The organism is Catenulispora sp. EB89 (assembly GCF_041261445.1).
Taxonomy (GTDB): Bacteria; Actinomycetota; Actinomycetes; order Streptomycetales; family Catenulisporaceae; genus Catenulispora.
The window spans coordinates 54,874-112,544 of sequence record NZ_JBGCCU010000017.1 but is presented as its reverse complement, the minus strand read 5'-3'; the positions used below and the strand labels follow the sequence as shown (position 1 = coordinate 112,544).

Sequence of the window (57,671 nt, the reverse complement as noted above, 5' to 3'; positions counted from 1 at the left end):
GCGCGCCTTCTGGCAGGTCGGCCCGGACGGCGAGGCGCCCGCCGCCTACTACTTCATGGGCAAGGACAACATCGTCTTCCACTCCGAGATCTGGCCGGCGATGCTGCTCGGCTACGACGGCAGGGGCGACAAGAACGGTGAGCCGGGCAGCCTCGGTGCGCTCGCCCTGCCGCACGAAGTCGTCAGCTCGGAGTTCCTCACCATGGAGGGCCGCAAGTTCTCCTCCAGCCGCGCCGTGGTCATCTACGTCCGCGACTTCCTGTCCCGCTACGACGCCGACGCGCTGCGCTACTACATCACCGCGGCCGGCCCGGAGACCCAGGACACGGACTTCACCTGGAGCGAGTTCCTGCGCCGCAACAACGACGAGCTGGTCGCCGGCTGGGGCAACCTGGTCAACCGGGCCGTGTCGATGGCGGCCAAGAACCTCGGCGAGATCCCGGCCGGCAAGGACCTCACGCCCGAGGACGAGGCGCTGCTGGCGACCTCGCGCGGGGCCTTCGCGGCGGTCGGCGACCTGCTGGACCGCTGCCGCTTCAAGGCCGCGCTGGCCGAGGCGATGCGGGTGGTGGCCGAGGCCAACAAGTACGTCTCCGACCACGAGCCGTGGAAGCTGGCCAAGACCGACCCCGAGCGCATGGCCACCGTCCTGCACGTCACCCTGCAGGTCGTCGACGACGCCAAGACCCTGCTGACGCCGTTCCTGCCGTTCTCCTCCGAAAAGGTCTTCCACCTGCTCGGCGGCGAGGGCACCTGGTCGGCGATGCCGGAGCTGCGCGAGGTCGAGGACCTGGACGGCGGACCGGGCTACCCGGTGCTCACCGGCGACTACGACCAGGCGCTGGCCCGCTGGGAGTCCACGCCGATCGAGGTCGGGCGCAAGCTGGAGCCGCCGACGCCGATCTTCAAGAAGCTGGACCCGTCGATCGTCGACGAGGAGCTGGCGCGGCTCGGCGGCGAGGCGGCTTAGGCTTAGCCTCGTGGCGGAGAACGAGGCGGGGCAGGGCGAGAAGAAGCGCAAGCGGAAGTCCCGGGAGCGGGACGAGACCCCGCCTCCGGCGCCGGAGCCCCTGCCGGCCCCGGTCGGCGACAGCCACACCCATCTGGACATGCAGGAGCCGGCGGCCGCGGACATCATCGCGGCCGCCGATGCCGTGAACGTCCGGACCCTGGTGCAGGTCGGCGTCGACGTCCCCTCGTCGCAGACCGCTGTCGAGCTGGCGGCGGAGTTCGAGCGCGTGCACGCCGCGGTCGCCCTGCACCCGAACGAGGCCCCGCGCCTCGTTCTGGGCGACCCCGACGGCTGGTCCGGCCAGGACCGCGCTCCCGGCGGCGCGGCGGCCCTGGAGGCCGCCCTGGTCGAGATCGACAAGCTGGCCGCCGACGAGCAGGTGCTCGGCATCGGTGAGACCGGCCTGGACTACTTCCGCACCGGGCCCGAGGGGGTCCAGGCGCAGCAGGACTCCTTCCGGGCCCACATCGCGATCGCCAAGCGCCATGGCAAAGCCCTGGTGATCCACGACCGCGACGCGCACGAGGACGTCCTGCGCATCCTTCTTGAAGAGGGTTCCCCCGAAACAGTGGTCTTCCACTGCTATTCGGGTGACGCCGAGATGGCACGCGTTTGCGCCGAGCGCGGCTACTACATGTCCTTCGCGGGGAACCTCACGTACAAGGCGAACCAGGCATTGCAGGAGGCATTCCAGGTGGCGCCGATCGACCGGATCCTGGTCGAGACCGACGCGCCCTTCCTGACGCCGCTCCCTTATAGAGGACGGCCGAACGCGCCCTACCTGGTTCCCTACACAGTCCGTGCGATGGCCGCATTGCGAGGCATGGACAGTGACACCGCTTTGGCTGAACTCTGTCAGGCCCTCGACAGCAACCTGCGGGATGCCTTCAAGGTCCCGGCATAGCGCCGGGGCATAGCCAGTCATATCAGTCGACCGACAGCCGACTTGGAGTGAAAGGGATGCCGCAGGACATCCACCGGACGTCTGCTGGCGGCGCGGCGGGGTTGCCGCTAGTGTCGCCTCGGCAGCCGGATCGACGCGATGTGAAGAACGGGTCTTCGAAGGAGCCCGGGCGTCGTAGCCGGACACGGCGAGGTCTGGATCAGCGTGAGCAGTAGACGTTCCGCTAGTCGGCACAGCGAGGGTTCCAAGGTCAAGGTCCGCGCCGTACAGGGCACGGTCCTGCTGGGGCTCGTCGGCGCTGCCGGCGCCTACGTCGGCTTCGAGAAGACCGTCCATTTGACCGTGGACGGCCAGGAACGCACCATCCACACGTTCGACGGCAAGGTCGCCGACGTCCTCAAGGCGCAGGGCATCGTCACCGACGCCCACGACCAGGTGGCCCCGGCCCCCGGCGACACGCTGGTGGACGGCGAGCAGATCTCGGTCCGCTACGGCCGCCAGCTCGACGTCACCGTGGACGGCAAGGACCAGCAGATCTGGTCCACCGCGACCACCGTGTCCGAGGCGCTGGGCGACATGGGTGTGCGCGGCGGCGCGAACCCGTACCTGTCGGTCAACCGCGACCAGGCGATCGGCCGCCAGGGCCTGGCCTTCCAGGTCCGGACCGAGCGGCACGTCAACATCCTCGTCGACGGGCGCTCGATCCCGGTGGACACCACCGCGCAGACCGTGGCGCAGGCGATGGCCCAGGCCAACGTGACGCTGTCCGGCCAGGACACCGCGAGCCCGGACCCGGCCTCCTTCCCCGCCGACGGCGAGAACATCACCGTCGAGCGCGTCACCGGGACCCAGGAGACCAAGCAGGTCCCGATCGACTTCTCCACGACCGAGCAGTCCGACCCGAGCTCCTACGTGGGGTCGCGGACCACGCTCACCGAGGGCGTGCCGGGCGTGCAGCAGGTGGTGTACGCCTACCTGACCGTCAACGGCGTGAAGCAGGCGCCGAAGATCGTCAGCAAGACGATCACCAAGGCGCCGGTGAACGCGGTGGTGAAGGTCGGCACCAAGGCGGTCCCGAACACCGTGGCCGGTGCGGACAACCTGAACTGGGCCGGCGTCGCGGAGTGCGAGTCCGGCGGGAACCCCAAGTCGGTCGGCGGCGGCGGACTGTACTTCGGCCTCTACCAGTTCTCGGTGTCGACCTGGGCCGCGATGGGCGGCTCCGGACTGCCGTCGAACGCCACCCCGGCGGAGCAGACCTACCGCGCCAAGCTGCTGTACGTGCGCTCCGGCGCGGGCCAGTGGCCGGTGTGCGGGCGGAACCTGTTCACGTGACGCGGGCCTGACAAAGGCAGAGCTTCGTGATGCGGCGCGGTACCCGGCCAGAGCCGGGGTGCCGCGCCGCACCGCTGTTCCCGCCTGGAGGACGGCTGGCGGGGCCGCGCGGCATACGATGGCTGGCGATGTCCGAAACTCCGCACTCCCCGCCACCCTCGGCCGCCCCCGACCGGCTGCCGGCCCGCCTGCTGGGCCCGGCCGAAGTCCGCCGGCTCGCCGACCGGCTCGGCGTCTCGCCGACCAAGAAGCTGGGGCAGAACTTCGTCATCGACCCGAACACCATCCGGCGGATCGTGCGGGCCGGCGACGTCACCGCCGACGACGTGGTGGTCGAGGTCGGCCCCGGGCTGGGCTCGCTGACCCTGGGCCTGCTGGACGTCGCCCGCCGGGTGGTCGCCGTCGAGATCGACTCCACCCTGGCCGCCGCGCTGCCGGACACCCTGGCCGAGTTCGCGCCGGGCATCGCCGCCGGGGACGTGGAGTTCGAGCTCGTGCACGCCGACGCGCTGCGGATCGCCGAGCTGCCGGGCCCGCCGCCGACCGCGCTGGTCGCGAACCTGCCCTACAACGTCGCGGTCCCGGTGCTGCTGCACATGCTGGAGCGCTTCCCGAGCATCGAACGCACCCTGATCATGGTCCAGTCCGAGGTCGCCGACCGGCTGGCCGCCGAGCCCGGCGGCCGGGTCTACGGCGTGCCGTCGGTCAAGGCCCGCTGGTACGCGGACGTGAAGCGGGCCGGCGCGATCGGCCGCAGCGTCTTCTGGCCGGCGCCGAACGTCGACTCCGGTCTGGTGCGCCTGGACCGGCGCGCGGTCCCGCCCACAACCGTTGCCGACCGCCGCGACGTCTTCACTGCTGTGGACGCTGCATTCGCACAACGCCGCAAGACCCTGCGTTCGGCCCTGAGCGGCTGGGCCGGCTCCCCGGCCGCCGCCGAGGGCGCGCTGACCGCCGCCGGCATCGACCCCGGCGCGCGCGGCGAGACGCTGACCGTCGAGGAGTTCGCACGTCTGGCGGAGCACCGGCCGCCGCGGGAGCCGGCATGACCGCCGCCGCCTTCGACCCCGACGACGACACCCCGCGCCCCGGCGCCACCGAGTCGGTCACCGTCCGGGTGCCGGCGAAGGTCAACCTCGTGCTCTCGGTCGGCCCGCTGCGCGCCGACGGCTACCACGACCTGGCGACGGTCTTCCACGCCGTCGGACTGTTCGACGAGGTCACCGCCAGCACCGCCGACACCCTCGCGCTCACCTGCGAGGGCGAGGGCCAGGTGGACGTGCCGCTGGACGACACCAACCTGGCCTGGCGCGCCGCCGAACTCCTGGCGCGCACCGCGGGCCGCAGCCCGGCCGTGCGCCTGCACCTCTCCAAGGGCATCCCGGTCGCCGGCGGCATGGCCGGCGGCTCGGCCGACGCCGCGGGCGCGCTGGTGGCCTGTGACGCGCTGTGGGGCACCGGCCTGTCCCGCGACGACCTCCACGCGCTCGCCGCGCAGCTCGGCAGCGACGTCCCCTTCGCGCTCCACGGCGGCACCGCCATGGGCACCGGCCGCGGCGAGCAGATCACCCCGGTGCTGGCCCGCGGCGAGTTCCACTGGGTGTTCGCCTTCGCGCACGAGGGTTTGTCGACCCCGGCGGTCTTCCGCGAGCTGGACCGGCTGCGCGAGGAGGCCGGGGAGCAGGCGGCCGCGCCGGGCGTGGACGAGGAACTGCTGCGCGCGCTGCGGGCCGGAGACTCAACGCTGCTCGGCGCGGCTTTGCGCAACGATCTGACCCGGCCGGCCACCTCCCTGCGTCCCGGCCTGCGCGCGACCCTGCAGGCCGGACAGGATGCCGGCGCGATCGGCACCCTGCTCTCCGGATCCGGCCCGACCTGCGCGTTCCTCGCCGCGGACGCGGTCGCCGCGGCGCGGGTCGCGGCGGCGCTGGAAGCGGCGCCGTCGGTGCGCGCGGTACGCCGGGCTCTGGGCCCGGCCGCGGGTGCCCACGTGCTGTGAGGACGGCGAACGTCCCGGCACTGCCACCCAACCCGATAGTCGACCGTTACGATTTCCCCTCAGAAGGGGGACCCATGGAAGCGCTCAAGCCCGAAGACCCGGCTCGCGTCGGGCCGTACACACCGCTGGCGCGGATCGGCGCGGGCGGCATGGGACGGGTGTACCTGGCCCGGTCGCGCGGCGGCCGGCCGGTGGCGGTGAAGGTGATCCGCGCCGAGTACACCGAGGACGAGCGCTTCCGCATCCGCTTCCGGCGCGAGGTGCAGGCGGCGCGGACCGTGGACGGGCTCTACACCGCCCCGCTGCTGGACGCCGGCCCGGATGACGCCGAGCCCTGGCTCGCCACCGCCTACATACCCGGCCCCTCGCTCCAGCGCGCCGTACACGACCACGGACCGCTGCCGGAGCGCTCGGCACGGATCCTGGGCGCCGGGATCGCCGAGGCGCTGGGCGCGATCCACGGCGCGGGACTGATCCACCGCGACCTGAAGCCCTCGAACGTCATCTGCGGCCCCGACGGGCCCCGCGTCATCGACTTCGGCATCAGCGCCTCCGAGGGCGGGACCTCGCTGACCACGACCGGCATCGTCGTCGGCTCGCCCCGGTACTCCAGCCCCGAGCAGTGCCGCGCCGATCCGCAGCTGTTGCCCGCCTCCGACGTCTTCGCGCTCGGCGGCGTCCTGGTCTACGCGACCACCGGCGTGCCGCCGTTCGGCGACGGGCCGGACCACGTCCAGCTGTACCTCGTGGTGCACGAGTCCCCGGACCTCACCGGGGTGCCGATGGCGCTGCGGCCGGTGGTCGCGGCGTGCCTGGAGAAGGACCCGGCCAACCGGCCGACCACCGACCAGCTGCTCGACATCCTGCTGCCGCCGGAGGAAGCCGGAGCCCTGGGCGCCGACGACTGGCTGCCCGAGGCCGTGCACCGCGACATGCGCCAGTACTCCGCCGCGCCGGTCGCCGGGGCCGAGGAGGCCACGCCGACGCACGCCGGGCTGGCCGGGCTGGCCGACGATCCGGTGCCCACGCCGGCGCCCCGCGACCCGGACGCCACGTCCGCCGGCGTCGGCGACGTCAGTCTCACCGGCGGTGCCAGCGCGATCGGGACGACCGCGGCGCCCTCGGCGCCCTCGGCGTCCGGCCCCGACCGGCCGCACGCGGGCCGCCGCAGAGTGCTGGCCGGGCTCGCCGGCGCCGTGGCGGTGGCGGCCTCCGGCGGCGGCGCCTGGTACGCCGCGACGCGGAACGCCGACAAGAAGTCGGCCACGCAGAACGCCGGGGCCACGTATCCCACCGGGACGCCGCCGAAGGACGCCGCGACCTCTTCCCCCTCGACCGGCCCGACGACGAGCACGTCGTCGACCCCGTCGCCGTCTCCCACCCCGACCCCGTCGCACACCCTCGGCAAATGGGGCGAGGACTGGAGCACGCCGGTCGACCTGGGAGGCGCCGCCGGGGGAGCAGTGGTCCGGGCCGGCAAGCTGATCAGCATCTACACGGCCACCAGCGTCAACCCGAACTCGCCGCAGGACCTGATCGCCATCGACACCACCACCGGCGCCAAGGCCTTCGCGCCGGTGTCGATCCCGGACGTCGGCAACGTCGGCGGGGCGAGCATCGCCGCCGACGACAACTACGTCTACACCTACGGCGACGGCACCGTTTACGCGTGGAATCTGAAGGACGGCTCGGCGGCCTGGAACGCCAAGACCGGGCTGCAGGCCACGACGTCCACCAACAACATGCCGCAGTGCGGCGTGCTGGGGCTGGTCGGCGGCGTCCTGATCGTCGGCGCCGCCAGCTTCGACCCCAGCTTCCCGCCCTGCCTGGCCGGATTCGACCTCACGAACCGGGCCACGCTCTGGAGCATGAAGGCGAGCGACCTGCAGGCGGTGGCGTCGCCGCCGACCGGCCTGGCCCTGGACCAGACCAGTGTCGCGCTGACGGTGCCGAAGACCGGGAACCTCATCTACGTCACGCTGTGCGACCAGAACTCGCTGCGGATCCTGCGGGCCCTGGAAGTGCAGAAGGGCAAGGAGGTCTGGCACATCCCGTTCCAGGCCTACAGCGACAACGGCGCCGGGACCGTAGCCCCGACCGTGAGCGGCAACGCCCAGCACGTCTACCTCACCGACATGCACAGCGGCTCGGTCCACGCCTACGACACGGCCGGGAAGTGGATGTGGACCTACCCGGCGGTCGGGAAGACGCCGCCGACCAGCGACAAGCGCTTCACCGGCCAGGTGCTCGAGTCCGGCGACACCGCCTTCGCCACCGACTCGAACAGCTTGTACGGCCTGCAGGTGAGCAGCAAGGAGAAGGCCGGCTCCGCGGTCTGGGCGAATCCGAGGACGTTCAACGGCATCGCCAACATCCCCGCGCTGGTCGGCGACAAGGTCTGGGTCGAGGTGCACACCCCGACCGACCAGACCGCGCTGGCGATGGCGGTGGTGGACACCGCCGACGGGTCGCTGGTGCACTCCTACCCGATGCCCTCGGGCCCGAACGCCAGCAGCGCCGACCTGCTGGTGCCCGATCCCGCCGGCGGCGCGGTCTACATCCTGACCGCCAGCGGCGCGGTACTCGGGTTTCGCCGGGACCAATGAGCACCTGGATGAGTAGCCGTACTCACGATCGGTGAAGTCGGCCGGGCGCATCATCGAAGCATGAGTACGCCACTGGCAAACCGGAACACGGCCGCGTACTACTTCCAGGCGGTCGCCTCGTTCATCGTGTCCGCCGGCGCGACCGTCGTCGGCATCGCCTACCTCCCGGTCAACGCCTGGGAGCGGGCTTTCCTGGGCCTGGGCCTGCTGTACACGATCACGTCGGCGATCACCCTGGCGAAAGTGGTGCGCGACAAGCAGGAGGAGGAACAGATCGTCGGCCGGGTGGACAAGGCGCGGCTGGACAAGCTGCTCAGCGAGCACGACCCGTACCGGGTGGACGTGCCGTAACTGCCCGTAACTGTCCGGAAAGGCAAGAATCCGGCAAAGGATTCATTGCCGGGACTTCTCCACTTCATGATCGCAGACTATTGATAACAGCGCGGCACTCCGACCGGGGTGCCGCGCAGTCTGTGTGCCTAGGAGGAGATCACGTGTCCGGCAAGCACCATCATCCCCTGAGCAGAATCACCAGCCGCAGCACCCTGCGCCGGGCGGCCGCCACCGCGGCCGGCGCCGCGCTCACGGTGGCCGGCCTGGCGGTCGCGGCCCAACCGGCCCACGCCGCCGGCGGCGTCCCCAAGTACGACCACGTCGTCCTCGTGATGGAGGAGAACCACTCGTACGGCGAGATCATCGGCGACACCGCCGACGCCCCGTACATCAACAACACCCTGGCCGCCGGCGGCGCGCTGTTCACCCAGTCCTTCGCGATCGAGCACCCCTCGGAGCCGAACTACCTGGACCTGTTCTCCGGCACGAACCAGGGCATCACCGGGGACCAGTGCCCGGTGGCGATCGACAAGCCGAACGAGGGTGCTCAGCTGCTGGCCGCCGGGGACACCTGGGACAGCTACTCCGAGGGGCTGCCCTCGACCGGTTCGACCGCCTGCACCTCGGGCAACTACGCGAGCAAGCACAACCCCTGGGTGAACTTCCAGGAGGCCCCGAGCACCTCGGCCAACCACATCCCGGCCAGCTCGAACCAGCCGTTCACGAACTTCCCGTCCTCGGCGAACTTCGCCTCGCTGCCGACGGTGTCCTGGGTGATCCCGAACCTCCAGGACGACATGCACGACGGCACCATCGCCCAGGGCGACACCTTCCTGCACAGCAACCTCGACGCGTACGCGCAGTGGGCGAAGACGCACAACAGCCTGCTGATCGTCACCTGGGACGAGGACGACTCCTCGCAGTCGAACCAGATCCCGACGATCTTCTACGGCGCGGGCGTGAAGACCGGCCAGTACAGCGAGACGATCAACCACTACAGCGTGCTGCGGACGATCGAGGACATGTACGGCCTGCCGTACGCGGGGAACGCCTCGTCGGCCACGCCGATCACGGACGTGTTCAGCACGAGCCCGACCGAGACTGTTTCGGTCACCAACCCGGGTTCCCAGTCGGGCACGGTCGGCACTGCGATTTCGACGTTGCAGGTCTCTGCGTCGGATTCGGCGGGTAAGGCGCTGACGTTCTCGGCGACGGGTCTTCCGGCCGGTCTGTCGATCAGTTCTTCCGGTGCCATCACCGGTACTCCGACGACGGCGGGCACCTCGAACGTGACGGTGACGGCATCGTCCGGCACGGCCTCGGGCAGCGCGCAGTTCACGTGGACCGTGAGCTCGCAGCCGACCGAGACTGTTTCGGTGACCAACCCGGGTTCTCAGTCGGGGACGGTCGGGACGGCGATTTCGACGTTGCAGGTCGCTGCGTCGGATTCGACGGGTAAGGCGCTGACGTTCTCGGCGACGGGTCTTCCGGCCGGTTTGTCGATCAGCTCGTCCGGTGCCATCACCGGTACTCCGACGACCGCCGGCACCTCGAACGTGACCGTGACCGCGTCCTCGGGCACCGCCTCGGGCAGTGCGCAGTTCACGTGGACCGTGGCCTCGTCCGGTGGCGGCGGCTGCACCGCGGCGCAGCTCCTGGGCAACCCCGGCTTCGAGACCGGCTCGGCGTCCCCGTGGACCGCGACCTCCGGCGTCATCAACAGCGACCTGGGCTCGGAGCCCTCGCACTCGGGCAACTACGACGCCTGGCTCGACGGCTACGGCAGCCGGCACACCGACACCCTGGCGCAGAAGGCGTCGATCCCCGCGACCTGCAAGACCGCGACCTACTCCTTCTGGCTCCACATCGACACGGCCAACACCTCCGGCGCGGCCCAGGACAAGCTGGCGCTCCAGGTGCTGAACTCCTCCGGCACGGTGCTGAGCACGCTGCACACGTTCTCGAACCTGGACGCCAACAACGGCTACTCGCAGTTCTCGTACAACCTGAGCCCCTACATCGGGCAGAGCATCTCGCTGAAGTTCACCGGGACCGAGACGGGGAACGGGCAGACGTCGTTCGTCAACGACGACAACGCGCTGAACGTGAACTAAGGCCCTGGCGGGATCGGCAAAACCAGTAAGAGACACGGCATCTCAAGGCGGCGGCGGGCTCCGGCTCGTCGCCGCCGGCCGGTATCGCTGCGGCACCTCACGATCCCGCCGAACCCTCCCCCCGCGCCGGCACCGGATCGGGCACCGCCACCTCGTCGTTCGCGAACCGCGAAGCCCACCGCCGGCCGTCGGCGAACTTCAGGATCGGGATGTGCCGGACCTCCAGCGCCAGCAGCACCAGGGCGGTGCCGCCGGTGGCCAGGATCAGGCGGCCGAAGCCGCAGGCGGCGCCGATCGCGGCGGCGGCGAAGATGGTGGCCGCGGTGGTCACGCCCTTGACCGTGTCGATCAGGTGCCAGCGGCTGGACATGGTCAGGTTCGGGCGGAAGACCACGCCGGCGCCGATGAAGCCGACGCCGGTGATGACGCCGGCCAGCGCGTTCGGGGCGTTGCCGTCCTTGGCCAGGACCGCGATGATCGCGCTGCCCACGCCGATCAGCGAGAAGGTGCGGTCGCCGGCCGGCGAGCCGCGCAGGTCGCGCTCGAAGCCGAGCAGGTAGGTCAGCACGAACGCCAGCGACAGGCGTCCCAGCTGGCTCAGGCTGTCCAGGTGCAGGTGCACGTCAGTGCCCTGCTGAACCGGCCGCGCCGTCGTGACTAACCCCGTGTCCGGCCACGTATCCGTGCCCCTCGGCCTTGCTCAGCATCGGCGCCAGCTCGGTCAGTGTCGCGTTCAACTGGTCGATCTCCTCGTCCGTGTTCGCCGCGGTCACCTGGATCCGGAAGCCGGCCTGGTCCCGCGGCACCAGCGGGTATGCCGCCAGTGTGACGTAGATGCCCCGTTCCCAGAGGATCGAGGCGATCTCGTCGATGTCGGAGGGCTCGCGGGCCGGCAGCTCGATGATGGGGAAGCCGCTGCGGTTCGGCGTGTAGAGCCCGAGCTTGCGGACGTGGTCGATGACCCGCGCCGTCTTGTGCCACAGCCCGCCGCGGATCACCTCGCCGCGCTCTCGGTTCACCTTCAGCCCGGCCAGGACCGTGGCCAGCGACGCGGTGGGCGAGGGGCCCGAGTACAGGTACGGCGCCGCCGCGAACTTCAGGTACTCCTTCATCTGCGTGGGCAGCGCCAGGAAGGCCATCAGCGAGGAGTACGCCTTCGAGAACCCGCCGACCAGCACCAGCCCCTCGTACGACTCCCCGAGGTGCCGCACGATGCTGTTCCCCAGCGCCCCGTACGGCGAGGTCTCTGCCGACGACCGCTCGCCGATCACGCCGAACCCGTGCGCGTCGTCCACGTACAGCAGCGCGCCCTCGGCCCGGCAGATGTCCGCGATCGCCGCCAGCCCCGGCTCGTTGCCGGTCATGCTGTTGATGCCGTCCATGCACACCAGGCGCGGCAGGTCCTTCGGCGCCTTGCGCAGCGCCACGGCCAGGCCGCCGAGGTCGGTGGCGCGCCAGCGGTGCAGCGTCGCGCCGTTGCCGCGGGCCACCGAGCTGCCGTCGTAGATGGTGCGGTGCGCCTGCGCCTCGCAGAACACCGTGCCCTTGCCGGCCAGGACCGGGATCACCGTCATGTGGATGTGCGTGATGGTCGGCAGCACCAGCGTGTCAGGGGCCTGTAACAGGTCGGTGAGCTGCTCCTCGATCTCCAGGTACGGCTTGGGGTTGCCCAGCAGCCGCGACCAGCTCGGGTGCGTGCCCCACTTCGCGATCAGCTCCGCCGGGGCGGCCATGATCTCCGGATCGACGTCGAAGCCGAGGTAGTTGCAGGAGGCGAAGTCGGACAGCCACTCGTCGCCGATGCGGATCCGCCGGGGTTCGGCGCGGTCCTGCTCCTCGATCACGGCGTCGTAGAACCGCGTGGTGTCCTTCAACCGGGCCAGCTCGGCCCACACTTCGTGCCGCGCCATCAGTTCTCTCCCATCTCTATGGCGGCCCGCACACCGGACGTCTCCGCCAGCGGCACCGCCGGCGAGTAGAAGAAGCCCTGTGCGTAGGCACACCCCATGTCGCGCAGCAGGTCCCGCTGCGCGATGGTCTCGACCCCCTCGGCCACCACCGCGAGGTCCATGGTCGCGGCCACATGGACGATCCCCCGGAGGAGCCGTTCATGATCCTTCTTGTCCGCGATCCGGTCGACGAACGACTTGTCGGCCTTGATCACGTCGAACTTCAGGTCCCGCAGATACCCGATCGAGGAATAGCCGGTCCCGAAGTCGTCGATGGCGATGCGCACCCCGAGCATGGCCAGCCGTTGCAGGTCGGCCAGGGCGTCGGCGGTGGCCTCGTGCAGGAAGACGTTCTCGGTGATCTCCACGGTCAGCCGGTCCGCCGGCAGGTCCGCCGCGCGCAGCGCCGAGCGCACCGTGTCGACGAACCCGCCGCCGCTGAACTGGTGCGGGGAGACGTTCACGGCCACGTACCCGAACCCGGCCGCGGCGGCGTCGGCGGTCGCGCGCCGCAGGATCCACGCGCCGATCGGGGTGATCTGCCCGGTCTCCTCGGCCACCGGCACGAAGTTCCCCGGCGCCAGCAGCCCCAGCTTGGGGTGCCGCCAGCGCACCAGCGCCTCGAACCCGGCCACCCGCGGCGGGCCCTGGAGCTCCACGATCGGCTGGTAGTGCAGTTCGAACTCGCCGACGGCCAGCGCCCGGTCCAGGCCGGTGCGCAGCGCCAGGCGCTGGAGCGCGGCGTCGTACAGGCTGGGCTCGAACAGCCGCCACGTGCCCTTGCCGTCCGCCTTGGCCGCGTACAGCGCCAGGTCCGCGTTGCGGAACAGCACCTCCTCGGTGCCGCCGGCGCCGCCCGGGCTGGTCGCCACCCCGATGCTGGCCCGGACCGGCACCGGCGCCCCGGACAGCCGGAACGGCTCGGCCAGCACCCCGATCAGCCGCTCGGCCAGGGCCACCGCCGCGCTCTCCGAGGCGCCGTCGGACAGCAGCACCGCGAACTCGTCGCCGCCCAGGCGCACCGGCAGGTCGCCGGGCCGGACCGCCCCGGCTATCCGCGAGGCCGCGGCCACCAGCAGCTCGTCACCCACCTTGTGGCCCTGGGTGTCGTTGACCTCTTTGAAGTTGTCCAGGTCGATGAGCAGCATCGCGGCCACGCCGCCGCAGTCCTGGGCCCGGGCTAGGGCGCGCTCGGCCCGGTCCTGGAAGCGCAGCCGGTTGCCCAGGCCCGTGAGCGAGTCCCGGTAGGCGCGGTACTTCAGCTCGCGCAGCATGGCCCGGGTGTGCGCGCGGTTGTCCAGCTCCCGGGTCTGCCGGCCGGCCAGGTAGAGCCGCAGCAGGACCAGCAGGAACATCACCGCCGAGGTCACGGCGATGACCGGGCCGTCGCGCAGCTCCACCTCCAGCGACTCGATCATCAGCACGCTCGGCGCGACCAGGGCCGCGATCGCCAGCGGGAGCACCCGCGCGCGGTCCGCGCCGCGCCGGCCGCGGGCCACCGGTTCGGTGAGCTCGGTCATCGACGGCGAGAGCGCGGCCGCGCCCCACGCCACGTAGAAGATCACCCAGCCCAGGTCGGCGGGGGTGCCGACATGCCAGACGCCGTACAGCCGGACCAGCGCGTAGGCCACGTCGGACCCGGTCAGCCCGACCACGCCGAGCAGCAGCAGCCGCACCGCCGGCCCGCGCAGCGCCCCGCCGGTGGCCAGCCGCGCGCTCACCGCCAGCAGCATCACGTCCCCGAGCGGATAGGCGATGGACACCGCGCTGCTGGTCCAGGACTGCGTCCGGTCGTCCACGGTCGGGGTGATGATGTAGACCCACAGCAGCAGCGCCGCGGCCGTGGTCAGGATGACGGCGTCGATCAGCGCCGCCCGGTCGCGCAGCGGGCTGCGCCGCCGGACCATGAGCATCACGCCGGCCGCGGCCAGCGGGTAGGTCAGCAGGTAGATGGCGTCGGCGATGGAGGGGAACGGCTCGACCCTGTTGAAGACGTCGGTCAGCAGGTTGTACGCGGTGTCCCCGCTGACCAGCGTCAGCATCGCCCCGGCCAGGAAGTACCAGGCGCGCCGGCTGCTGGGGCGGTGGCGGCGGACCCCGACCAGCACCGCGCCGACCCCGCCCAGGCCGATCACGGTCCAGGTCAGCAGGTGCAAACTGGGAACCGAGTAGTAGAAGACGGTCCACAGCGCCATGAATGCCGCGAACCGGAGCGCCATAAGTTCGAGGGGATCATGCACCCGAACGGGTCAGCAACTTGAGGGCTACGTGCGGATGACGCCCGAGCGGTGCTGTTCGGGCCCGAGGTCTGCCAGACCCTGCCACCCCTGTCGGTTTGCCTCGCTAGGGTCGTCCCCATTCGGGCGGGCAAATGGCTTGGGAGGGCTAGTGGGGAACGTCCTGGAACCGGTGGGCGCTGTCGCAGGGTTGTTCGACAAGCACTTTGATCCCCGGTCGCTGGTGATACCGCGCCGGGACGGCAGGTCGGCGGCTCCGGACCTGGTGTTCGAACCGGCCGCGGACGCCGTCGCAGACTTCGAACGGGTCTTCGCCAAGGCCGCGAAGACCGTCGACCTGGTGCTCGGCCACAACGGCGCTGAGGGCACCGACGGCGACCTGGCCGCGGCCATGCGGGAGCCGGAGTTCGGCGACCTGGCCGCGATGACATCGCAGCAGGCTGCGATCGCGGCGGCCGCAGTGCTCTACGACGCCCCGAAGAACTACGAGCCCTACGTCCTGGTCGACGCCTGGGTCGCCGCGCGCGGCGTCCCGTTCGCCACCGCCGCGACCATCGAGCTCGGCGGTTTCGGCATCTTCGTGCCGCGCAAGGGCCAGAAGATTCCGGCCCTGCGCCGCAAGGACCACGACGCGGCCCAGGCGCAGGAGCGTTTCGCGATGGCCGCGCGGATGCGCCGCCACCTCGTAACGGCCGGCGACGACGACTACGCCGCCGCCCGCACTGCCGCCGGCGACCTGCGGAGCCCGGCCGACGTCCGGAACACCTTCATCTCCTTCCTGTTCCCCGAGTGCTCCGAGTGGGTCGACGAGGACGTCTCCGGTCCGCTGGGCCGCCGCTGGGAGGTCCGCGACGGCCTCGCCGCCTGGCTGCTGATCGGAGCGGTGAGCACGAGCCGGCAGGCCGAGCGGCTCACGAAGTGGGCCCACGCCGACGCGCTGCGCCTGTGCTCGGCGGCGACCGCGACCATGGTCGCCACCGTCGGGCTGGACCTGGTCCCGGCGATCGCGAGCTGGGCCGAGGACTACTGGGACGGCGTCGAGTCCCGGCAGCGCGTGCAGCGGCTGCTCGCCGGCTTCGACAGCGAACAGGCCTTCCTGGCGCTGCTCGGCCAGCTGAACTACCGCGGCACCGCGGCCGTGCTCGCCGAGGCCGCGCAGCGCTTCCCGGAGCGCGGCATCCGGCTGCTCGCCGAGGCGGCGCCGGACCAGCCGGCGGCCCGCACCGCGGTGGAGCGGGTGCTGCGGCTGACGGTGGTCAGCCGGCCGGAGGCGGCCCGCGCGGTCGCGGCGCAGCTGGCCGACGAGCCGCGCGCACGCGTCGAGAAACTGGCCAACGCGGTCGCCGCACCGCTGCCCCCGGTGGCCGCCGCCGCCCTGCCGGAGCTGCTTGCCACGCCGCCGTGGGAGCAGGAGCGCGAGGTCGTCAGGCCCGTGCTCATCAAGGGCCTGACAGCACCGACCAGCGCGGACGTCGTCTGGTTGAACGATCAGGAGCACGCGGACTGGCGCGCCGATACGCTCGGCGTGCACCACCGCGAGGACGAGGACTGGGGCAAGCGGCTCGCCAAGGCCCTGGGCCGCCGCAACGCGTACCAGCTCATGGTGATCGTCATGAGGGGCCCCGAAAAGGAGGCCCGGCAGGCGCTCCGGAACCTCTCGGACGGCTACTCCTACGACGCCCTCGCCTGGTGCAGCACCGCCACCGCGCGCTTCGGCATCGACGCCTTCCCCTCGGTGCTGAGCGCGGTGCGCAGCAGCCCGCTGGAGAACGCCGAGCTCCTGCTGCCGTTCGCCTGCTCCGAGATAGCACCGCTGGTCGCGGACTGGAACCTGCGGCTGAAGACGCTGCGCGCCCCGGGGCAGGCCTGGATGCGCCGGCACCCCGCGCTCACCGCTCGAACCCTGATACCCGCGGCGCTCGGGAAGGCCGGCCGAGCCCGTCAGGCCGCCGAGACCGCGTTGCGCTTCCTGGTCGCCGAGGGGTTCCAGGACGAGGTTCGCGCCGAGGCCGCGACCTACGGCAGCGAAGCCGAGGCCGGTGTCGTCCGACTCCTGGCTCAGGATCCGCTGTTCGCCTCGTTGCCGAAGACCATGCCGGAGCCGCCGAGCTGGGCCGAGCCGGAGAGCCTGCCGCAGTTGCTGGTGGCCGGCCGCAAAGAGGCGCTGCCGCGGTCGGCGGTGCGCACCGTGGTCCGGATGTTCATGATCTCCACCGCCGAGGACCCGTACCTCGGGCTGGACGCCGTGAAAGAACTCTGCGACGCCCGCTCGCTCGCCGACTTCGTCTGGGGCCTGTTCGAGAACTGGCAGACCGCCGACTACCCGGCGAAGCAGTCCTTCGCGATGGACTCGCTGCGCTGGTTCGGCGGCGACGAAGCCGTCCGCCGCCTGTCCCCGCTGATCCGCGTCTGGCCCGGCGACGGCGGCCACGCCCGCGCGGTCGCCGGTCTGGACGTGCTGACCGCGATCGGCGGCGACACCGCGCTGCTCCACCTTTACGGGATCTCGCAGAAGGGCAAGTTCCGGGGGCTGAAGGAGAGCGCACAGGAACGCGTCGAGGCCATCGCCAAGGAACTGCGCCTGACCCGCGACCAGCTCGGTGACCGGCTGGTCCCGGACCTCGGCCTGGACGGCTCCGGCTCGATGGAGCTGGACTACGGCCCGCGCCGCTTCCGGGTCTTCTTCGACGAACAGCTCAAGCCCGGCGTCGCCGACGAGAGCGGCAAGCGCCTGAAGTCCCTGCCCAAACCCGGCGTGAAGGACGACGCCGAACTGGCGCCGGCCGCCTACCAGCGGTTCAGCGGCCTGAAGAAGGACGTGCGGACCCTGGCCTCGGACCAGATCGTCCGGCTGGAGCTGGCGATGGTGGCGCGCCGCCGCTGGACGAAGGCCGACTTCGAGGAGTACTTCGTCGGCCATCCGCTGCTGCGCCACCTGGTCCGGCGGCTGGTGTGGTCGGACTTCCGGCCGGACGGCACCGGCGTGCGCGGCACGTTCCGGGTCGCCGAGGACGCCTCCTACGCCGACGTCGACGACGACCCCGCCCCGCTCGCCGACGACGCCCTGATCGGCGTCGCGCACCCCGTGGACCTCGGCGGCGACCTGCCGCGCTGGGCGGAGCTGTTCGCCGACTACGAGATCCTGCAACCGTTCCGGCAGCTCGGCCGGCCGGTCCTCGCCCTCACCGCCGAAGAGGAGCAAAGCAGCCTGCTGACCCGCTTCGCCGGGATCCGGACCCCCGCCGGCAAGGTCCTGGGCCTGGAGCGGCGCGGCTGGCAGCGCAGCGCCCCGGCCGACGCCGGCTGGCAGGGCTACCTGCTGCGCGCGCTGCCCGACGGCCGCACCGCGGTGGTCGAGCTGGCGCCCGGGTTCGGCGCGGGCTGGGCCGGCGAGGCCGAGGACCAGGAGCTGACGAAGGTGTGGATCGGCGGGAAGAACCACGACCGCTACGGATACTGGCGCCAGGACGGCACCACGGATCCGCTGTCGACCCTGGACCCGGTGACCGCCTCGGAGATCCTGAACGACCTGAGCGAGGTGACCGCGCGATGACCGGCGGGCTGGAGCTGCCGAGCGACTACCAGCGGGTCGTGCCCCTCGCGCGCGGCCGGTGCCGCCCCGATCAGGCGCCGCCGATCGACCGCGAGGCCGTGCAGCGGCTCCACGAGCGGCGGCGCGGCGTGGTCGAGGCCTCCAAGACGACCATCGACGCCGCCATGCGGCACGCGGGCAGCGCCAAGCCCTTCGTCGACGCGATGCGGGGTGTCGACTTCGGCGACCTGACCGCCATGACGCCGCTGCAGGCCGCCGTCGCCGAAGCCACGCTGGTCCCGCTGGAGGACTTCGGCGACGAGCTCGCGATCGGCGTCTGGAACCACGTCCGCGGCGTGCCGTTCGCGCTGGAGGCGGTCATCGCGTACTGCCATCTGGACCCGTGGCCCCGCATCGCTTGGTCGAAGAAGACTCCGGTCCTGCTGGACGTCATGGTCATGGCGCGGCAGCTGGTGGACCTGGTCCGGTCGGCTCCGGACGACGTCCGCGCCGAGGCGATGAGCGTCGCCGAGCGGTGGCGGGTGAAGGAGAGCGACGGCTGCGGATTCTCTCGGACGCTGACCACCTTCCTGTTCCCCGAGCGCACGGACTGGCTTGAGGAAGATCTGATGGCGGCACGCCGTGGCGAGATCCCGGCCGCCTCGCTGCTGCCCTCGGTCGCCACCGCCGAGCAGGCGCGCACGGTCGGCGAGCTGTTGCGGGCCGGCGAGAAGTGGACCTGGGACGGCGACCCCGCCGTCGAGCTGGCCTTCCTGACGGTCGCCGGCGCCGAAGCTCTGCCCTTCCTGCTCGCCTGGTACGACGGCCAGCCGAAGCAGGGCCAGGCCCTGAACGAGAGCCGGCATCAGGCCCTGGAGCTGCTCTCCCGGATCCCGGGCGACGCGGCGATGCAGGCGCTCGCCGATCGGCACAACGGACGCCCCGAGACTCTGGCCTACCTGCACGCCGCCGCGGTGCGTTTCCCGGACACCGCACTGCGTGTGCTGTCCGCGATGCCACCGACCCGGGCCACGACGCACGTCATCGCCGTCCTCACCGACATGGCTCCGGCCGCCGTGTCCGAGACGCAGATCCCTGACATCCTCTCCCGGCCGCCGTGGTCGGACCCGAAAGCCAAGCGGCCGAAGCCGGTCCAGGTCGCGGGCCTGACGCCGCCGGCCGCCGTCGAGGCCGCCTGGCTGCCCGGGGAGCGCGAGCGCTGGCTCGGCCGCGGCGCCGGCTGGGAGCCGAGCCAGGGCTGGCCGGCGATCGCCGAACAGGTCGCGGCCTGGCGTACCGAGCCGGCGCAGCCCGACGACCCGATGACGCCGGTCGCGCTCTACTTCGCTGCCTACGCCCCGCCGGAGCTGGTGCGGCCCATGCTCGAGGACGGCTGGCAGCCGCCGTTGCGGCGGGCCGACGACCGCGCGCACTCCTTCGTCGCCCGCTACGAACTGCTGGCGCTGCCGGCGGTGCTGGCGATCCGCGGACTGCCCGCGGTCCGGGGCCGGCTGCTCCAGCCGTTCGTCAGCGCGGACATCGCCGCCACCATGGTCGCGGGCATGACGCGGCGCCGCAGCGTGGCCCGGGGTACGGCACTGGGCTGGCTGCGGCGCCATCCCGAAGCGGCCACCCGCGGCCTGGTGCCGGCCGCGCTCGGCAGGGCGGGCCAGCAGCGGCGCAACGCCGACGCCGCGCTGCGCTGGCTCGCCGCCGACGGCACCGACGTCGTGGGCGTCGCCTCCGGTGCGTACGGCGAAGCCGTCGGCGTCGCCCTCAAGGAACTGCTCAGCGACGGCGGCCTCGGTGCCTATCCGCGCAGCATGCCCGACACGCCGATGTGGGCCAGATCCTCGGTTTTGCCGCAGATCCGGCTCAAGGACGGGACGGGAGTGCTGCCGGCGCGCGCGGCCCAGAGCGTGGTGGAGATGCTTCAGATCTCCAAGCCCGAGGCCCCGTATCCCGGTCTGGAAGTCGTCAAAGAGCTCTGCGACGAGTCCTCGCTGGGCGAGTTCGCCTTCGCGCTGTTCCACAACTGGCACGAGTGCGGTTCCGACGCGGAGGAGCGCTGGGCCTTCGACGCCATGGGACAGCTCGGCGACGACGGCACCGTGGACCGGCTGGAACCGCTGATCGGGCCCTGGACCACGGCGCGCGACTACGGTCTCGTCGGCGACGCGCTGACCGTACTGGGCATGATCGGCGGCGACCGGGCCCTGGCGGCCCTGCACACCGTGGTCCAGAAGGGGCGGCGCAAGCCGGTCCGGCGCCGGGCCGAGCAACGGTTCCAGGACGTCGCGGCCTCGCTCGACCTCGACGCCGACGAACTCGCCGACCGCGTGGTCCCGACCCTCGGCCTGGGCCCGTCGGGTACGCTCCGGCTGGACTACGGCCCGCGCTTCTTCCACGTCGGCTTCGACGAGCTGCTGCGGCCCCGGGTCACCGACGAGGCCGGCAAGGTGCTGCCCCGGATGCCGCGGCCGGTCAAGAACGACGACCAGGAGCTGGCGAAGGCGGCGTACCAGCAGTTCACGGAAGTCAAGAAGGCCGCGCAGATCATTGCGGTGGACCAGATCAAGCGTCTGGAGAAGGCGATGTTCACCCGGCGGCGCTGGGAGCCGGAGGGCTTCGCCGCGCACATGGTCGCGCATCCGCTGCTGCGCCACATCACGCGGCGCGTGGTGTGGGGCGTCTACGCCGCCGACGGCGCGACGATCGGCTCCTTCCGGATCGCAGAAGACCTCAGCTACGCCGACGCCCACGACGCGCACTACGAGATCCCCGAAGGCGCCGTCATCGGCGTCGCACACCCGGTGGAGCTCGGCTCGGCCGTGACAGAGTGGAGCGAGCTGTTCGCCGACTACGAGATCCTGCAGTCGCTGGACCAGTTGGGCCGGCCGGCGCTGGAGCTGACCGCCGAGGAGCGGGCCGGCCGGACGCTGAAGCGCTTCCAGGGGATCGTCCTGGACGCGAGCGTGATCGTCGCCCTGGAGCCCCGCGGCTGGTCCAGCGGCCCGCTGGGCGATCCGCCGGTGTGGTCGCGGTTCCTGCGGCCGCTCGGCGACGACGACCGGTACATGATCGTGGACATCTCGCCGGGACTGAAGGGCGCCGTGGCGGAGGGCTCCGGCTACCAGACCATCGACCGGGTCTGGCTCAGCGTGGCCGGCGAGCACGCCTCGATCGACGAGCACTCGGTGCCGCTGTCCGAACTCGACGCGGTGCGGGCCTCGGAGATTCTGCGGGACCTGGCGGAAGTGACGGGCCGATGACCATCGTTACGGCGGACGGCGAGAGCATGACGCAGGACCCTGAGGACTTCTTCGAGCTGGCCGGCTTCTACCACGGCATCAAACCCCTGGACCGTACCTGGCAGCCGGCGGACGAGCCGCCGAAGTTCTACGAACAGGCCGCGAGGGTCCTGGGTCTGCGCCGCGAGAACCCGGCGGACTACGAGGCGAGGGTCGCCGCTGCCCTGTCCTCGCCGCTGCCCACGTTCGCGACCCATTTCGGGCATGTCCCGGACCCGGCGGCGGTATTGGCCGGTGTCGATGTCGCCGACCTGGACACGCAGACTCCGCTCCAGGCCGCCGTGGTCGAGTCCATCCTGCTCCCGGAGACCATCCACAGCGTGTCCGTGGTCGATGTGTGGGCCGAGGGGCGAGGCCTGGCCTTCGCGATGGCGGCCTTCGCCGAGTACTGCGCCGTCATGGGCCTGGTCACGGGGGACTTCTTCTCCCATGTGCGGGGCAACAACCACTTCCGTCCGCGGTGGGGCCTCGATCGGTTGCTGTTGTTCGCGCGGACGGCCCCGGCGGCGGAGCGTGCCGAACTCCTGGCCACGGCCGAGCGCATGCGCCGGGACGAGCCCACTGCGGCGACCCGGTCCCTGACCTCGTTCCTGTTCCCGGAGCGGCCCGAGTGGTTCTGGGCCGATCTCGGTGCGGCGGAGCGTGGCCCGCTGTCGTTCGTCGCGCTGCTGCCGTCGGCGTCGACCGAGGCCCAGGCGGCGGCGCTCGCCGAGCGATTCAGAGGGCTGACGGACTGGCAGTGGGACGGCGAATCCCACGTCGAGCTGACCTTTTTGACCGTCGCCGGACCCGCGGCGCTGCCGGTGCTCGCCGCGTGGTGCGATTCCGGCCACCGGTGTCCGTCCCCGCGCAAGGGGCGTCCGCAGCCGTGCCCGATCCATCGGCAAAGCCTCGGCCTGATCGCCCGGATCCCGAGCGACGCGGCGCTGTCCGTGCTCGTCGAGTGGATCGACCGCGACGGGGTGGGCGAGCGCCTGCAGGCCGCGGTCAAGCGGTTCCCGCGCCGGGCGTTGCGGGTGCTGGCCGAGGCCGCGCCGTCCGCGGAAGCCACGCGCCTGCTGACCATGGTCGTCCTCGCCGATCCCGCGCGGGCCAGGATCGAGGCCGCGCGGGTGAGCCCCGAGGCGTGTGACCGGATCGAGGCGCTGCTCACCGAGGATGCCCCCGACGCCGATGCGCTCGATCTGCCTGAGATCCTGGCGGCACCGCCGTGGCGGGACAAGAAGCGCAAGCGCGCGAAGCCGATCGTGATCGAGGGCCTGACCCCGCCGGCCGAGGTCACCGTCGACTGGCTGCCCGGCGAGCGCGAAGCCTGGCTCACCGGGCACGGCGCCGGCTGGACGCCGGAACAGGGCTGGGAGACAGTCCTGCCGAAGATCATGGCCGGCAACGCCAACGAACACCTGGCCACCTACTTCGCCGCGTACGCCCCCGAGGACCTGGTGCGTCCGCACCTCCCGGGCTGGCAGCCGCCGATGCGCCAGGTCACGAACCGGGCCCGGACGTTCACCGCGAAGTACGAGCTCCTGGCGCTTCCGACGGTGCTGTCCCTGACGCGGTTCCCGGCCGTGCGGGCGCGGCTGCTCCAGCCGTTCGTGAGCGCCGAGATCGCCGCGATCATGGCCGACGCACTGGTGCGGCTGCGCTCCGTGCGCGCGTACGCGGTCTCCTGGCTGCGTCGGCATCCCGAGGACGCGGTGCGCGGCCTGGTGCCGACGGCGCTGGGTAAGCCCGGCAAGCTTCGGCAGAGCACCGTCGCCGCGCTGCGGTGGCTCGAAGCCGACGGTGTCGACGTCGTGACCATTACGCAGCAGACGTACGGCGAGGAAGCCGCCGCCGCGGCCAAGGAGGCCATGGCGGACCGGGGCCTGGAGGACTACCCCCGCACCGTTCCGCCGACACCGATGTGGGCCCGCGCGGCGCTGCTGGCCGAGATCCGCTTGAAGGACGGCAAGACCGCGCTTCCCCGCGATGCCGTGCAAGCAGTCCTGGAAATGCTGATGTTCTCCAAGCCTGACGCGCTCTACCCGGGCCTGGAGATCGTCAAAGAGCTCTGCGACGCGACCTCGCTCGCCGAGTTCGCCTGGTCCCTGGCCCAGACCTGGGACCTCGCCGGCGGCGAGGAGAACGACCGCTGGGTCATCGGCGCGCTCGGCGTCTTCGGCGACCAGAGCACGGTCGCGCGGTTGGAGGAGCTGATCCGGGTCTGGCACCGCCGGGCGAAGCCGGAGAACATCCGCGACGGATTGGACGCGCTCGCCATGATCGGCGGCGATCGCGCGCTGACCGCGTTGCACGGCTTCGCCGGCCGTTCGTGGACCATGACGTTGAAACGCAAGGCCCGGACGACCTTCGAGGACGTCGCCGAATCCCTGGACCTGACCCCGGACCGGCTCGCCGACCGCCTGGTCCCGACCTCCGGCCTGACCCCCGAGGGCACCGTCCGGCTGGACTACGGCAGGCGCAGTTTCGACGTGTCCTTCGACGACCTGCTGCGGCCGGTCGTCGCCGACGAGGCCGGCACGGTGCTGCGCGCGTTGCCCAAGCCCGGCAAACGGGACGACACCGAACTGGCCGCCGCCTCCGCCAAGCGGTTCAGCACGCTCAAGAAGCAGGTCCAGGACGGGGCGCAGGAACAGGCGGCCCGGATGGAGAAGGCGATGCTCCAGCACCGCTGCTGGATCCCGGAGGAGTTCACCGAGTACGTGGTCTGCCACCTCGTGCTCGGCCGGATCGCGCGGCGCCTGGTGTGGGGCGTCTACGCCGAGGACGGCGCGCTGCTCGGCTCGTTCCGGATCGCCGAGGACCTGAGCTTCGCAGACGTCGACGACGCGCACTACGAGGTCCCCGAAGGCGCACAGATCGGCATCGCGCACCCGGTCGACCTCGGGCCCGCGCTGGCCCGCTGGTCCGAGGTGTTCTCCGACTACGAGCTGCTGCAACCGTTCGAGCAGCTGGGCCGGCCGCCGCTCGGCCTGAACGCCGAGGAACGAGCGGGCAAGCGCCTGGTGCGTCCGTACATCTCGCCCGACGCGGTCGCCGACACCGCCGCGCTCTACGAGATGCGCTTCGGCGCGACGAAGTTCGAAGCCCTGGCCGCCCGCGGCTGGCACCGCGGCCCGATCACCGACCGGAAGTGGTCGCGCCTGCTTCGCCCGGCCGGCGACGGGACCTGGCTGGTCATGGACCTGCTCCCGGGAATCGAGGCGGGAGCCGCGGCACTGTCGCCCTACCAGGCCGTCACCGCGGTCTGGCTGAGCAGGACCGGCGACGATCCCGACTTCGAACGCCACGCGCTCCCGCTGGCCGGGCTCGACGAGGGGTTCGCGGCGATCGTCCTGCGGGACTTGGAAGAGGTGCACTGACGGTGACCGCGACCGTTACTGCGGACGAGGAGTTCGTCCTGCCGGAACGCTTTCGCACGAAGGTGCTCCGGCGCCGGGGCGACGGGGGCGCGGCGACGACGATCGACGAGCCGTTGGGCGAGATGGTCGAATGGATGGACGATCTCCGCCAGAAGGTGGACGGGTACTACCGGCGCGCCATCGTCGATCCGGGGTCGGACCGGGATCTGGTCGAGGCTGCGACGCACCCCGGGTTCGACACTCTGACGACTGCCTCTCCGCTCCAGGCCGGCCTGCGCGCGGCACTCATTATTGACGTCGCGATGTTCACCATGGTGCCGCGCCGTTTCGCGGACAGCTGGGTCCTGAGCCGCGGCCTCGCCTTCGCGGTCCGTGGGATGGCCGAGTTGCACGGAGTACACGCCGTACGGCACAGCTATCTGCGCGGCAGGCGCCAGAATCCGCAGTTTCGTCGCGGTCCGGTGTCCGCTCAATGCGGCCCTCGCTTGAGTTCTGCGGCGCGTCTGCTCGCGTTGTTGGCCGATGCCACTGATGCTGAATACGCCGAAGCGATGGCCGCGGCCGCCGAGTACCGCGACGGCAGCCGCGACCAGCGAGTGTTGACCTCGTTCCTGTTCCGGGAGCGTACTGAGTGGGTCGATGCCGACCTCCGGGACTCCGAGGTACTCGACGGCCGCAGGATGGTGGACCCTGCCTGCTGCCTGCTGGCCGCCGCACTCACCACGAGCGTTCAGGCCCGGGAGTACGCGGAGCGTCAGCCGTGGCTGAACTGGCCCGGGCAGGAGGAGATAGTGCCGACACTGCTGGCGTCGGTCGGCCCAGCGGTGGCACCGGTGTTCGTGCCGTGGCTCGACAAGTCATGGCGTGTCGACAGTGACTTGCTTACCTTGCTCTCGGAGTTGGGTAGTGAGGAGTCCATTCGGGCCCTGACAGACCACCTGGGCACGAAGGGGGTACGGCACTACCTGCTTGCCGGCGGCAAGCTGTTCCCCCGCCGCACACTCCGCGTCCTGGCCGAGACCGACCCCGGCGCGCCGGGCGAGGCCGTCGCAGACCGGGATCGGACACTCTGGGCCAAGCACGTGACACATGCGCTGGCCCTCCACGCGAACGCCTATCCCGATCTCGCTCGCGAGGAGCTGCCGACTCTCAGCCCGGCCGCGCGAGCCCGGGCCGAGACGGCGCTCGATCCTCCGCGTGCTCTTCCCGATGCTGCGGCGGCGACGTTGCCGGCGGTCCTCGTCGCGCCGCCATGGGTCAACCGCGACGCGGCCGCCGCGCCGGTGGTCGTCAAAGGCCTGACAGCCCCGGCCGGAGCTTGTGCGGTGTGGGCCGACGGCGAGCGCGAGGAATGGCTGGCGACGCGGTTTCGCGACCAGCGCCACCCGACCGAGCCGGATGACGCCGTCATCGCGGCCTTCATCGCCGCTCGGGGCGATTACCGCAGCGATTGGCGCGAGATCGACGGCGTCTGGCGGCAGATCAACTACCGGCGCTTCTTCTGCCGGGCGGCCGACGAACTGGTCCGTCCGCTGCTGGCGGCCGGTCGGCAGCCCCCGGTCGGCGAACGCGACGGATGGGCCCGGGTCTACCTGGCCCGGTTCGAGGTTCTGGGGCTTCCCATGGCGCTGAAGGCCACCGCGTCGCATCGCCTGGGCCTGATCCAGCCGTTCCGCAGCCCCGAGATCGCCGCCACCGTCGCCGTGGCCCTCACGCAGCGCACGACCGGCCGCGCCGACGCTGTCCGCTGGCTCACGCGCCATGCGGACTACGCCGCCGAACAGCTGATCCCCGCAGCCGTCGGCAAGCCTGGCAAGGACCGCCAGGCAGCAGCCCGGACCGTGCGTTGGCTCGGTGACAAGGCGGGCGTCGACGTGATAGCGATCGCGGCCGAGAACTACGGCGATCAGGCAGCAGCGGCCATCAGAGTTCTGATGGACTCCGCCGGCGGCGAGGAGCTGCCGAAGACCCTGCCAGAGGTACCGAGGTGGGCGGAATCCTTTACTCTGCCTCAGATCGTGCTCGCCGACGGCACTGCCGGGCTGCCTGCAGAAGCGGTCCGTCACCTCGGACAGATGCTGACCCTGTCCAAGCCCGGTGATCCGTACGACGGCATCGAGACGGTCAAAGAGCTCTGCGACGCCGTCTCGTTGCGCGAGTACTCCTGGGCGCTGATGGAGAACTGGCGGCTGGCCGGCTACCCGAGCGAGTCCGCGTGGGTCCTCCTCGCGCTGTGCTGGTTCGGCGACGACGAGACCGTGCACCGCCTGGATCCGCTGATCCGCGCCTGGCCGGGGGAGAACGGCCACGCCCGCGCGGTCAAGGCTTTGGACGTCTTCGCCTCGATCGGCACCGATCTCGCACTGACCACGTTGGCCGGCATCGCCCAGCGCCTGAAGTTCAAGGCCCTGAAGGACCGGGCCGCGGAGAAGATCGCGGAGATCGCCGAGGGTCTGGGCCTGACCGCCGAACAGCTCGCCGATCGCGTGGTCCCGGACCTCGGCCTGGACGCGAACGGCGCGATGACGCTGGACTTCGGGCCGCGGCGGTTCGTCGTCGAATTCGACGCCGAGCTGAAGCCTTCCGTGCGTGACGAGTCCGGCAGGCGTCTCAAGACCCTGCCGAAGCCTGCCGCGACCGACGATCCCGACCTGGCCGCGGCGGCCGTCCGAGACTTCTCGGCGCTGAAGAAGCAGGCCCGCACCGTGGTCGCGGACCAGGTCGCGCGGCTGGAGCGGGCCATGGTCCTGCGGCGGCGCTGGGAGCCGGCGGAGTTCACCGCCTTCTTCGTGCGGCATCCGCTGGTGCGCCATATCGCGCGGCAGGTGGTGTGGGGGACGTTCGACGCGCGGGGCGTGCTGGTCGAGACCTTCCGCGTCGCCGAGGACCTGACCTTCGCAGACCTCGACGACGACGTCTTCACGCTGCCCGACGGCGCCGTGGTCGGCGTCGCGCATCCGCTGGACCTCGGCGAGCTGGTCGGACGCTGGTCCGACGTGCTGGCCGACTACCAGATCCTGCAGCCGTTCGCGCAGCTCGGCCGGCAGCCGCACGTCCTCACCGACGCCGAGCGCGCGGCGCTGGTCCTGAACCGGTTCGACGACATCGAAATGCCGGCCGGCAAGGTGGCCGGGCTGACCCGGCGCGGCTGGGTGCGCGGCGAGCCCTGGGACAACGGGATCGAGGTGTACATCGCCCGGCCGCTGCCCGATGGCCGCGTCCTGTTCGCGACCCTCGATCCCGGGATCGCCGTCGGAAACATCGCGGAGTCCGAGGAGCAGACCTTCGAGGGCGTGTGGATATCCCGCGACGGGACCGGCTACTGCCTCCCGGTTCCCGAACGGTCGGACCCGTTCGGCACACTCGACCCTGTGACCGCATCCGAAATACTTCGCGATCTGACTGAGGTGACCGCACAGTGACCGCCAAGAACAGTGCCGGGGACGCGGGCTCGGACTCGGGTTCGGGCGCCGGCGGCAAGCGCGTCCAGCGCCCGGCCGCCGAGGTCCGCTACGCCGACGAGCTGGCGCGGCTGCGCGCCGACGACTCCGGTGAGCGGCCTCCGGGCTGGGCGCTGAGCCTGCGCGCCGCGCGGCGTTTCATCCTCGGCGACGAGCGGGTCGGCATCAGCCGCAAGTTCGTCGGCGACCCCTCGCTGATCGACCGCGCGCTGGTCTCGCTGGCCACCAGCAGGGGCCTGATGCTGGTCGGCGAGCCCGGTACCGCCAAGTCGCTGCTGTCGGAGCTGCTGGCGGCGGCGGTCAGCGGCGACTCGACGCTCACCGTGCAGGGCGGCGCGGCCACCACCGAGGACCAGATCAAGTACTCGTGGAACTACGCGCTGCTGGTCGCCGAGGGCCCCTCGACCAAGTCGCTGGTCCCGGCGCCGCTGTACCGCGGCATGACCGAGGGCCGGGTGGTGCGGTTCGAGGAGATCACGCGCTGCCCGCTGGAGGTGCAGGACTGCCTGCTCTCGCCGCTGTCGGACCGGGTGATGGCGGTCCCGGAGCTGACCGGCGAGGACGCGCTGGTCTTCGCGCGCGAGGGGTTCAACGTCATCGCGACGGCGAACACCCGGGACCGCGGCGTGAACGAGATGAGCGCGGCCCTCAAGCGGCGCTTCAACTTCGAGACCGTGTTCGCGATCACCGACTTCGCCACCGAACTCGCCCTGGTCGAGCAGGAGGCGACGCATCTGCTGGAGGGCTCCGGCGTCACCGTGCCGCCGCGCCGCGACGTGCTGGAGGTGCTGGTCACCGCGTTCCGCGAACTGCGCGAGGGCAAGACCGACCGGGGCGACGCGATGGAGCGGCTGTCGTCGGTGATGAGCACCGCCGAGGCGGTCTCGGTGGCGCACGCCGTGGGCCTGCGCGGCTGGTTCCTGCGCGGTGACGCCGGGACGGCCACGGACATCGTGGAGTGCCTGGCCGGGACCGCGGCGAAGGACAACGCCGACGACCTGGCGAAGCTGCGCACGTATCTGGAGCAGCACGCGCAGCGGCGCAAGGGCGACCAGTGGCAGGAGCTGTACGACGCGCGGCACCGGCTGCCCGGCTGATGGCGTCCTCTGAGAAGGTGGCTCCGCCGACGGGCTCGACGCCGGCCGCGACGCCGGGCTCGACGCCGACCGCGGACGCCGTCGGGAACCTCACCATCGTCGGCGTCAGACACCACAGCCCGGCGTGCGCGGGCCTGGTCCGCGAGGCGATCGAGCGGCTGCGGCCGGCGCACGTGCTGATCGAGGGCCCGTCCGACATGAACGACCGGATCGGGGAGTTCCTGCTCGGGCACGAGCTGCCGGTCGCGGTGTTCACGTCGGTGCGGGACGGCTCGATGGCGCGCGGCTCGTGGTCGCCGTTCTGCGAGTACTCGCCGGAGTGGGTCGCGCTGACCGAGGGCACGCGGGCCGGGGCCGAGGTGCGGTTCATGGACCTGCCGGCCTGGCATCCGGCGTTCTCGGTGCTGACCAACCGGTACGCCGACGCCGAGCTGCGTTACACACAGGTTGTGGACGAACTGTGCCGGCAGTTCGGGATGGACAACATCGACACGCTGTGGGACCACATGGCGGAGATCGAGGCTTCCGAGGTGCCGTCGGCGGAGCTCGGCGAGCGGCTGAACACGTACTTCGACGTGGTCAGGTCGGCGTCCGACGCCGACCGGGAGCCGGGCGACCAGAGCGAGCCGACGTCCGACGAGATCCGTGAGCAGTACATGGCGCGCTGGATCTCGGCCGCGCTGCGTCAGAGTCCTGATCGGCCGGTGCTGGTGGTGTGCGGCGGATTCCACCGGCCGGCGTTGTTGCGGCTCGCGGGCGAGGCCGAGGCCGAGGCAGTTGTCGCGGCTGCCGGCTGGCCTGAGCTCGAACCGGTACCCGTCGATTCCGCCGTCAGCTACCTGGTGCCCTACTCGTTCAAGCGCCTCGACGCCTTCGACGGCTACCAGTCCGGCATGCCCTCCCCGGGCTACTACCAGCGGCTGTGGGAGCTGGGGCCGCGCGCGGCGGCCGCGGCGCTGACCGAGGAGGTCGTGCAGCGGCTGCGCGGCCGCAGCCAGCGGGTCTCGACCGCCGACCTCATCGCGGCGCGGGTCAACGGCGAGGGCCTGGCGGCCGTGCGCGGGCACCGTCATCCGGCCCGCGCCGATCTGCTCGACGGCCTGGTGTCGGCGCTGGTCGGCGAGGCGCTGGACCAGCCGCTGCCCTGGACCGGGCGCCGGCTGCTGGCGCCGGGGACGCATCCGGCGGTCGTGGAGATGGTCGCGGCGCTGTCCGGCGACCGGGTCGGCCGGCTGCACAAGGACACGCCGCTGCCGCCACTGGTGCACGACGCCGAGGCGGAGCTGGAGCGGCACGGGCTGGCGGATAAGAACTCTGTGACGCTCGACCTCACGGTCGTCGCCGAGCGTGACGCCTCGCGGCTGCTGCACCGACTCAGGGTCCTGGGTATCCCGGGCTATCGCCGGCTCTCCGGGCCGGATCCGGCGGCCGAGGACAGCACGTTCACCGAGGAGTGGCGGATCAGCGCCGAACAGGACCGGCTGGCCGCGCTGATCGAGGCCGGCGGCTACGGCCCGACGGTCGAGCTGGCGGCGACGGCGCGGCTGGGGGAGCGCGTGCAGGGCGGCGGGAACCTGGACGCCGCCGCGAAGGCGCTGTTCGACGCGGTGCTGTGCGGGATCGAGGACTGGTCGCGGGAGGTGCTGGCCTCGCTGTCGTTGTCCGTGGCCACCGGCAGCGATCCCGAGCCGCTGGGCGAGGTGCTGGCCGCCGTGCTGGGCCTGTGGCGGCACGATCAGCTGCTCGACGCTCAGCAGTCGGAGACGCTGGGGATCGTCATCGGCGCGGCCGTGGACCGGCTGCTGTGGCTGGTGGAATCGGCGCCGGGCACTCCGGGCGCGCCTGCCGCGCCGCGGCGGATCGCCGCGGTTCGGGCGGTACGGGACGCGGTGCGGCACGCGGCGGCCCGGCTCGGTCTGGACCCGGCGCGTGCGCTGGAGGTGATGGCGCGAATCGCGGACAACGCGGAGGCCGGGCCGGACCTGCGGGGCGCGGCGTTCGGGTTCGGCTGGTCGCTGGGCACGCCGCCGGCGGACGCCGAGCGCACCATCCGGGCCGCCGGGAATCCGGCGAGCCTCGGGGACTGGCTCGGCGGGCTGTTCGCGCTGGCGCGGGAGCAGTGCCTGGAGGAGGCGCCGGTGCTGACGGTGCTGGACGATCTGGTCACCGCGATGACGGATCGGGACCTGCTGGTCGCGTTGCCGGCGTTGCGGCAGGCGTTCGCGTACTTCCCGCCGCGCGAACGCGAGACGATCGCCGGGCAGGTGCTGCGGTTGTACGGGGTGGAGGATTCGGCGCGGTCGATGGTGCGCGGGAAGCTGGACGATCCGCTGGCCCTGGCGCGAGGACGGGAGCTGGACAGCCATGTGCAGGCGGTGCTGGAGCGGGAGGGGCTGGTCCGGTGAGCGCTGTTTCTCAGGAGCCTGATGACGCGGCGGCCGCCGCTTTGGAGCGATGGCGGATGATCCTCGGCGCCCCCGCCTCCTCCGGTACGTCGCTGAGCCCTGACAACGCCTCGCGCGACGCGGCGTTGGACTGGCTGTACGGCCGGGACGACGACCTGGCGCAGCGCGGCGTCCGGAAGGGCGGCGCCACGTCGGGCGGCCCGAAGGGTCCCGGCGGCAGCGAGGACTCGGTGCTCACGACCGTCGACTGGCTGGACGGGATCACGCGGCTGTTCCCCAAGGAGACGGTGGAGCGGCTGACCCGGGACGCGGTGGACCGGTATCAGATCCATGACATCGTCACCGACCCGAAGGTGCTGGAGCGCGTCGAGCCGAGCCCGGCGCTGCTGAAGGCGGTGCTGCGGACCAAGCACCTGATGGACCCGAAGGTGCTGGAGCTGGCCCGCAAGCTGGTCGCGGCGGTGGTCGCGGAGATGATGCGCAAGCTGGCGACCGAGGTGCGGGTGGCGTTCTCCGGCACCCGGCTGCGGCGTCCGTCGCAGGTCCGGCTGGCGCGCAACTTCGACGTGAAGCGCACCCTGCGCGGCAACCTCGGCCACTACCAGCCGCAGGAGCGCAAGCTCTACATCGAGGACGCGCACTTCTTCACACGCTCCCGGCGGCACGTCGACAACTGGCAGGTGATCCTGCTGGTGGACCAGTCGGGGTCGATGGTGTCGTCGGTGATCCACTCGGCGGTGACGGCGGCCTGCCTGTGGGGGCTGCCCGGCGTGCGCACGCACCTGGTCGCGTTCGACACGTCGGTGGTCGATCTGACCAGCGACGTCACGGACCCCGTGGACCTGCTGATGAAGGTGCAGCTCGGCGGCGGCACGGACATCTCCCGCGCCGTGAGCTACGCCGGCGAACTCGTCGCCAACCCCCGCCGTACGATCGTGGCCCTGATATCAGACCTCTACGAAGGCGGCAGCGAATCAGGCCTGCTCCGCGGCGCCCGCGCCCTGATCGAACAGGGCTGCCGCTTCCTCGCCCTGTGCGCCCTCGACGAGGACGCCAACCCCGCCTTCGACCGCGACATGGGCGAACGCCTGGCCGACCTCGGCGCCTTCGTCGGCGCCATGACCCCCGGCGAACTGGCGGCGTTCGTCGCGGAAGCGGTGAACGCATGACCACCCGCGCCGACCTCCTGGCCCTCACCGAGGACGCCCTGGTCTCCCTGACCAACCGCGGCCTGTACAAGCGCGCGGCGAAGGAAGCCGCAGCCGGCACCGGCCCCACCATCGCCGAGGACCCGGACGCCGTCCGCGGCACCTTCCCCGACGGCGTCATCTGCGCCCTCCCACCCGGCGGCCTGGAAGCGGCGGCCTGCACCTGCGGCGCCTCCGGCGCCTGCCGCCACGTGGTCGCGGTGGTGCTGGCGTACCAGGCCACTGCCTCGGACGGCACGGACGAGTTCGAACAGTGGCAGCCATCGGAGTTCACCGACGAGGAACTGGAAGCCCTCCTCGGCAAGCGCAGCTTCGCCACCGCCCGCCGCCGCCACAGCACCGGCTACCTGGCCCGCGTACACCCGGCCACCGCGACCGAGCAGGTCCCCTGGGTCGAACTGCCGAACTGCTCAGTCCGCTTCCTGGTCCCCCACGACCTGGCCTACGCCCGCAGCGACGCCCGCGACACGAAGGAGGCCATCGCGCTTGCAGTGTGGGCTTGGCGTGCGTGGGAGGCGTTGGGGAGCGCGGCGGGGGATCGGCACTTCGCGGTGGGGGGTGCGGACGAGCGCGCGGAAGTCGGCTCCGGCCCCGGCAGTGCTGCCGGCATGGCAGGTGCGCCGGACCTGGCTGGCGATCCCGGTGGTGATGCTGTCTCCGGTTCCAGTTCCAGTTCCAGTTCCAGTTCTGCCGCTGGCGGCGGCGCCGGAGCCGATGGCGTGGCTGGCGCGCCTGGCATCAGCGGTCTTGGCGTTGGGCAAGTCGGCGCCGGTTCCGGTGCTGGCGGCACAACTGGTCCGGGCGATGGCGCGGCAGGTGCGCGGGGCATGGCTGGCGGTCTTGGCGCTGGGCATGGTGGTTCTGGTTCTGGTGCGAGTGCTGGCGGTGGCGCGGATCTCGGCACCGCCGTCCCGGAAGCCTTGGCCTCCGCCGTAGACCTCGCCGCCGACATCTTCCTCACCGGCGTCTCGAACCTCGCGGCCGGCTTCACCCCGCGCCTGGCGCGCGTGCGCCGCGATCTCGACTCCGCGAGCCTGCGGTGGCCGTTGCTCGCCGCCGAGGATCTGGCCGACCAGGTGGCCGCGCATGCCGATCGGGCGGCGCGGCATCAGCAGGTGCTGGTCGCCGATCTGCTGGCCGAGCTTGTCGCGCGCGCTCGGGTCGCGGGGTCGGCGGTGGGCCAGCCGAAGTCGCGCGTGCTGGGGACCGAGGAGGCGGCCGAGGTCGCGTTGCGGCGCTTGCGGCTGACCGCGCTCGGGTGCCGTGTGCTGGCCGTCGGCGGGGATCGCAGGGCTCTGGTGTTCCTGGCCGATCCGGCGGCCGGCGTCGTGCTCACCCTCGACGGCCGCTACGAGGGCGCCGCCACCGGCTCTGATCTCGTCGGGCGGCGGTTGGCCGGGAGCACCGTGGGGGTGCTGGCCGGCGGCAACGTCGTGACCGAGACCGCGCACCGGCGCGCCGATCGGCGGCTGCGGCTGGCGGTGAACCGGGTCGCGCGCACGACCGTCAGCCAGTCCGGCGGCGCGTGGGGCCACCTGCCCAGCACGCTGCTCGCCCGCGACCTGGACGCGCTCGCCGCCGAGTTCGACCGGCTCCCGCCGCGCCTGGTGCGGCCGCGCGTCGATGCCGAGGACGTGCGCGTCGTGGAGATCGCAGAGGTCGAACACCTCTGGTACGAGCCCGGCAGCCAGCGCCTGTCCGCAGTCATCCGCGGCGCGGCGGGCGGCACCGCACGCATCGTCTCCGAGTACCGCTCCGTCGCGCCCGGCGCCCTCGACGCCCTCGCCGAAGCGCTCCGCCGCGACCCGGACTACGTCTCCGCCACCGTCCGGCGCGGCCGCGGAGGCCTGGTCCTGACCCCGATCGCGGTGGTCGCCGAGGGCCGCGTCGTGGTCCCCGACCTGGCGTCCGGCGACGGCTCCCAGGACCTCGACGACGGCGCCGCCCTGCTGCCCGACCGCCTCACCGCCGCGATCGAGAACGCCTTCGAACTCCTCGCCGAGATGACGCACCGAGGCGCACGCCACCTTCCACCCTCGTTCGCCGCACGCCTGGACGCGACGGCCGACCGCCTCGACTCCGCAGGCCTGGGACGCTGCGCGACGGATCTTCGTGCCCTGAATCGCACGCTCGGCCCCGACCCGGGACGCGCGGCGTTCGACGCGTGGGCCGACGCCGCGATTCGCCTCATCACGACAGCGGAACTGCGCTAGTGCTGCGGCAGGCAACGTTTGCGCGGTGATTGGCGACGCGCCGGTCGGGATCCGTTCCCGGCCGGCGTTGTCGGTGGACACTGTTCGGCATGGCCGAGCCGGTGCAGGTGCGGGAGATCGATGTCGACGAGGGTCGTCGGCTTCTTCGGATAGTGCGGCGCGGGACCGGGTCGGTGGTGACTTGGCGGCGGGCGCAGATGGTGCTGCTCTCGGCGCAGAAGATGCCCGTCGCGAAGATCGCGGAGGTGGCGTTCACCAGCGAGGACCGGGTCCGGGACGTCATCCACAACTTCAACACCGATGGCTTCAACTCGCTCTACCCGAAGTACGCCGGCGGACGTCCGCGGGTGTTCAACTTGCCGGAGCGTCGGGAGATCAAGAAGATCGCCAAGTCCAAGCCGGTCGAGCACGGCCTGCCGTTCTCCACCTGGAGCCTGTCGAAGCTGGCGGATTTCCTGGTGGCCGAGGGGGTGGCCGACGACATCTCTCACGAGGGCCTGCGGGTCCTGCTTCGTGATGAAGGCATCTCGTTTCAACGGATAAAGACCTGGAAGACCTCGAAGGACCCGGACTACCAGGCGAAGAAGGCCCGGGTGGAGCATCTGTATGCGATCGCCGACGGCGAGGTGATCCCGGAACCGGGCGAGCCGCGGGTGATTTGGTGTCTGGCTGAGTTCGGGCCGCTGAATCTGATGCCGCACCCCGGCCGGCACTGGGCCGCGATCAGCGGCAAGAACACCGATCCCGACCGGGACCCGCGTCCGAAACGCCGGGCCACCTACAACCGCAACGACGGCGTCCGGCACCTGTTCGCCGCCTACAACCTGATCGATGACAAGCTGTTCGGACACGTCAAACCCCGCAAGAAGCGGGTCCGGTTCCTGGAGTTCTGCCGCTACCTGCGCACCCTGCACCCGCCGACGACACGAATAGCGATCATCTGCGACGACTACAGCCCGCACCTGACCACGAAGGTCGACACCCGCGTTGGGGACTGGGCGGCGGCGAACAACGTCGAGTTCGTCTACACCCCGACCAACAGCTCATGGCTCAACAGGATCGAGGCGCAGTTCACCGCGTTGCGGTACTTCGCTCTGGACGGCACCGACCACGCCAGCCACAAAGCCCAGGCCAGCATGATCCGCCGCTACATCCTCTGGCGGAACGGTCATGTCACCGACCCGCGTCTGCGCCGTCGTCGCCCGGGCGAACGTCGCCTGACCTTGCGTTAGACCAGTGCCTTGACCAGCCATAGCGCATCGACCACGGCCATCACGCCGCCCACAACGATGAACCCGATCGAGGTATGTCGCGCATTGCGCTCCATCGTCGCCCGCACCTCGGGAGGGTCTTTCAGCCGGCCGTAGACCTTCGTGGCCATTCGCGTGTTCCTAGACACGATCCCGAAGGCATCACGCCGAATCGCCAGACCGCAGGCCACCAGGACCAGCGCCGCCGCCAGCGCGGCGACCCCAGCAACGACATCCGTCATGGAACCACCCCGCCTTGCCTACGTGCCGATGCGTCACCGGGAACGATACCAACCACATGAAGCACGGAGCTTCAGATACCTCCCGCTCTCAACCCGGCAGTCCACGCAGGGCGAACGTTACCTGCCGCGGCACTAGAGCCGGGACGCCGAGCAGACGCGCCGAACCGAGACACAGAACCGAGACACAGAACCGAGAAGTTGAGCGGAGTCGCAGAGCAGAAACGGAACCCCCGCCTCAGTTGCCTCAATCCACGATCTTCCCCATCAGATCGCCGATCCGCTGCGCCGCCTCCGGCCCGACCTCGCGGTCCACCAGATGCACCACCGCCTCGCCGGACCGGAGCGCGCGCAGCACCCCGGCATCCGTCGTCATCGACGCCGGCACCGTGTACAGCACGGTCGGCGCGAGATGCAGCCGCTCGTACGTCCGCAGCCAGTCGATGACCCCCGAGCGCCGCCGCCGCACCAACGTCATGTCCATGACGATCAGCTGCGGATGCTCGGCGACCATCGCCGCCATCGCGTCGTTCTCGCTCGCGGCCTGGATCACCCGCATCCCGTCCCGCTCCAGCGAGATCGCGAAGCTGGCGGCGAGATCCGGGTTCTCCTCGATCAGCAGCACCCGCGGCGCCGACACCTGCTCCGGTGTCAGGGCCCTGAGCAGCGCCGACGGATCCGCCCCGCGCCGCGCGGTCGCCGACATCGCGGCGGCCGGCACGGCGCCCAACCCGGCGGTCACGAACAGCGGGATGCCCGAGTCGGCCGCCGCGGCGCGCAGCGTGTGCAGCGCGGCACGCGTCACCGGCACGCCGACCGGGTCGGCCAGCAGCGCCACCGGACGCGCCGCCCCGGCCTCGCTGAGCTGTGCGGGTGCCTTCAACGCCGTGGGCGCGTACCCCTGCGCAGCCAGCACCTGCTCCGCACCGGTCTCCGGCGTCGGCCACACCAGCAGCGTCGGCGCGGCCCCGCGCGGCTCGCCGCCCGGCGCCGGCCACGCGTCCGCGGCCTGCGGGGCCGGGTCCGGCTCCTCCGGGTTCGGCCACGCCGCCGCCTCGCTGACGGCCGGCTTCGGCGCCGCGAACGGCGACGGAGGGAGCGCGCCGAACGGCGACGCGGTCTGCGCCTCGGTCAGGAACGGCGCGGGCGGCTGGGGAGCGGGGGACGCCTGAGGCGGGAACACGGCCGGCGAAAGCCCGGAGGTCTGACGATCAGAACTCTTACTGTTCTGATCGAACGGCTCCGGCACCGGGAACCCAGAACTCTGAGCCTGAGCCTCGGTCAAGAAGGGCAGAGGCGCCGGCGCATCGCCGACTGGCGGAAATGCGACACCCTGGCTTCCGTTGAGGGACTCGGAACCTTGCGCCCCGGTCCCGAACACGGAATCGGCTGCCTGACTCCCGAAGCCCGCCATGTCGCCGAACGGCGAGGACGTCTTCGGCACGGAGAACAGCTCGCCCCGGGCGTCGCCCGCGAACATCGTGCCCGCCTGCTGCCCGTTCGCCGCTTCGCCGCCGCCGAACGCGCCGGTGCTCGAAGGGAAGCCACCATGGCCTCCACCTGTGGCGTCGGCGCCAGGTACCTCGTCGCGGAACAACGGCTGCGCCGGATCCGGCCCGTACAGCGACCCCGACCCCACAGCCCGGGGCGCGCCGAAGCGCGAGTCGCCGCCGCCCGGCTCCCGGAACACCGGATCGCCGTACAGCGAAGCAGCCTGCTGGGCCTGCTGGGCCTCGGGAGTGAAGTTCCCCGACGTCGCCAGCGCCGCCTCGTCCTGGTACGAGCCGGACGTGCGCAGCGCCGCGTCGCCCGAGGACTCGACGTGCTGGATCAGATAGTTGTCGTTGGCCGCGGCCGCCTGCTGCGCCGCGCGCCGGCGTCCCCGGGGCGCCGTCTCGGTCGACCCCGGTGACGCGATCCCTCCGGACCCGTTGGACGCCGACGACACGCCGTTGCCCGAGGCCGAAGCGACGGCCGGCACGTGGGTGGTCTGGCTGAAGCCGAGGTGCCCGCGGTCCGCGCGCTCTCCTCGGTCTCCCAGTTCTTCCGGCGGCGCGATCTGCCGGGGAATGGTGGTCGTCGTGGCCGCGGCCGAGTCGCCCCGGCGCCGTCCGCCGAGCGCACCGGCCGGTTCCGCGGACTCGATCTCGCGGACGATCGGGATGATCCGCGTCTCCTCGACCAGGTTGCGCGAGGCCGAGGAATTGCCGGAGGCCAGCTCGTTCTCGCCCTCGGCGCCGACCGGCAGCTCGATCACATAGGTGACGCCCTTGCCGTCCACGCGGTGCACGGTCAGCTGGCCGCCGTGCCGTTCCACGACGGTGCGCGCGAAGCCCAGGTGCTCCGGCACGCCGGCGACCTCCGCGCCGCGCACCTCGATGCGCGCGATGGGGCCGCGGCGGGCGGCGGCGACCACGACCGTGGAGCCCGGGGGAGAGGCCTGGACCGTGTCCACCAGCAGGTGGCGGACCGCCTGGGTCATCCGTTCGGCGTCGATCACGACCTCGGCCGGGCCGGTGTGCACCGCCAGGTCGATGCCGGCCGCGCCGGCCAGGTCGGTCGCGGCGTCCGTGGCCGCGTGCACTATCCGGCCCAGCTCGGCGGGGCGTTTGCGCAGGCCGGTGGGGCCGGCGGCGGCGTCGAGCAGTTCCTCGACCAGGCGTGCGGCCTCGGCGAGCTCAGCGGTGACGTGGGCCAGCTGGTGGCGGGCGCCGGGGGTGAGGGCGTCGCCGGTGTTGGCCAGGCGCGCCAGGCCGGTGCGGGCGGCGTCGAGCGGGCGTCGCAGGGCGCTGACCGACTCGGCGCTCAGGACGGAGCCGTTGGCGCCGTTGATGCCCGTGCCGCCGACGCCGCCGATTCCGGCTCCGCCGAAGGCGTTGGCCCCGTTGAACGCGCCGACGCCGGGGTGGCCGCCGGGCCCGCCGGCACCGTTGGGAGCCTGCGGGGTCTGGACCGCGGGGAGCCGGAAGCGGGACAGGTCCACGAAGGTGACGACCGCGCCGACCAGGGCGTCGTCCTCCATCACCGGGGCCGTCGAGAGCTCCACCGGCACCGTGCCGCCGCCCTTGGCGATCAGGTGCAGCCCGGCCTCACTGCCGAGGCGGTGCTTGCGCCCGGTGCGCAGGGTGTCGGCCACCGGCGACGGCTCGCCGGGAGCAGAGCCGCCGATCAGCGCGTCGAACTCCAGCCCGCCGAGCTCGGAGGCACGGTATTTGAGGACACGCGCGGCGGCCGGGTTCACCAGCACCACGCGCCCGCCGGTGTCGACACCGACGATGCCCTCGCTGGCGGCGCGCAGGATCAGCTCGGTCTGCCGCTGCTGGCGGCGCAGCTCGGCCTCGGCATCGGCGACCCCCGAGACGTCGCGGACCACCACGACCTCCAGCCCACCGTGCCCGGCCGGCAGGAAGGAGCGCACGACCTCGGCCGGAAAGGCCGAACCGTCGGCGAGCTTGGCGACCATACGGGTCGGCACCCCGGCATCGCCGCCGGACACCGAACCCGCCCCGGACTCGCCCGGATCGGTCCACACCCCAGCCGTCGGATCGGGCGAGGCAACCCGCGCCAAGGCGGTGCCGAACCCGGAGAGCAGATCAGTGACAGGCCGGCCGACCAGCGGCGCACCCGGCGCCTCGAACCAACCGACGGCCACGGCGTTCGCGTTGACCACGCGCCCGCCGCCGTCAACGAGCAGCAGCGCCTCGGGCAGCGAGTCGAGTATCGCCGCCAACCGGGCGACACCCCGCACCGGTGAACGGTCCATCCAGCCGTGGCCCTCCTCGTGGCGTGCGTCAGGCGCCACTACCCCAACGCGCGACAGGTACTCGCCGCCGGGCCCACCATCCCGCCCCACACCGGCACCAGAGCTGACGGCAGAGGAAGAAAAGGTGGCGATGGTCACCGATAGGCGACTATCCCACAAGCACCCCGAGCCCGTCTCCCCCGCCTCCGAGATCCCCCGCGTCCCACCCCCTCGGCAAAGGCTTTTGTCTCCACCGAGCCGACCGGGTACGCTATCGGCGACCGTACAAGCGCCGGTGGTCCGGTGGCTGTGGGTTTTGGAGGCGTCGCCTAGTCCGGTCTATGGCGCCGCACTGCTAATGCGGTTTGGGGCTTAAACCCCATCGAGAGTTCAAATCTCTCCGCCTCCGCGTTGATGAGGCCCTTCGCTCTAACCCAGCGAAGGGCCTCATTGTGTTCGATCTGGCCTCCGTTGCAGTTCCCGTTGCAGTTTTCCCGCGAACTCACAAAATCGCAGGTCAACGGAACAGGGCTGCGCCCATCTGGTCCGCGGCGTCCTTGACGACCGCTTCAGCGACGTGCGTGTAAAGCTGTGTGGTTGTCACACGAGCGTGGCCGCAGAGCTTGTTGAAGTCCACCCAGTCGTGTGACCGAGCGGTCGGGCGGACTCGTCGTTCGGCCGGGTTTCAGCGTGCGAGCCCTTTCAGGAGCCCTTGAACTGTGGTCTTGGCTGGGGCCAGAGCAGGCTCGCTTTCGTCGGCCCAGCTCATGATCTCAGCGCAATAGAACACCATCATGACTTGGCCGGTGCGGGACTCCAGATCCGCGCGCCTCTGCCGGTACACCCTGTCTGCCACCTCGGGGACAGTTAGAGAACTGCGCCACAGGTTCGCGGCATCGAGGCCGCGAGGTGCCCGTCCCCAGTCCTCGAAATCGAGGATGTAGAGGTTCGGGCCGGTCAGGTTGGCCCAGTTCAGGTCCGCGTGCGCGGTGGTCCACTCCTTGATCGTCGAGTCGACCCGATGTGGGAGAACCTTCTCGATCACGGAGCTGACTCGTTCCTGCGTGATCGGCTCGCAGTCGGGCGTCGCGAGACGCGCCACCTGGTGCCCGGCCATAGCGTCCAGTGAGGCGTCCAGGGCCGCCCACCAGGCATCCGGCAAGCCGGTCGCCGCTGCGGCGTTGCCCACGGGTTGCTCTTCGACGTAGCTCGTCTCATCTGCACGCCACATCACGCGGCGTGCTGGGTCGAACCACGAGACCCCGGCATACCACTCCGGCTTGGCCACGTCGCGCAGCGCCTCGGCGGCCTCGATGCCCCACCCTTGGGCGTCGAGGCGTTCGAGACCGCGGCACTCGATCCGTACCCAGGTACCTCGGTCGGTGGCGGCACCGATCGAACGGCGCTTGCGCACCGCGCCCTCGGGCAGAAGGAGGAGCTGAAGCGACTTCTGGACGCGATCCATGACGTCATCGACCTCGACGCGCCGAAGGTCGTAGAGCTGAGAAGCGGGGACGGTGTCCACGGTCATGCTCGAACTCCTGGTGGGGGCTGGTGTGCGTGCACCACACCAAAGGTAGCTTTGCGATGCAACATGGTGCGATACCGACCGACGGCTTGGTCGTTCAGTGCGAGCGAGCAAGCGGCTTTGAGCTCTCTGAGGTGGTCTGGATTCGTCGTCCCCACCGCAACGCGGGTGACGGTCGGAAGGCTGAATGCGACAGCGAAAGCGGCATGGATCATGGACGCCGTCTGTTCCGGGGCGAGGAACACAGAAGCGTCGACCGCGTTCCAGACAGGGTTCCTCGCGTTGTGGCCGAAGGGTGCCATGCCCCAGCGTTCTCGCGGTCGTACCGCGTAGGTCATGGCGTCGGCCGCCTCCAGAACAGCGGTCGGCACCATGAGGCCGGCTCGGACCATGAGAACGTCGGGCCTCGGCCCTCGGTAAGGACGGCACAGAAGCAGCCGCGGGTCCCAGCTCGAAATCCCCCACCGTTCGAACAAGCCGGCCTCGCGCATGGCGGCCAGGGCTTCGCAGGCGGCGGCGAAGCCTGCCGGTGAGGTCTCCGGGTTGTGGAGCAGGACCGTGTTGGGCGGGCGCCCCAGATGCTCGGCGGACTCTTCGACTGCAATACGCAGCCGTGTTGGTTCGAGATCGTGGCCGTCGCGGAAGAACCCGACCTTGGTCGAGAGGTCGAACTCGTCGAGCAGGTTTCCTGCCGAGGTACGGAGCATCCGATGAGAGGCGAAGCCGCTGTAGTTGTAGGCGGTGTCCAGCGCGGTCACGCCACAGTCGAGGGCTGCTTCGAGCAGGTCACGAGTGGGACGAGATCGGTATAGCCCGAGGACGACTCGGCGGTCAGCGGCTCGCACAGCCCCTCCTCGATCAAGTGTTCAGCCAATGCCTTCGTGTCCTCGTCGGCGTCGGTGAGTTCGACGGGGTGGCCCGACAGCAGCGTTCGGAGCGCTGACTCGGTGTGTGCGGCGAACGTCAGGCGCTTTCCGGCTGTGACCACCTCGACCGCGTTGCTCGTTACCGTGATGACGGGGGCGAACTCGGTGATGGTCGAGACGCCAGCGAGCGCGCCGAACGCTGGAACATACGGCAGGTGCCGGGGCGATGGGGTGGTCGCTCGCAAGTCATCCAGGTAGCGCACGGGATTGTGGTCTATTGCCATGTTGGCCAGCCGGGTGACCAGCAGCTTCGGGTCGATGTTTGCGGCGCCTTCCAAGTCGGTACGGAACGCGTCGTCAGCGCGTGCCATATCCGACAGATGGTTGAGCCAAGTGACGCCGGTCCGCTTGGTGATGCCGAATGTGACGTGGAGCGAGTAGCCCTCGCCGGATCCGACGCGGGTGGCGGGTGTGCCAGAAGCCGCGGGGGATGTGCATGACGTCGCCGGGTTCATGGTGCCGGCCCATACGACGTTCTCGGCGGGTTCGGTGTTGCGCTCGGCATCGCGGTACATCGGATGTGATCGCGACGCGTCGCGGACCTCCCAGGACTTCTGTCCCGCGAGCTGGACACAGACAACGTCGTGGTCGTCCCAGTGGAGGTCGAACCCGGCAGTGTCGCCGACGGCGAGGTACATGTTCGCCGAGACCAGTTCGCCCGACCACCAGCCCAGCGCCCGGCATGCCACCTGGATCGTCTGGTCGAAGGTGTCGACGCTGTCCAGGACCAGGGTTCCGCCGTTGTTCAGAACGACGCCGACCGCGGCCATGTCAGCCTGCTTCACAGCCTGCCGTCGGCGGTTGACCGCCTCAGTCAGCTAGCGCGAAGGGTGCAGTTCCTCGCTCTCGGCGTACATACGGAGTTGCGGGTTGGCCAGGTGCCTGCCCTCGACGAGGTCGAGAAGCCGATTGGGCGTCATGAGGCGCGAAGGCAGATCGGCGTCGTGGAGTTCGCCTTGGGCGAAGCCGGCGCCGAGGAGCGCCGGCCCGTCCCAGCCGAGCGCCTTCTCGATCGCGGTGACGAGCCGGTGCTCCATGTCGCGCTACTCCCTCGGCAGGTTCAGGTCGCGGTTCTCGCCGTCGTCGCCGGCGCTGTTCTGCGACGAGGTGATGTCCGAGCGCTCGGACTCGCTGCGGTCGTGCGCCGTGCTCAGGGTCTCGACCGCGAGCAACAGGCCGTCCTCGGCCGAGGCCTCGGCGGGCGACTGGTTGACGGGCATGCTGGTTCCTCCTTCGAACGATGGGCGGTTGATCGGTCCTCAGTGCGGCCAGAGGCACACGGTCTCGTGGTTGCTTCGCATCCGCTCGGCCATCTCGACCGTCGCGTAGGAACCGGCTCGGTAGCCGCAACGGCAGCGGACCAGGAAGCCGGGCGCCCGGTTGGGGTCGTCGATGGAGCGGAAGATCTGAACTCCTTCCACTTCCGGACACAGCGCGTATTGCGGGACCGAGAGCTTCGGAGCGGGCTGAGGTGCCATGAAACCGACGCTAGAGATCGGGCATATCAGGGCTCAACGAACTTGCGCGAGCTTGCGTGCCGATTTCTTAGCCGAGGGTGTCGATCGCCGAAGTGATCAGGGCGCGAGCCTTCGATCCGTAGGCTGCCAGGTCGGCGAGCTCGGTGAACGCCTTGACGTATGCGCCGATCTCCGAGGGCGCCGTCACAGTGACGAAGGCCGCGAGCAACTCGACTTGAACCTCGACGTCATCGAAGATCATGAAGGTCTCCAGCGTCCACATTGACTGATCCCGCCGAGTTCCAGCCGGGATGATGCCGAAGCTCACTCGTGGCAGGGACATCACTGTCAGCAGGTAGCCGAGTTGTGCCGCCATGGTTTGCTCGTCGCCGAAGTGGTTGTGCAACACAGACTCTTCGATCAGCAGCGCGAACTTGTGGTTACCCTCGCGGATGACGTGTGAGCGCGCGACTCGGGCTGCTGCGGCCTGTTCGACGTCGTCAGGTGTTCCCTGAAACCGCGTGATGGCCGACATGAGCGCGGCGGCGTATTCGGGGGTCTGGAGTAGGCCGGGCACGACGTTCGAGCAGTACACCCGGAAGCTGTTCGTGCGCTCGTATAGCGGCACGGTGGACTCTTGCGATCGTCGGAGCCCGGCTCGGTGCACCCGCTTCCAGGTGACGTAGGCGGATTCTGCGGCGCGGTTGGCCGCGATCAAGTCGGCGATCTGTTCCTCGGCATCGCAGACGCGGCACCAGTCCTTGATGTCCTGGTCAGAAAGGGAGGACTTCCCGTTTAACAGCCGGGAGGACTTGGACTCGTGCCACCCGGCCGAAGTAGCGATGGCGCGAGCGGTCATCCCCGCGTCCAGCATCAAGTCCCGCAGGCGCAGGGCGAGAGCGTCACGCGCCGCTTGGGCGCTGGACGACGGGGATGACGTCACGGCGAAGGCCGATCAGATGTTGAACTGCTCGTGCGGCGTCGCACGCTCCCACACGGCTTCGAATGCGTCAGCGCATAGCTTCGCTGTCGCGGGGTCTTCCGTGTACTGCGGTTCCGCGAGGTCGCCCTCACCGGTGAACAGGTTGAACCGCACCGCCCGTGAGTCGATCAGCCAGAAGTCGTTTCCTGGAAGTGCGATGTCCGAGGCGAGGCGGCGCGGCAGCCAACGCACCTGCTCGCCGGCTGTGATGTTCACTGGGGTACCGGCATGCTCGAATCGGATGTAGTCCGACACCGGTTCGGCGACGATACGGGCTCGCCTGACTACGACGCCGCGGGTCACGGCGGCCTGGACGAGGTCGACCCAGGGGCGCCAGTACTCCGAATCGGGGTCGTCATCTCGCCGGCCGCTGCGGCGCCACTCGGCGAAGTCCTCCGCCTCGTCCGCGACAGCGTAGGAATCGTGCATCTCCAAGTGGACCGCCGACGTCTTCGCCGAGTTCAGCAGCTCAGCGAAGTCAGGTACGCGCACGCTCAGCGACATCACAAGCCTCTCGAATCAGCGGCACCATGCGGGCCGGGACGCGGATGACCGCCTCGGTCTCGGGGACGTCGCCGATGGCCAGGCACTCGGCGAGCGTCGTCTCGTCGACGAGCCATCCTTGCAGTACGAGGTCATCGTTCTTGTCGTCGACCCAGACGGTCGGGCAGTTCCCCTGCCCGGTGTCCGGGTCGATACCGATGTATTGAAGCGCCATGGTGCCCTCCTCGCGTCGGGGGTCGCTATCGATATGAGAACCCTTGCATGCTGCTCAGACTCGACGCCACGAACTTGCGCGAACTTGCGCAATGCATGGGGAGCGGCCAGGTCGACGCCACTCGCGATCACCGTAGGTTGCTCAGGTGCGACCGCAGTCGATATGAGGACCCTGATGAATGGGGTTCCCTGTCGGCTAATACGGCTATCGTTTCAGTACGGTGCTTCTGACGTGCGGAGGGAACTATGAGTAACGGCTGGTCTCACGAGTTGCCACACACGTCTCAAGTGGCCCGAACTTACGCCGAGATATTGGACGATCCCAGGACGAAGGACGAGGACAAGCGGCGGATCATCGGCGACCACATACTCGGGGTCGCCGCGACGGTTCTGGCGCGAAATGGCGATCGGAAGCTCGCGATGCTGCTCGCCAACGTTGTCAGTGTTCGCTACGGCCTCGATCCAGAAGATCAGAGCTGGGACAACTTATGGATCGATGTCCTGCCGGAGGATCAACCCGCATACACCGAAGAAACCATCGAACAGTTGAAGCGGCTGTTCAATGACATCGGCGAACGGCGTAGCTACCCGGTCGGGTGGGTGTGCGTCCGCCAAGTACTTCCGGAAGTGGGACCTGGGTGGCAGAGCCAACTCAAGGCTCAGGCGGATGGGGAACGACCCACCAACCAGGGGCGAAGGGTGCGCCTTGCGCCGCCGAAGTTTACCGAGGACGGTCTTTGGTTTACGAACGCCGGAGAACTGGCGGTGTACCGCGCGCTGAAGCGCCTACAAGATTCGGTGCTGCGGTCCGAAGAGACGATCGGGATCTATCCACTCGCGGGCGGGCGTGTGCCAGGTCGAACGTGGGAACCGGACGTGCTGGTCACCTACAAGGGGCGTGCGGGCGTGATCGAAGTCGACGGACCTCATCACAACGGCCGGCGGGCTATGGATAGAACCCGCGACCACCTCCTCATGGATGCTGGGGTTGCGTTCGTTGACCGCATCCCGGTCGAGGTTCTCGACAGTCCTGACGAGCTCACTGAGGCCCTTCAGCGTTTCCTTCGCCGTTTGGACGGTGCGAAGTAGCACGATAGGTGGTTCGGCAAGGTGCTCGAATGGGGTAGCAGTTTGGGTAGCAGTTCGTTCCCGAACGGCGTGGTCCGCGAGAGTACGTTTCCGCAGTTCGGTGGCACAGCTGAAGTCGCCGCCGGTCGGATGTTCGAGTGAACATCCGACCGTTTGCTTTTCGCCGGCGAATACCCAGGTCGGCGGTCTGGCGCTCCGTCACAACGTCCGGTGAAGTTCACCCGGTCGGGGTTTGCGGGCCCAGGAGGAGACGAGGGCGAAGGACAGGTCCAGGAACGATGGATCGTCGAGCAAGCCTATGGCGTGCCGGAGGTCGTCCGGGGCTAGGAGGCCTTCGTGGACGATCGCTGGTTTGGCCTGTTCCAGGCTGATGCGCCAGAAGTCGTCGGCGGGTCCTCCCTCGCCGACGACCATCGTGGTCACGCGGAGGCCGGGTTCGGCGAGGCCAGCCTGGTCCAGGAGTGATGGCAGGTGGCGGGACCAGCGGAGGTCAGTGCCCTGGTGGGTGGCCATGATGTGGGCGTAGGCGTTGAGGCAGCGGCGGAAGTCGGGGTGGGGGGAGGAGTCGACTGGGTAGAGCGCCGGTTCCTCCACTACGAGCCAGCCGCCGGGGGCTAGCCAGCGGGCTGCTCGTTCGACGGCGCGGTCGCGGTCGGGGAGGTGGGCCAGGACGGCGCGGGTGTGGACGAGGTCGAAGGATTCTGCGGGGAAGTCCTTGCCGTTCACCACGTCGTGGACGACGATCTCCAGGTTCGGTACCCGGTCTCCGCGCAGGAAGCGGAGGTCCACTTCGGTGGCGACGACGTTTCCGCGCTGACATCGGTGCGCCAGCCAGCGCGCCACCGATCCGGTGCCGGCGCCCAGCTCCAGGCAGCGCCAGCCGGGGCGGATGTCGAGGCTGGTGAGGATGTCGCGGCTGCCCGGGTCCCACAGCGTCTCCAGTGCGTGCAGCCGGGTCCAGTCGACGCGGTCGCGGCCGGACGGGTCGCACGGGTCGGCGGGGCCGACGGCGCCCTGGCGGTACGACTCGCGCGTTATCGGCGAGGCGGATAAGGCCCTGGTGGTTCTGTTCGTGGTTCTGTTCGCGGTTCCGCTGCGGTTCACGAAGGCCTCCTTCCACGCTCCAGCACTGCCAGCGGGGCGCCGATGAGGCCGGCGGCCAGCGTGGCCCCGTCCGCCGGGTCGATCAGCAGAAAGGAACCGGTACGCCGACTGGTCGTGTAGTCGTCGACCGGCAGTGGCTCGGACGTGCGCAGCGTGAGGCGGCCGATCTGGTTGAGCCGCAGCGACTCCGGGTCGTGGACCGTCGACAGGTTCTGCTCGTCGAACCGGGCGTCGATCGAGACGACTACGGCCGACACGGTCCGCGTGCCGTGCTTGAGGAGCACCGAAGCACCGGGGCGCGACGGCGTCTCCGACAGCCAGCACACCGTGGCGTCCAACTCGTCCGTCACCGTGGGCGGCGCGCTCGACGCGACGATCACGTCGCCCCGGCAGACGTCCAGATCGTCGGCGAGCAGCAAGGTCACCGAACGGCCGACGCCGGCCTCGGTCAGCGGACCGTCCATGGTGTCGATGCCGGTCAGGGTGCTGCGAATTCCGGCCGGCAGCACCAGAACCTCGTCGCCGACGGTCGCGGTGCCCGCGGCGATCTGGCCGGCGTAGCCGCGGTACTCCGGATGCTCGGAAGTACGTGGCCTGATGACGTGCTGCACCGGGAAGCGCAGCGGCGCGTCGTGGACTTCCGGCGCCACCGACACGGTCTCCAGGTGACGCAGCAGAGTCGGCCCGGTGTACCAGGGCGTCCGCGGGGACGGCTCGACGACGTTGTCGCCGACCAGCGCCGACACCGGGACGGCCAGCACGTCCGACTCCGCGTAGCCCAGCGCCGTCGCGTGCGCCAGGAACTCCTTGGCGATCGGGGCGAACGCCGATTCGTCGTGGTCGACCAGGTCGATCTTGTTGACCGCCAGCACCAGCTTCGGCACTCCCATCAGGGCGAGCACCGCGGTGTGCCGGCGGGTTTGCGCCACCACGCCCTTGCGTGCGTCCACCAGGACCATCGCCACCTGTGCGGTGGACGCGCCGGTGACGGTGTTCCGGGTGTACTGCACGTGCCCCGGCGTGTCGGCCAGGATGAAGGAGCGGTGCGCCGTGGCGAAGTAGCGGTACGCCACGTCGATCGTGATGCCCTGCTCGCGCTCCGAGCGCAGACCGTCCACCAGCAGCGCCAGGTCCGGGGTGGTCAGGCCGCGGTCGACGCTGGCCCGGTGGACCGCGTCCAACTGGTCGGCCAGCACCGACTTGGTGTCGTAGAGAAGGCGGCCGACCAGTGTCGATTTACCGTCGTCGACGCTCCCCGCGGTGGCCAACCTCAGCAGGTCCTGGTGCATGTACTCGGCAGCCATCAGAAGTACCCCAATCGCTTCCGGTCCTCCATCGCGGCCTCCGACACCAGGTCGTCCGCCCTGCTCGCACCCCGCTCGGTGAGCCGGCTGGCCGCCACCTCGGCGATCACCTCGGCCACGGTCGCGGCCGAGGACTCCACGGCCCCGGTGCAGGAGCCGTCGCCGACGGTCCGGTAGCGCACGGTCAGTTCCCGAACGTCCTCGCCTTCGCGAGCGCCGCCCCACGGACCGGCCGTCAGCCACATGCCGGATCGGCGGAAGACGGTACGCCGGTGCGAGTAGTAGATCGACGGCAGTTCGATGTCCTCCCGCTCGACGTAGCGCCAGACGTCCCGCTCGGTCCAGTTCGACAGCGGGAACACCCGGACGTGCTCGCCGACCCGGTGCCGGCCGTTGTAGATGTTCCACAGCTCCGGACGCTGCCGGCGCGGCTCCCACTGCCCGAATCCGTTGCGCAGGCTGAAGATCCGCTCCTTGGCCCGAGCCCGTTCCTCGTCCCGTCGTCCGCCGCCGAAGGCCGCGTCGCATCGCAGGGATCTGATGGCGTCCAGCAGCGGGACCGTCTGCAGCGGGTTGCGGAGACCGTCGGCACGCTCGGCCAGTCGGCCGTCGTCGATCCAGTCCTGGACCCGCACCACCTCAAGGCGCAGGTCGTAGTGCGCCGCGACCCGGTCCCGGAAGGCGATGACCTCCTCGAAGTTGTGGCCGGTGTCGACGTGCAGCAGCGGGAACGGGACCGGCGCCGGCCAGAACGCTTTGACCGCGAGGTGCACCAGCACCGTCGAGTCCTTCCCGCCGGAGAACAGGATCACCGGTCGTTCGAACTCGCCGGCCGCCTCCCGGAAGATGTGGACGGCCTCGGATTCCAAGGCGTCCAGGGTGGTCGCGGCCATGGTGCCGCGCGATGTCGATGGCATGGATCGCAGACTCCTGCAGGCGTACGCCCGGTGTCCGGCGCTGAGATTCAGGGCGTGATGGAAGGTGGCGGATGACGCGGGACGCGGTCAGTGCCGGTACTGACGGCGTGAGTCGGCCGGCGGCGCCCGAGAAGGGTGGGAGGATCAGGGCGCCGGGCCGGATTTAGTTAAGCAAGTTTCCTAACAAGCCCACCACCAGTGATACTCGCCCGTGACGGAACCGTCAAGCATCGCTGCGTACGGTGACTGTCCTGCGGTGCATACCAGGCCTTTGTGACCTTCCGCCCCGCTACCGAGGCGGCGGTTCCACAGTGCGGAAGGCCGACGCGGCGCCAGGAGCAGCCGGAAGATCGTCTTTCGCAGCTCCTTGACACGCCCTCGACGGCTGCCCTACGGTGCCCCCGAGTCCAAGTAAAGAAGGTTTCCTAACAGTCCACTCATCATCGTTCCGGCAGGCCGCACCCCGGCCGCCGGACGGACGTCCGGCCCGCCCGCGCCCCGAGCGCCGCGCCGGGACCCCCGTTCAAACGATCTCAAGGAGTGGATTCGAATGCGCATCCTCGTTCTCGGCGGCGACGGCTTCTGCGGCTGGCCGACGTCCCTGCACCTGTCCGACCGCGGCCACGACGTCACCATCGTCGACAACCTCAGCCGGCGGGTGATCGACCTCGAGCTCGAAGTCGAGTCGCTGACCCCGATCCGCCCGATGGGCGAGCGGCTCCGGGCCTGGAAGTCGGTCTCCGGCCGCGACATCGGCTTCGTCCGCCTGGACCTGGCGACCGAGTACGAGCGGCTCGCCGCGCTGCTCGCCGAGCTCCGGCCCGAGGCCATCGTGCACTTCGCCGAGCAGCGGGCGGCTCCGTACTCGATGCGGTCGCCGCAGGCCAAGTGCTACACGGTCGACAACAACGTGCGGGCCACGCACAACCTGCTGTCCGCGCTCGTCACCACCGGCGTCGACGCCGCGGTGGTGCACCTCGGAACGATGGGCGTCTACGGGTACGGCTGGTCGGGATCGGCCCCGATCCCCGAGGGCTACCTGACCGTGAAGGTGCCGACGCCCACCGGCGACATCCCGCGCGAGATCCTGCACCCGGCCAACCCCGGTTCGGTCTACCACCTCACCAAGACTCTGGACCAGCTGATGTTCGGCTTCTACGCGAAGAACGACCGGCTGCGCATCACCGACCTGCACCAGGGCATCGTGTGGGGGACCCAGACCCCGCAGACGGTCCTGGACCACCGCCTGGTCAATCGCTTCGACTACGACGGCGACTACGGCACGGTCCTCAACCGCTTCCTCATGCAGGCCGCGATCGGCCACCCGCTGACCGTGCACGGCAGCGGCGGCCAGACCCGGGCGTTCATCCACATCCGGGACACCGTGCGGTGTGTCGAGCTGGCCATCGAGAATCCGCCGGACGGCCCCGGCCGCGAGTGTTCAACCAGGTCACCGAGACCTACCGGGTCGCCGAGCTGGCGAAGCTGGTGAGCGAGATGACCGGGGTCGAGGTCGCGAACCTGCCCAACCCGCGGCAGGAGGCGGACCGGAACGACCTGAACGTGTGCAACGACCAGTTCCTGGCCCTGGGTCTGAAGCCGACCACGCTGTCCGAGGGGCTGATGGAGGAGTGCACCGACATCGCGGTGCGCCACCGCCACCGTGCCGACCTGAGCAAGATCATCGCTCGCTCGGTCTGGCGGTCCGGGATGGCGACCGCCGACGACCTGATGCCCGAGGCCACCGAGCGCTGAGGCGTGGACCGCTGAGCCACTGACTGCTGAGCCACTGACTGCTGAGCCACTGACCGCTGAACCGCCGGACGCGATCGGACCAGCGATCGCGTCCGGCGATCGGCCCACGGGTCGGCCCGGCGACCAGCCCAGCCTTCGGATCAGCCCAGCCCTCGGATCAGCCCTCGGATCAGCCCTCGGATCAGGCATCGGAGAAGGGAGAAGACCATGGTGACCAAGGACCGGGTCCGCGGCATGAACGCGGCCCTGACCAGCGGCGAGGCCGGGGTCGGCGAGATGCGGCCGGCCCGCGCGCCGTTGCGGCCGCGGCAGCTGCTCGTGGCGGTCGTCGTCGTGGCGGTCGGCGCCGCCTCGGTGGTGCTGACCTACCGGGCGATGGCCGACCCCGCGCCGACCATCACCGGCCAGGTGACGCCGGCGCACGCGTACTACCTCAACTTCGGCGACGACGGCACGCTCAGCGCCCTGAACGTCCGACCCGGCCAGCAGGTCAAGGCCGGGCAGCTGCTGGCCACCGAGGACACCTCGGTGGGGCAGTCGGACCTCCAGGCGGCGCAGGCCCTGGTGCAGGCCGACACCACCGAACTGGCCGCCGCCCAGAATCCGCAGACCAGCACCGTTCAGCAGAACCAGGCCAAGCTCGCCGCGGCCAAAGCATCCTCGGCGGTCAGCAGCGCCCAAAGTGCGCTGAGTCTGGCCCAGAGCAAGGGAAAGAACAGCACCGACCTGCAGACCGCCGTGGTCGCCGGCCGCCAGCACATCCTGGACGACGACAACGCGCGGCTCGCATCGTCGTGTCCTGCGACGAGCACGACCAGCACGACGAGCACCACCAGCACAACAGCCGACGAAGCCGCCGGTCCCGCAGACGTGGTTGTCGCTCCTTCCGTATCGCAGAACCCTTCGCCGACCGGTCCCGACACCCCAGCCACCACCCCCGAGCCGACTCCGTCCACTGCTCCACCGAGCCGTCGGCCGACGACAGTCACCATGACGACGACCGTCAGAACGACGCCGACTGCGCGAGTGAGCCCGTCGGACCCGCCCGCGGCGCCGACCACCAACGGAACGCTCTGCCAGACGCTGCAAGCAGAAGCGGCCAAGGACAGCGCGGCACTGTCGGAATCGCAGGCCCAACTCACCTCGATCCAGTCCGCCGCACTGGACGAGCAGCAGCGGGACGCCGACCAGCTGACCCAGGCCCAGTCCCTGCAACAGACCGTCCTCGGCCAGTCGAGCCCGGGATCCGTCCCGGTCGCGGTGACCGTCGCGCAGGCGAAGTCGCAGCTCGCCGCGTCCCAGGCGCAGGTCGCCAAGGACGAACAGATCCTGAAGAACGCCTCGATCGTCGCACCCGCCGACGGCACCGTCGCCGACACCGCGGGCGCTGTCGGCGACCAGGTGCACTCCGACGGCGTCCACCAGTACGCGGGTCCGCCCGGGCAGACCGGGACGACGGCCGGCCAGCAGCAGGGGTTCCAGCTGTTCGCCGGGCAGCCGGCGGCCGGCGGCGACGCCCGCGCCACCCAGCCGAGCGGCTACGCCCCGCTCATCACCCTGTATTCGGCACCGATGTCGGTGACCGCGCAGGTCCCCGAAACGAGCATCGGCCGGATCCACACCGGGCAGCAGGTGACGGTGGCCGTGGCCGCGGCCGGCGCGACGGCGAAGGGGACCGTCCAGGAGATCCTGCTCGATCCGGCGAAGGTGTCCACCGGCGTCTACTACGACGTCGTCATCTCCATGGCCACCACGCCGCCCGGGGTCCTGTGCGGCATGACCGTGAACGTCGGCCTGCTCTCATGACGCGCGCACCGGGCCTCGTGCTGCTGATCCTGGACATCGCGGTGCTGATGGTCGTGGTCCTGCAGCCGCTCGGGCGGCGGTTCGACGACTCCGACCGGGGCGCGGGCGCCGTGGTCAGGCTGCCGCCGTTCCAACGCCCCTCGCTGCCCCGGGTCACCGCTTTCCTCACGCTGGTCGTGGCGGCGAACGTGGTCATCGTGGCGTTCCGCACGTCACCGTTCGTCCAGCTGTACCGGGCCCTCGTCGCCCGGCTGCTGGACTCGGTGATCCACGACCCCGCGTTCGCCACCTACTACGCGGCGAAGCTGGTGCCGCTCGTCCCGACGACAGTGCTCGAATTCATGGTGATCACCGCTTTGGTTCTGCCGGCGACGCCGGGCCGGCGGCTGATGATCGCGGGGCACGGCGTGCTGTTCCTGGCAGTGTCGGTCGTGACGACCACCGTTCTGGCGCTCGTCGCGCACGCCCTGCACGCGTCGGTGGGGCCGCTGCCGCTGATCGACCTCGTGTTGCAGGAGTCGGTCGCGTTCTTCGTCGTGTTCCGCTTCGCCTTCACGAGCTTCCAGTTCCCGCGGGTGACTCAGGTGCCGGCCGTCAAACCGGGCCGGCGGCGGGAGGCGCTGGTGCTGCTGCTGTGCCTCGTCGCGTCGCTGTCGCTTATGGGGAGTCTGGCTGTTGTGCTGATCGCGCAGGCCGGCGCCAACCTGCTCGTCGCGTTCTTGGTGGTGCGGGCGTTGCGTTCCGGCGTCATGGACAGCATTTACGTGCTGCTCGGCCTGGTGCGGTTCGCGGGTCCCGGGGCACCGCGGCCCGACGAGCGGCGGCCGCCGCTGGAGGTCATCATTCCTGCTTACAACGAGGCCGTGGTGATCGAGCGGACGCTGCGCTCCATCGACCGGGCCGCCGCGGCGTACGGCGGCAGCGTCCGGGTGATCCTGTGCGACGACGGTTCCACCGACGACACCCGCGCGCTGGCTGAAGGCGTCATCGCGGAGTTCAGGCACGCGACGGGGGAAGTGCTCCAGGGCCGGCACGCTGGAAAGTCGGCGGCGCTGAACCTGGCGCTCGCCGAGTGCACCGCCGACTACGTGTACCGGGTGGACGCGGACTGCGCGCTGGACGCGAATGCTTTCGTGTACTCGGTGCCGCACTTCTTGGCGCACCCGGATATCGGGCTGGTCGGAGCGTTCGTGCTGCCGAAGGAGCCTTACACCACCTGGATCGACCGGATGCGGGCGCTGGAGATGATCTTCAGCTTCGGGTTCGCGCGGGTGATGTTGGCGGAGGTCGACGCGGTGCCGTGCGTGCCGGGTACGTTCTGCGCGTTCCGGCGGCTGCCGGCTCTGGCCATCGGGGGCTTCGTCCACGGGACGCTCGGGGAGGACGTGTTCTTCACGTGCTCGATGGCCCGGCTTGGATACCGGGCGGCGATCGATCCGCGGGTGATCTCGTACGAGGACGTGCCGACGTCGGTGCGTCAGTTGCGCGTGCAGCGGTTCCGGTGGTGCAAGGGCGGGATCATGAGCTTCGCTGCGTATACCCCGTTCGGGTGCGGTGCGCCGAGTCCTCGGAACTGGTTCAAGATGCCGCTCGGGGCGGGGAAGGGGCTGCTCAAGCCGTTCGGTACGGCGATGCTGTTGTTGACGCTGGAGCTGTCGATTCTGGAACCGGCTGTGCGTCACAACCTGCTGCGATTCGCTGTGTTGCTGCTGGCGAGCCAGGTCAGTTCGTTCGTTCCGCGGCTGCTTGTCATGGCGTACTACCGGCGGCTGCGGCTGCTGCCGTGGTTGGTGCTGTGGATTCCGTTCTCGTTTCTCAAGCGGTTCTTCATGATCGAGGCGTTTCTGTCGTTCGGGATGCGGCCGGTTAAGGCGCCTTGGCGGTTGCGTGCTCGGCGTGGTCGGCGCGCTGGGCGTGCTCGGTGGGCGGGGGCGACCGAATGAGGTGGGGTGCTTCGCGGATCTGGCGGGTGGTTGTGGCGCTCGTCTTGTCGGCGCTGGCGGTTCAGCTTGCGGGCTGTTCTACCGGTACGCATGCGCGCATGCGTCGCGCGTCCCAGGCGCCGGCGGTGCAGTCGGTCGGCGGCAGTGGTCGGCCGAGTTGGATCCTGACCAAGGCGGCGTTGAATGCGCTTGCCGCGGATTCGCATGTGCGTGGGCAGTTGGCCGGGGCTCAGATCTTCGAGATTCTTACCGACGCCGAACGTCCGGCGACGGTTCTGCCCGTCGTGCCGACGATGTCGTTCAAGAGCTTCGCAGTCCTCGAAGACACGCTCGATCGGGGTGCGCTGCGTCCGGATATCCGCGCGGTCATCTATGACGCGGAGCATTGGGCGCAGACGCCGACTGACGAGCAGCGTGATCCTGCCACGTTCTACCAGCGTGCGGCGCAGATCGCTCATGCGCATGGGCTGATTTTCATCGCGACGCCGGCGATGGATCTGGTGAACGCCGGCGGGGGGAAGGCGGCGGATCCGGCGACGGCTTTTGTGGATCGGGGGATCGGGGCGGATGCAGCGCGGTCTGCTGACGTGGTGGACATTCAGGCTCAGAGCCTGGAGCGCGATGCCGCTGCCTACCGGAGCTTTGTCACGCGGGTCGCTGCGCAGATTCGGGCGGCCAATCCGAACGTGACCGTGCTCGCCGGTCTGTCGACCAATCCGCACGGATCGGCGATCACGCCCGACATGCTGGTCGCCGCCATGCTCGGGGCGGCGGGGCAGGTGACGGGGTTCTGGGTGAACGTCCCGGGCAAGGGGAGCGACTGCCCGAAGTGCAATGCGCCTCGGCCGGAGGTTGCGGTCGCTGCTTTGAGCGACGGGCGGGTGGCGCGGTTGGCGGGTGTTTTCGCTCCTTCTTCTGACGCGGCCGCTGGGTCGCATGGCTCATCTGCACCGAATTCCTGACCCGACGAAGTGGAAGGCACACTCATGTCAGTCGACCGCAGGTCCCTCGACCACAGTTCTGTCACTCAGGGCTCTGTTACTCAGAGCTCTGTCTCTCGCAGGCGGTTCATTCGTGACACCGGTGCGGCGGCAGGGATCGTCGTCGCCGCCTCGGCTCTCAGCACGAACACCGCCGCCGCCCGCCGAGCGCAGAGCACCGGGCCGACGTGGCTGCTGGCGCGCGAGGCGTTCGACAATCTCAACAACCCCGTACTCGACGGCAGTCCGAAGGTCTGCCAGAGCGCGTTCGGCAGCGGGAGTACGTGGTTCATTGCCTCGTACACCGGCGACAACACCATCGCGTCGCCTGTTCCGGCCGGCTACAGCGGCGTGGCCGTCCTCAAGTTCGCGAGCTACCAGAACGGGTCGACGGGGCTCGTGGACGCCATCGCCGCCGGGCTGCCGTCGTGGGTGACGGCCGTGCAGTACGACGCCGAGTCGTGGGCCGACACGCCGGATGTCGAGCAGGGCTCGTGGCTGCTGAATCGGCACACGCTGGTGAGCTACGCGCAGGAGTTCTGCGCGACGGCGCACAGCCACAACCTGAAGGTCGTGCTGTCTCCCGGCAACGACCTGTGCAACGACTCCCCGAACCCGGCCTACCCCGGGAGGCGTCCGCAGTATCCGCTCAAGTCGTCGGACGGCGGGATGGACTACAACGCCTTCGTCCGTCACGGCCTCGCCGCCGCGGCCCAGTACCTGGCGCCCGGCGACATCTTCGAGTACCAGGGCCAGCAGCTGGAGCTGGACGCACCCACCTATTCCGCGATCACAACGAAGGTGGCGAACCAGGTCAAGACCGCGAACCCCAACGCGCTCTTCCTCGCCGG

Annotated in this window: 36 protein-coding genes, 1 tRNA gene and 3 pseudogenes (2 of these 40 only partly in view); 24 read left to right on the top strand and 16 right to left on the bottom strand. The window is 70.5% G+C overall.

Annotation, left to right across the window (positions count from 1 at the left end):
* From metG to ABH920_RS31250, 8 genes are all read left to right on the top strand, one after another.
* On the top strand, positions 1-970 hold the 3' portion of the coding sequence (metG, locus tag ABH920_RS31285) for a methionine--tRNA ligase (RefSeq protein WP_370352793.1). 848 nt of this gene lie to the left of the window's left edge; only the last 970 of its 1,818 coding nucleotides appear in the window; the start codon falls outside the window, past its left edge; it ends in the stop codon at positions 968-970.
* Between the two features lie 10 nt (positions 971-980).
* The gene (locus ABH920_RS31280) at positions 981-1,916 is read left to right on the top strand and encodes a TatD family hydrolase (RefSeq protein WP_370352792.1); all 936 of its coding nucleotides are present in this window, start codon (positions 981-983) and stop codon (positions 1,914-1,916) included.
* Positions 1,917-2,120: 204 nt separating this feature from the next.
* A complete protein-coding gene (locus ABH920_RS31275) occupies positions 2,121-3,251 on the top strand; it encodes a ubiquitin-like domain-containing protein (RefSeq protein WP_370352791.1) in 1,131 nt (376 codons plus the stop codon).
* A gap of 128 nt (positions 3,252-3,379) precedes the next feature.
* Positions 3,380-4,300 carry a 16S rRNA (adenine(1518)-N(6)/adenine(1519)-N(6))-dimethyltransferase RsmA gene (gene rsmA / locus ABH920_RS31270; protein WP_370352790.1) on the top strand — a complete coding sequence of 307 codons (921 nt, stop codon included), beginning with the start codon at positions 3,380-3,382 and terminating at the stop codon, positions 4,298-4,300.
* Positions 4,297-5,250, top strand: coding sequence for a 4-(cytidine 5'-diphospho)-2-C-methyl-D-erythritol kinase (locus ABH920_RS31265; RefSeq protein WP_370352789.1), 954 nt, complete (start codon positions 4,297-4,299; stop codon positions 5,248-5,250). Before rsmA ends, ABH920_RS31265 begins: the two co-directional genes overlap by 4 nt.
* A gap of 74 nt (positions 5,251-5,324) precedes the next feature.
* The gene (locus ABH920_RS31260) at positions 5,325-7,856 is read left to right on the top strand and encodes a protein kinase (protein ID WP_370352788.1); all 2,532 of its coding nucleotides are present in this window, start codon (positions 5,325-5,327) and stop codon (positions 7,854-7,856) included.
* Positions 7,857-7,916: 60 nt separating this feature from the next.
* Entirely contained in the window at positions 7,917-8,207 is a 291-nt protein-coding gene (locus tag ABH920_RS31255) for a YiaA/YiaB family inner membrane protein (protein ID WP_370352787.1), read from the top strand.
* Positions 8,208-8,350: 143 nt separating this feature from the next.
* Positions 8,351-10,303: an alkaline phosphatase family protein gene (locus tag ABH920_RS31250; RefSeq protein ID WP_370352786.1), complete on the top strand. Its 1,953-nt coding sequence runs from the start codon at positions 8,351-8,353 to the stop codon at positions 10,301-10,303.
* A gap of 97 nt (positions 10,304-10,400) precedes the next feature.
* On the opposite strand, the gene ABH920_RS31245 is transcribed toward ABH920_RS31250, so the two are convergent.
* From ABH920_RS31245 to ABH920_RS31235, 3 genes are read right to left on the bottom strand one after another with little or no spacing between them, the layout of a single operon-like run.
* A complete protein-coding gene (locus tag ABH920_RS31245) occupies positions 10,401-10,925 on the bottom strand; it encodes an MgtC/SapB family protein (RefSeq protein WP_370352785.1) in 525 nt (174 codons plus the stop codon).
* A 1-nt stretch (position 10,926) separates the two neighbouring features.
* Positions 10,927-12,213, bottom strand: coding sequence for an aminotransferase class I/II-fold pyridoxal phosphate-dependent enzyme (locus ABH920_RS31240; protein ID WP_370352784.1), 1,287 nt, complete (start codon positions 12,211-12,213; stop codon positions 10,927-10,929).
* Complete coding sequence (locus ABH920_RS31235; RefSeq protein WP_370352783.1) at positions 12,213-14,471, bottom strand: putative bifunctional diguanylate cyclase/phosphodiesterase; 2,259 nt, start codon at positions 14,469-14,471, stop codon at positions 12,213-12,215. Before ABH920_RS31235 ends, ABH920_RS31240 begins: the two co-directional genes overlap by 1 nt.
* A 169-nt stretch (positions 14,472-14,640) precedes the next feature.
* Between ABH920_RS31235 and ABH920_RS31230 the strand changes: the two genes are divergently transcribed.
* The 9 genes and pseudogenes from ABH920_RS31230 to ABH920_RS31190 all read left to right on the top strand — a co-directional run bounded on the left by ABH920_RS31230 (position 14,641) and on the right by ABH920_RS31190 (position 36,302).
* Positions 14,641-18,042, top strand: a complete 3,402-nt coding sequence (locus ABH920_RS31230) for a DUF4132 domain-containing protein (protein WP_370352781.1) — start codon at positions 14,641-14,643, stop codon at positions 18,040-18,042.
* Positions 18,039-21,293 carry a DUF4132 domain-containing protein gene (locus ABH920_RS31225; RefSeq protein WP_370352780.1) on the top strand — a complete coding sequence of 1,085 codons (3,255 nt, stop codon included), beginning with the start codon at positions 18,039-18,041 and terminating at the stop codon, positions 21,291-21,293. The genes ABH920_RS31230 and ABH920_RS31225 overlap by 4 nt, the downstream gene beginning before the upstream one ends.
* Positions 21,290-24,697 (top strand): DUF4132 domain-containing protein, encoded by a 3,408-nt coding sequence (locus ABH920_RS31220; protein WP_370352779.1) that lies wholly within the window; start codon positions 21,290-21,292, stop codon positions 24,695-24,697. The genes ABH920_RS31225 and ABH920_RS31220 overlap by 4 nt, the downstream gene beginning before the upstream one ends.
* A 2-nt stretch (positions 24,698-24,699) precedes the next feature.
* Complete coding sequence (locus ABH920_RS31215) at positions 24,700-28,119, top strand: DUF4132 domain-containing protein (RefSeq protein ID WP_370352778.1); 3,420 nt, start codon at positions 24,700-24,702, stop codon at positions 28,117-28,119.
* Positions 28,116-29,255, top strand: a complete 1,140-nt coding sequence (locus tag ABH920_RS31210; RefSeq protein WP_370352777.1) for an AAA family ATPase — start codon at positions 28,116-28,118, stop codon at positions 29,253-29,255. Before ABH920_RS31215 ends, ABH920_RS31210 begins: the two co-directional genes overlap by 4 nt.
* Before the next feature lie 95 nt (positions 29,256-29,350).
* Positions 29,351-31,660: a DUF5682 family protein gene (locus ABH920_RS31205; RefSeq protein ID WP_370352915.1), complete on the top strand. Its 2,310-nt coding sequence runs from the start codon at positions 29,351-29,353 to the stop codon at positions 31,658-31,660.
* Positions 31,661-31,716: 56 nt separating this feature from the next.
* Positions 31,717-32,829 carry a VWA domain-containing protein gene (locus ABH920_RS31200; protein ID WP_370352914.1) on the top strand — a complete coding sequence of 371 codons (1,113 nt, stop codon included), beginning with the start codon at positions 31,717-31,719 and terminating at the stop codon, positions 32,827-32,829.
* The gene (locus ABH920_RS31195; RefSeq protein ID WP_370352776.1) at positions 32,826-35,081 is read left to right on the top strand and encodes a hypothetical protein; all 2,256 of its coding nucleotides are present in this window, start codon (positions 32,826-32,828) and stop codon (positions 35,079-35,081) included. The genes ABH920_RS31200 and ABH920_RS31195 overlap by 4 nt, the downstream gene beginning before the upstream one ends.
* A gap of 89 nt (positions 35,082-35,170) precedes the next feature.
* A pseudogene (locus ABH920_RS31190) lies at positions 35,171-36,302 on the top strand (IS630 family transposase).
* Positions 36,303-36,309: 7 nt separating this feature from the next.
* Here the strand turns inward: ABH920_RS31190 and ABH920_RS31185 are convergent.
* Both ABH920_RS31185 and ABH920_RS31180 read right to left on the bottom strand, forming a co-directional pair.
* The gene (locus tag ABH920_RS31185; RefSeq protein WP_370352775.1) at positions 36,310-36,573 is read right to left on the bottom strand and encodes a hypothetical protein; all 264 of its coding nucleotides are present in this window, start codon (positions 36,571-36,573) and stop codon (positions 36,310-36,312) included.
* Between the two features lie 244 nt (positions 36,574-36,817).
* Positions 36,818-40,333, bottom strand: coding sequence for a PAS domain-containing protein (locus tag ABH920_RS31180; RefSeq protein WP_370352774.1), 3,516 nt, complete (start codon positions 40,331-40,333; stop codon positions 36,818-36,820).
* 297 nt (positions 40,334-40,630) lie between these two features.
* Between ABH920_RS31180 and ABH920_RS31175 the strand changes: the two genes are divergently transcribed.
* A tRNA-Ser gene (locus ABH920_RS31175) sits at positions 40,631-40,721 on the top strand.
* Between the two features lie 276 nt (positions 40,722-40,997).
* Here the strand turns inward: ABH920_RS31175 and ABH920_RS31170 are convergent.
* From ABH920_RS31170 to ABH920_RS31135, 8 genes and pseudogenes are all read right to left on the bottom strand, one after another.
* A complete protein-coding gene (locus tag ABH920_RS31170) occupies positions 40,998-41,843 on the bottom strand; it encodes a hypothetical protein (RefSeq protein WP_370352773.1) in 846 nt (281 codons plus the stop codon).
* Positions 41,840-42,598, bottom strand: coding sequence for an aldo/keto reductase (locus tag ABH920_RS31165; protein WP_370352772.1), 759 nt, complete (start codon positions 42,596-42,598; stop codon positions 41,840-41,842). Before ABH920_RS31165 ends, ABH920_RS31170 begins: the two co-directional genes overlap by 4 nt.
* Positions 42,595-43,803: pseudogene (locus tag ABH920_RS31160) on the bottom strand (JmjC domain-containing protein). The gene ABH920_RS31165 and the pseudogene ABH920_RS31160 overlap by 4 nt, the downstream one beginning before the upstream one ends.
* Before the next feature lie 6 nt (positions 43,804-43,809).
* Positions 43,810-43,986 (bottom strand): hypothetical protein, encoded by a 177-nt coding sequence (locus ABH920_RS31155; protein ID WP_370352771.1) that lies wholly within the window; start codon positions 43,984-43,986, stop codon positions 43,810-43,812.
* Between the two features lie 39 nt (positions 43,987-44,025).
* Entirely contained in the window at positions 44,026-44,244 is a 219-nt protein-coding gene (locus ABH920_RS31150) for a hypothetical protein (protein ID WP_370352770.1), read from the bottom strand.
* A gap of 67 nt (positions 44,245-44,311) precedes the next feature.
* On the bottom strand, positions 44,312-45,166 hold the full coding sequence (locus ABH920_RS31145; protein ID WP_370352769.1) for a helix-turn-helix domain-containing protein: 855 nt from the start codon (positions 45,164-45,166) through the stop codon (positions 44,312-44,314).
* Positions 45,167-45,178: 12 nt separating this feature from the next.
* The gene (locus ABH920_RS31140; protein WP_370352768.1) at positions 45,179-45,709 is read right to left on the bottom strand and encodes a DUF6879 family protein; all 531 of its coding nucleotides are present in this window, start codon (positions 45,707-45,709) and stop codon (positions 45,179-45,181) included.
* Entirely contained in the window at positions 45,684-45,923 is a 240-nt protein-coding gene (locus ABH920_RS31135) for a hypothetical protein (protein ID WP_370352767.1), read from the bottom strand. Before ABH920_RS31135 ends, ABH920_RS31140 begins: the two co-directional genes overlap by 26 nt.
* Before the next feature lie 311 nt (positions 45,924-46,234).
* On the opposite strand from ABH920_RS31135, the gene ABH920_RS31130 reads away from it, so the two are divergent.
* Positions 46,235-47,011: a hypothetical protein gene (locus tag ABH920_RS31130; protein WP_370352766.1), complete on the top strand. Its 777-nt coding sequence runs from the start codon at positions 46,235-46,237 to the stop codon at positions 47,009-47,011.
* A gap of 198 nt (positions 47,012-47,209) precedes the next feature.
* Here the strand turns inward: ABH920_RS31130 and ABH920_RS31125 are convergent, their stop codons facing one another.
* The 3 genes from ABH920_RS31125 to cysD are packed head-to-tail and all read right to left on the bottom strand — an operon-like array spanning position 47,210 to position 50,336.
* The gene (locus ABH920_RS31125; RefSeq protein ID WP_370352765.1) at positions 47,210-48,115 is read right to left on the bottom strand and encodes a trans-aconitate 2-methyltransferase; all 906 of its coding nucleotides are present in this window, start codon (positions 48,113-48,115) and stop codon (positions 47,210-47,212) included.
* A complete protein-coding gene (locus ABH920_RS31120) occupies positions 48,112-49,419 on the bottom strand; it encodes a sulfate adenylyltransferase subunit 1 (RefSeq protein ID WP_370352764.1) in 1,308 nt (435 codons plus the stop codon). Before ABH920_RS31120 ends, ABH920_RS31125 begins: the two co-directional genes overlap by 4 nt.
* On the bottom strand, positions 49,419-50,336 hold the full coding sequence (gene cysD / locus ABH920_RS31115) for a sulfate adenylyltransferase subunit CysD (RefSeq protein ID WP_370352763.1): 918 nt from the start codon (positions 50,334-50,336) through the stop codon (positions 49,419-49,421). Before cysD ends, ABH920_RS31120 begins: the two co-directional genes overlap by 1 nt.
* 550 nt (positions 50,337-50,886) lie before the next feature.
* Between cysD and ABH920_RS31110 the strand changes: the two are divergent.
* The 5 genes and pseudogenes from ABH920_RS31110 to ABH920_RS31090 all read left to right on the top strand — a co-directional run.
* Positions 50,887-52,091 (top strand): annotated as a pseudogene (locus tag ABH920_RS31110) (NAD-dependent epimerase/dehydratase family protein).
* Between the two features lie 207 nt (positions 52,092-52,298).
* Entirely contained in the window at positions 52,299-53,897 is a 1,599-nt protein-coding gene (locus tag ABH920_RS31105; protein WP_370352762.1) for an HlyD family efflux transporter periplasmic adaptor subunit, read from the top strand.
* Entirely contained in the window at positions 53,894-55,840 is a 1,947-nt protein-coding gene (locus ABH920_RS31100; RefSeq protein WP_370352761.1) for a glycosyltransferase, read from the top strand. Before ABH920_RS31105 ends, ABH920_RS31100 begins: the two co-directional genes overlap by 4 nt.
* Before the next feature lie 32 nt (positions 55,841-55,872).
* The gene (locus tag ABH920_RS31095; protein WP_370352760.1) at positions 55,873-56,802 is read left to right on the top strand and encodes a hypothetical protein; all 930 of its coding nucleotides are present in this window, start codon (positions 55,873-55,875) and stop codon (positions 56,800-56,802) included.
* 24 nt (positions 56,803-56,826) lie between these two features.
* Positions 56,827-57,671: the 5' portion of a hypothetical protein gene (locus ABH920_RS31090; RefSeq protein WP_370352758.1), read on the top strand. It continues 163 nt past the right edge of the window; only the first 845 of its 1,008 coding nucleotides appear in the window; its start codon is at positions 56,827-56,829; its stop codon lies beyond the right edge, outside the window.

Excerpts from the sequence above, each read along its gene's own strand:
- rsmA (WP_370352790.1), top strand. The coding sequence starts at position 3,380 with ATGTCCGAAACTCCGCACTCCCCGCCACCCTCGGCCGCCCCCGACCGG.
- ABH920_RS31265 (WP_370352789.1), top strand. The coding sequence starts at position 4,297 with ATGACCGCCGCCGCCTTCGACCCCGACGACGACACCCCGCGCCCCGGC.
- ABH920_RS31260 (WP_370352788.1), top strand. The coding sequence starts at position 5,325 with ATGGAAGCGCTCAAGCCCGAAGACCCGGCTCGCGTCGGGCCGTACACA.
- ABH920_RS31255 (WP_370352787.1), top strand. The coding sequence starts at position 7,917 with ATGAGTACGCCACTGGCAAACCGGAACACGGCCGCGTACTACTTCCAG.
- ABH920_RS31240 (WP_370352784.1), bottom strand. The coding sequence starts at position 12,213 with ATGGCGCGGCACGAAGTGTGGGCCGAGCTGGCCCGGTTGAAGGACACC.
- ABH920_RS31235 (WP_370352783.1), bottom strand. The coding sequence starts at position 14,471 with ATGGCGCTCCGGTTCGCGGCATTCATGGCGCTGTGGACCGTCTTCTAC.
- ABH920_RS31225 (WP_370352780.1), top strand. The coding sequence starts at position 18,039 with ATGACCGGCGGGCTGGAGCTGCCGAGCGACTACCAGCGGGTCGTGCCC.
- ABH920_RS31220 (WP_370352779.1), top strand. The coding sequence starts at position 21,290 with ATGACCATCGTTACGGCGGACGGCGAGAGCATGACGCAGGACCCTGAG.
- ABH920_RS31200 (WP_370352914.1), top strand. The coding sequence starts at position 31,717 with ATGATCCTCGGCGCCCCCGCCTCCTCCGGTACGTCGCTGAGCCCTGAC.
- ABH920_RS31195 (WP_370352776.1), top strand. The coding sequence starts at position 32,826 with ATGACCACCCGCGCCGACCTCCTGGCCCTCACCGAGGACGCCCTGGTC.
- ABH920_RS31185 (WP_370352775.1), bottom strand. The coding sequence starts at position 36,573 with ATGACGGATGTCGTTGCTGGGGTCGCCGCGCTGGCGGCGGCGCTGGTC.
- ABH920_RS31180 (WP_370352774.1), bottom strand. The coding sequence starts at position 40,333 with ATGGACCGTTCACCGGTGCGGGGTGTCGCCCGGTTGGCGGCGATACTC.
- ABH920_RS31170 (WP_370352773.1), bottom strand. The coding sequence starts at position 41,843 with ATGACCGTGGACACCGTCCCCGCTTCTCAGCTCTACGACCTTCGGCGC.
- ABH920_RS31155 (WP_370352771.1), bottom strand. The coding sequence starts at position 43,986 with ATGCCCGTCAACCAGTCGCCCGCCGAGGCCTCGGCCGAGGACGGCCTG.
- ABH920_RS31150 (WP_370352770.1), bottom strand. The coding sequence starts at position 44,244 with ATGGCACCTCAGCCCGCTCCGAAGCTCTCGGTCCCGCAATACGCGCTG.
- ABH920_RS31140 (WP_370352768.1), bottom strand. The coding sequence starts at position 45,709 with ATGTCGCTGAGCGTGCGCGTACCTGACTTCGCTGAGCTGCTGAACTCG.
- ABH920_RS31135 (WP_370352767.1), bottom strand. The coding sequence starts at position 45,923 with ATGGCGCTTCAATACATCGGTATCGACCCGGACACCGGGCAGGGGAAC.
- ABH920_RS31120 (WP_370352764.1), bottom strand. The coding sequence starts at position 49,419 with ATGGCTGCCGAGTACATGCACCAGGACCTGCTGAGGTTGGCCACCGCG.
- cysD (WP_370352763.1), bottom strand. The coding sequence starts at position 50,336 with ATGCCATCGACATCGCGCGGCACCATGGCCGCGACCACCCTGGACGCC.
- ABH920_RS31105 (WP_370352762.1), top strand. The coding sequence starts at position 52,299 with ATGGTGACCAAGGACCGGGTCCGCGGCATGAACGCGGCCCTGACCAGC.
- ABH920_RS31100 (WP_370352761.1), top strand. The coding sequence starts at position 53,894 with ATGACGCGCGCACCGGGCCTCGTGCTGCTGATCCTGGACATCGCGGTG.